Origin of the sequence: uncultured Senegalimassilia sp. (assembly GCF_902464545.1) — a bacterium.
Classification (GTDB): domain Bacteria; phylum Actinomycetota; class Coriobacteriia; order Coriobacteriales; family Eggerthellaceae; genus Senegalimassilia.
The window spans coordinates 1-57,671 of the sequence record NZ_CABQJR010000002.1; the positions used below are offsets into that span (position 1 = coordinate 1).

41 protein-coding genes (1 of these 41 running past the window's edge) are annotated in these 57,671 nt (G+C 61.2%); 39 read left to right on the forward strand and 2 right to left on the reverse strand.

From position 1 onward, the window contains the following. Positions 1-168 precede the first annotated feature (168 nt). From glf to RDW26_RS00840, 27 genes are all read left to right on the forward strand, one after another. Positions 169-1,305 carry a UDP-galactopyranose mutase gene (glf, locus tag RDW26_RS00710; RefSeq protein WP_276667429.1) on the forward strand — a complete coding sequence of 379 codons (1,137 nt, stop codon included), beginning with the start codon at positions 169-171 and terminating at the stop codon, positions 1,303-1,305. Between the two features lie 743 nt (positions 1,306-2,048). Then, entirely contained in the window at positions 2,049-2,657 is a 609-nt protein-coding gene (locus tag RDW26_RS00715; protein ID WP_307981141.1) for a hypothetical protein, read from the forward strand. 87 nt (positions 2,658-2,744) lie between these two features. Continuing rightward, positions 2,745-3,842 carry an isocitrate/isopropylmalate dehydrogenase family protein gene (locus RDW26_RS00720; RefSeq protein WP_042435372.1) on the forward strand — a complete coding sequence of 366 codons (1,098 nt, stop codon included), beginning with the start codon at positions 2,745-2,747 and terminating at the stop codon, positions 3,840-3,842. Between the two features lie 201 nt (positions 3,843-4,043). Continuing rightward, positions 4,044-6,719 carry an aconitate hydratase AcnA gene (gene acnA, locus RDW26_RS00725; protein ID WP_307982083.1) on the forward strand — a complete coding sequence of 892 codons (2,676 nt, stop codon included), beginning with the start codon at positions 4,044-4,046 and terminating at the stop codon, positions 6,717-6,719. Between the two features lie 188 nt (positions 6,720-6,907). Next, a complete protein-coding gene (locus RDW26_RS00730) occupies positions 6,908-8,911 on the forward strand; it encodes a Tat pathway signal sequence (RefSeq protein WP_307982085.1) in 2,004 nt (667 codons plus the stop codon). A 187-nt stretch (positions 8,912-9,098) separates the two neighbouring features. Beyond that, positions 9,099-9,617 carry a 50S ribosomal protein L10 gene (gene rplJ / locus RDW26_RS00735; RefSeq protein ID WP_307982087.1) on the forward strand — a complete coding sequence of 173 codons (519 nt, stop codon included), beginning with the start codon at positions 9,099-9,101 and terminating at the stop codon, positions 9,615-9,617. Positions 9,618-9,711: 94 nt separating this feature from the next. Beyond that, positions 9,712-10,086: a 50S ribosomal protein L7/L12 gene (gene rplL / locus RDW26_RS00740; RefSeq protein ID WP_042435383.1), complete on the forward strand. Its 375-nt coding sequence runs from the start codon at positions 9,712-9,714 to the stop codon at positions 10,084-10,086. Between the two features lie 394 nt (positions 10,087-10,480). After that, positions 10,481-11,341, forward strand: coding sequence for a DUF4013 domain-containing protein (locus tag RDW26_RS00745; protein ID WP_307982090.1), 861 nt, complete (start codon positions 10,481-10,483; stop codon positions 11,339-11,341). Positions 11,342-11,754: 413 nt separating this feature from the next. Next, positions 11,755-13,818: a YgiQ family radical SAM protein gene (locus RDW26_RS00750; RefSeq protein WP_307982091.1), complete on the forward strand. Its 2,064-nt coding sequence runs from the start codon at positions 11,755-11,757 to the stop codon at positions 13,816-13,818. A 115-nt stretch (positions 13,819-13,933) separates the two neighbouring features. Beyond that, complete coding sequence (locus RDW26_RS00755; protein WP_042435389.1) at positions 13,934-14,371, forward strand: Rrf2 family transcriptional regulator; 438 nt, start codon at positions 13,934-13,936, stop codon at positions 14,369-14,371. A gap of 201 nt (positions 14,372-14,572) precedes the next feature. Next, a complete protein-coding gene (gene cysK, locus RDW26_RS00760; RefSeq protein WP_374110303.1) occupies positions 14,573-15,502 on the forward strand; it encodes a cysteine synthase A in 930 nt (309 codons plus the stop codon). A gap of 574 nt (positions 15,503-16,076) precedes the next feature. Then, a complete protein-coding gene (locus RDW26_RS00765; protein ID WP_307982093.1) occupies positions 16,077-16,601 on the forward strand; it encodes a DUF308 domain-containing protein in 525 nt (174 codons plus the stop codon). A gap of 351 nt (positions 16,602-16,952) precedes the next feature. After that, on the forward strand, positions 16,953-19,190 hold the full coding sequence (ligA, locus tag RDW26_RS00770) for an NAD-dependent DNA ligase LigA (RefSeq protein WP_307982095.1): 2,238 nt from the start codon (positions 16,953-16,955) through the stop codon (positions 19,188-19,190). Between the two features lie 350 nt (positions 19,191-19,540). After that, a complete protein-coding gene (locus RDW26_RS00775; protein ID WP_307982097.1) occupies positions 19,541-21,175 on the forward strand; it encodes an ABC transporter substrate-binding protein in 1,635 nt (544 codons plus the stop codon). Positions 21,176-21,347: 172 nt separating this feature from the next. Further along, entirely contained in the window at positions 21,348-22,331 is a 984-nt protein-coding gene (locus RDW26_RS00780) for an ABC transporter permease (protein ID WP_307982099.1), read from the forward strand. After that, positions 22,331-23,182 (forward strand): ABC transporter permease, encoded by an 852-nt coding sequence (locus RDW26_RS00785; protein WP_307982101.1) that lies wholly within the window; start codon positions 22,331-22,333, stop codon positions 23,180-23,182. Before RDW26_RS00780 ends, RDW26_RS00785 begins: the two co-directional genes overlap by 1 nt. Positions 23,183-23,191: 9 nt before the next feature. Then, positions 23,192-24,187: an ATP-binding cassette domain-containing protein gene (locus RDW26_RS00790; protein ID WP_307982103.1), complete on the forward strand. Its 996-nt coding sequence runs from the start codon at positions 23,192-23,194 to the stop codon at positions 24,185-24,187. Further along, positions 24,181-24,774, forward strand: a complete 594-nt coding sequence (locus RDW26_RS00795) for an ABC transporter ATP-binding protein (protein ID WP_042435398.1) — start codon at positions 24,181-24,183, stop codon at positions 24,772-24,774. Before RDW26_RS00790 ends, RDW26_RS00795 begins: the two co-directional genes overlap by 7 nt. 359 nt (positions 24,775-25,133) lie before the next feature. Beyond that, positions 25,134-25,706 (forward strand): cytochrome c3 family protein, encoded by a 573-nt coding sequence (locus RDW26_RS00800; protein ID WP_307979732.1) that lies wholly within the window; start codon positions 25,134-25,136, stop codon positions 25,704-25,706. Between the two features lie 10 nt (positions 25,707-25,716). Then, complete coding sequence (locus tag RDW26_RS00805) at positions 25,717-27,204, forward strand: FAD-dependent oxidoreductase (RefSeq protein WP_307982106.1); 1,488 nt, start codon at positions 25,717-25,719, stop codon at positions 27,202-27,204. A 266-nt stretch (positions 27,205-27,470) separates the two neighbouring features. Then, the gene (locus RDW26_RS00810; RefSeq protein ID WP_307982108.1) at positions 27,471-29,207 is read left to right on the forward strand and encodes a helix-turn-helix transcriptional regulator; all 1,737 of its coding nucleotides are present in this window, start codon (positions 27,471-27,473) and stop codon (positions 29,205-29,207) included. Positions 29,208-29,379: 172 nt separating this feature from the next. Next, a complete protein-coding gene (locus tag RDW26_RS00815; RefSeq protein ID WP_114620061.1) occupies positions 29,380-31,377 on the forward strand; it encodes a type IIA DNA topoisomerase subunit B in 1,998 nt (665 codons plus the stop codon). Positions 31,378-31,460: 83 nt separating this feature from the next. Then, positions 31,461-33,704 (forward strand): DNA gyrase subunit A, encoded by a 2,244-nt coding sequence (locus RDW26_RS00820; RefSeq protein ID WP_042435418.1) that lies wholly within the window; start codon positions 31,461-31,463, stop codon positions 33,702-33,704. 343 nt (positions 33,705-34,047) lie between these two features. Then, positions 34,048-34,329 carry a hypothetical protein gene (locus tag RDW26_RS00825; RefSeq protein ID WP_307979736.1) on the forward strand — a complete coding sequence of 94 codons (282 nt, stop codon included), beginning with the start codon at positions 34,048-34,050 and terminating at the stop codon, positions 34,327-34,329. After that, positions 34,313-34,594 (forward strand): hypothetical protein, encoded by a 282-nt coding sequence (locus RDW26_RS00830; protein ID WP_042435424.1) that lies wholly within the window; start codon positions 34,313-34,315, stop codon positions 34,592-34,594. Before RDW26_RS00825 ends, RDW26_RS00830 begins: the two co-directional genes overlap by 17 nt. Before the next feature lie 289 nt (positions 34,595-34,883). Then, positions 34,884-36,239, forward strand: a complete 1,356-nt coding sequence (locus RDW26_RS00835) for an exonuclease SbcCD subunit D (RefSeq protein ID WP_307982111.1) — start codon at positions 34,884-34,886, stop codon at positions 36,237-36,239. Beyond that, the gene (locus RDW26_RS00840; protein ID WP_307979738.1) at positions 36,236-39,493 is read left to right on the forward strand and encodes an SMC family ATPase; all 3,258 of its coding nucleotides are present in this window, start codon (positions 36,236-36,238) and stop codon (positions 39,491-39,493) included. Before RDW26_RS00835 ends, RDW26_RS00840 begins: the two co-directional genes overlap by 4 nt. A 377-nt stretch (positions 39,494-39,870) precedes the next feature. Here RDW26_RS00840 and RDW26_RS00845 read toward each other — a convergent pair whose 3' ends face one another. Further along, positions 39,871-41,142: an ATP-binding protein gene (locus RDW26_RS00845; protein ID WP_307982113.1), complete on the reverse strand. Its 1,272-nt coding sequence runs from the start codon at positions 41,140-41,142 to the stop codon at positions 39,871-39,873. A gap of 393 nt (positions 41,143-41,535) precedes the next feature. On the opposite strand from RDW26_RS00845, the gene RDW26_RS00850 reads away from it, so the two are divergent. Next, positions 41,536-42,783 (forward strand): Fic family protein, encoded by a 1,248-nt coding sequence (locus RDW26_RS00850; RefSeq protein ID WP_302941578.1) that lies wholly within the window; start codon positions 41,536-41,538, stop codon positions 42,781-42,783. A 68-nt stretch (positions 42,784-42,851) separates the two neighbouring features. Here RDW26_RS00850 and RDW26_RS00855 read toward each other — a convergent pair whose 3' ends face one another. Then, complete coding sequence (locus RDW26_RS00855; protein ID WP_307982115.1) at positions 42,852-45,677, reverse strand: ATP-binding protein; 2,826 nt, start codon at positions 45,675-45,677, stop codon at positions 42,852-42,854. Between the two features lie 672 nt (positions 45,678-46,349). Here RDW26_RS00855 and loaP point away from each other — a divergent pair. From loaP to RDW26_RS00910, 11 genes are all read left to right on the forward strand, one after another. Then, positions 46,350-46,886 carry an antiterminator LoaP gene (loaP, locus tag RDW26_RS00860; RefSeq protein WP_288578799.1) on the forward strand — a complete coding sequence of 179 codons (537 nt, stop codon included), beginning with the start codon at positions 46,350-46,352 and terminating at the stop codon, positions 46,884-46,886. A gap of 174 nt (positions 46,887-47,060) precedes the next feature. Next, positions 47,061-47,816: a sugar transferase gene (locus RDW26_RS00865; RefSeq protein ID WP_307982191.1), complete on the forward strand. Its 756-nt coding sequence runs from the start codon at positions 47,061-47,063 to the stop codon at positions 47,814-47,816. A 104-nt stretch (positions 47,817-47,920) separates the two neighbouring features. After that, the gene (locus tag RDW26_RS00870) at positions 47,921-48,661 is read left to right on the forward strand and encodes a sugar transferase (RefSeq protein ID WP_307982116.1); all 741 of its coding nucleotides are present in this window, start codon (positions 47,921-47,923) and stop codon (positions 48,659-48,661) included. A 17-nt stretch (positions 48,662-48,678) separates the two neighbouring features. Further along, positions 48,679-49,938, forward strand: a complete 1,260-nt coding sequence (locus tag RDW26_RS00875) for a nucleotide sugar dehydrogenase (RefSeq protein ID WP_307982118.1) — start codon at positions 48,679-48,681, stop codon at positions 49,936-49,938. A gap of 9 nt (positions 49,939-49,947) precedes the next feature. Continuing rightward, a complete protein-coding gene (locus RDW26_RS00880) occupies positions 49,948-50,991 on the forward strand; it encodes an NAD-dependent epimerase/dehydratase family protein (RefSeq protein ID WP_307982120.1) in 1,044 nt (347 codons plus the stop codon). Next, positions 50,978-52,120: a glycosyltransferase family 4 protein gene (locus RDW26_RS00885; RefSeq protein WP_307982122.1), complete on the forward strand. Its 1,143-nt coding sequence runs from the start codon at positions 50,978-50,980 to the stop codon at positions 52,118-52,120. Before RDW26_RS00880 ends, RDW26_RS00885 begins: the two co-directional genes overlap by 14 nt. Next, positions 52,117-53,379: a glycosyltransferase family 4 protein gene (locus tag RDW26_RS00890; RefSeq protein WP_307982124.1), complete on the forward strand. Its 1,263-nt coding sequence runs from the start codon at positions 52,117-52,119 to the stop codon at positions 53,377-53,379. Before RDW26_RS00885 ends, RDW26_RS00890 begins: the two co-directional genes overlap by 4 nt. Positions 53,380-53,381: 2 nt before the next feature. After that, a complete protein-coding gene (locus RDW26_RS00895) occupies positions 53,382-54,527 on the forward strand; it encodes a radical SAM protein (RefSeq protein WP_307982126.1) in 1,146 nt (381 codons plus the stop codon). A gap of 2 nt (positions 54,528-54,529) precedes the next feature. Further along, a complete protein-coding gene (locus RDW26_RS00900) occupies positions 54,530-55,786 on the forward strand; it encodes a hypothetical protein (protein WP_307982128.1) in 1,257 nt (418 codons plus the stop codon). Beyond that, positions 55,783-57,144 (forward strand): O-antigen ligase family protein, encoded by a 1,362-nt coding sequence (locus RDW26_RS00905; RefSeq protein WP_307982130.1) that lies wholly within the window; start codon positions 55,783-55,785, stop codon positions 57,142-57,144. The genes RDW26_RS00900 and RDW26_RS00905 overlap by 4 nt, the downstream gene beginning before the upstream one ends. Then, positions 57,141-57,671, forward strand: the 5' portion of a protein-coding gene (locus tag RDW26_RS00910) for an ATP-grasp fold amidoligase family protein (protein ID WP_066831763.1). It continues 387 nt past the right edge of the window; 531 of the gene's 918 nt are visible here — the first part of the coding sequence; its start codon is at positions 57,141-57,143; its stop codon lies beyond the right edge, outside the window. Before RDW26_RS00905 ends, RDW26_RS00910 begins: the two co-directional genes overlap by 4 nt.

A 57,671-nucleotide genomic window follows, 5' to 3' on the forward strand; every position in this document is an offset into this window, starting at 1 on the left:
CAGCGCAAGGCTGCGGGAGGGCAGGGCGTCGCGCTCGCGGAGGGCGCTTTTCTATATGCCCGAGACATATGCACTCCGTGTAATCAGCCCTGGTTTGTCCAGGGCTTTTGCTATATTTGGTACCATGAAATTACTCAATTTAGTAACTTTGACTCTAAGGGGAAACGCATGAAGCTGTCCCATTATGATTATCTGGTTGTCGGCGCCGGCATCTCTTCGGCGGTTTTCTGCCATGAGGCCGCCAAGCTCGGCAAGACCTGCCTGGTCATCGACCGTCGCGACCATATTGCCGGCAACATTTACACCGAGGACGTGCAGGGCATCAACGTGCACCGCTACGGCGCGCACATCTTCCACACCTCCCTGCGCCCGGTGTGGGACTACGTCAACCGCTTCGCCGAGTTCAACAACTACGTGAACAGCCCTGTAGCCGTCTATAAGGACGAGCTGTACAACCTGCCGTTCAACATGAACACGTTCTCGAAGATGTGGGGCATCCGCACCCCCGCCGAGGCCGTCGAGATCATCGAGCGGCAGAAGGCCGAGGCGGCAGACCTCATCGGCGAGGGCGAGCCGAAGAACCTCGAGGAGCAGGCGCTGTCGCTGATCGGCCGCGACGTGTTCGAGAAGCTCATCAAGGGCTATACCGAGAAGCAGTGGGGCCGCAGCTGCACCGAGCTGCCGCCCAGCATCATCAAGCGCCTGCCTGTGCGCCTGACCTACGACAACAACTACTTCAACGACCGCTGGCAGGGCATCCCCATGGGCGGCTACACCGCCATGGTCGAGCGCATGTTCGGCGACGTCGAGATCCTGCTGTCGACCGAGTACCGTGAGTTCCGCGAGCAAAACCCGGGCATCGCCGACCGCACCATCTACTGCGGCCCGATCGACGAGTACTTCGACTTCAAGCTGGGCACGCTGGAGTACCGCAGCCTGCGCTTCGAGTCCGAGACCGTCGAGTGCGAGAACTGGCAGGGCAACGCGGTGGTCAACTACACCGAGCGCGAGGTGCCGTGGACGCGCATCATCGAGCACAAGCACTTCGAGTCGCAGTCCTCGCCGGTCAGCGTGATCACGCGCGAGTACCCGGCCGACTGGAAGCCCGGCGACGAGCCGTACTACCCGATCAACGACGAGCGCAACTCCGCGCTGTACGCGCAGTACGAGGAGCTCGCCAAGCAGGAGGGCGACGTGGTGTTCGCCGGTCGTCTGGGCGGGTACAAGTACTACGACATGGACAAGGCCATCGACGCGGCGTTCGATCTGGTGAATGCCGAGCTGGGCGTTGACCTGCGCGCATAATTCTTTGTAAGACGCGCTGCATGCTATTCGGTTGCACTGGTGTTGCGAATAGCTTTTCGGGTTGATTGTGGGTACCTCTAAAGTAGTTGCAAAATTGCCTCCGATCATTTGAAAAAACGGCTAGGGCGTTTGGCCCTGGCCGTTTTTGCTTCATGAGCTCCAAGAGGCTCTAAAACGAGATTCGTTCGAAAGCCTCTGATGTGGTGTTTACTGAGCGTTGTTGGGGAATTTGACTCGGATAAATGCTGGAGATGTGTCGGAATCGGAGTCTTGGTGACAATATTCGCATTGTGAATGGGGTTTTCTTCAGGGGTTACGAATTCTGACTCGCGAATATTTGACCGAGGTGTCAACTTGCTCGAAATGCGTTTTCCTTTTATCGCGATTGCCACTGCAGCATTGTGGTTCGCTTTCGGAGATTGCGTAATCCTGCGCGACGGCAAAGAAGCTTGCGTTGTCCTGCTTGTGGGCGTCAGGGTGCGGCGTGTTGCTTCTTGATGAAATCTGGAGCTGCGGGTCGATTCTGGCAGTATGCGATTACACTCCTTCGCAGACGCGCAGACGCGCAGACGCGCAGACGCGCAGACGCGCAGACGCGCAGACTTTGCCCGATGAGTTATTCGTAGCAAAAGCCCTTAAAACCCAGTTTACCGCCGTGTTAATTCTGCGCTGAATGCGGGGTTGGTAATTTCAAAAAGGTATAATGACCTTGGAAAATACTAGGCGGTATGGAGGATTACCACATGGCTGGAAGCATGGATGTCATCGAATTCGTGGCGCGTGAAGCGCTCACGAACGAGGACAAATTCAAGCGATTGGTCGCGCAATTGGGCGACTCTTCGCGTCGTAATCGACAGAATGCAGCGGGATCGCTGGCGTTTATCGCGAAGGTTAGCCCCGAGTTGCTCGTTCCCTATGCATCCGATTTGGTCGATGCCCTGAATCGTCCCGAGGCTCAAACTCGTTGGGAAAGCTTGGATGCGCTTACCGCGCTCGTTCCCGTTGAGTCGCGCTGTACCGACAAGGCGCTTGCTGGTGCTGAGAACGCGCTGTTCGATGAGGAGAACGGTTTCGTTCGCCTGGCTGCCATGCGCTTCTTCTGCGCATATGGTGCCACCACCGAAAAGCGCAGCGAGAACGTCTGGCCGCTCATTGACGAAGCCATCCAGTGCTATCACGGCGATGTCGAGTTCAACGACATGCTGAATGCTGTTGCGGAGTTCGCCACTGGCAAGCTTTCGGAGCACGTTAAGGAAGCACTTGTTGAACGTATGTCGTTTGATGCGCATAATGGCAGGGGTGCCTTGAAGCGCAAGGCGCAAACCATCATTGACAACGTTCAAGGACAATAAGCTTGGAACCTCGGGCTGTGCCGCGTTGCGGTGCAGCCTGTTTCTTTCAACCCGTATGCGCTGCGGCGCAGGACAGAAGGAGTGGCAATGGCACAGCATACTGTAACCTTGATTCCGGGCGACGGCATCGGCTTGGAAACGTCTGCTGCAATGCAGCAGGTCGTGGAAGCTGCAGGTGCGGACATCGTTTGGGAAGTCGCTGAGGCCGGTGCGGCATGCGCCGAGAAAACGGGCACTCCGCTGCCTGATGAGACCATCGAGGCGGTGAAGCGCAACAAGGTTGCCATCAAGGGCCCGTGCACCACTCCCGTTGGAACCGGTTTCCGCAGCGTCAACGTTGCGCTTCGCAAAACACTCGACTTGTACGTGTGCCTGCGTCCGGTGCTTTCCATGCCCGGTGCGGGCGGTCGCTACGACGACGTCGATCTGGTCATCGTTCGCGAAAACTCCGAGGACTTGTATGCAGGCGTGGAATTCGAAGAGGGCTCTGAGGCGGCTTCGAAGCTCATCAAGTTCTGCGAGGACGAGGGCGCGGGCGTTATCCGTCCCGATTCCGGCATCTCCATCAAGCCTATCTCCATCACGGCTACCCAGAACATCGTGCGCTACGCCTTCGAGTACGCGCTGAAGCATGGCCGCAAAAAGGTCACCGCTGCTCATAAAGCCAACATCATGAAGTATTCCGACGGCCTGTTCCTGCGCACGGCGCGCGAGGTTGCCAAGGAGTACGAGGGCCGTGTTGAGTTCGACGACCGCATCATCGACGCCTTCTGCATGAACATGGTCATCGACCCGGCGCAGTTCGACGTGGTGGTGTTCCCCAACCTGTACGGCGACATTGCAAGCGATCTGGCTGCGGGCCTGGTTGGTGGCCTGGGTATCGCTCCGGGTGCGAACATCGGCAAGGAATACGCCGTGTTCGAGGCCGTGCACGGCTCCGCTCCCGACATTGCGGGTCAGAACAAGGCGAACCCCACCGCGGAGATCATGTCCGCGGCCATGATGCTCGACCATCTTGGGGAGTTGGAGATCGCCGAGCGTATCCGCCGTGGCGTCCGCGCCGTGTACGCCGACGGTTCCGTGCTGACGGGTGACATCCGCAAGGCCACTGGCAGCAGCGCCCCTGCGGCAAGCTGCACCGAGTTTACCGAGGCGCTCATCGCCGCCATCAAGGCTCAGGCGTAATCGTACGTTAGGCGCTGGCCGGCAAGCTGCGGGAAGCGGGGTGCCGGCCCGTGCTCATTCTCGCGGCGGGGTTCGCCGACGCGCATAGCTGCTGGCAGAAACCGATTCCCGATAGGGCTTTCGCCGGTAAGCGAGATTGCCGGCTGAATCGTGTTCAGCAAGATCGATATCAGGGTGCGACACGCACCAAGAGGGGACGATATGAAGAACGAGAAGTTTGCCGCTACCCTGTCCGTGGACGATGCGGCTTACACCTATTATCCGGTTGAGCAGGTTGAGGGCTCCGAGAAGCTTCCGTATGCGCTGAAGGTGCTGCTCGAAAACGTGCTGCGCAATGCCGAGAGCCCGGAGGCGGCTTCCGACCTGGCCAAGCGCGTGGTCGAGGCCGGTTGCGCGGGCGAGGTGGGCAGCGAGGTCGAGTTCAGCCCTGCGCGCGTGCTGTTTCAGGACTTCACGGGCGTGCCGGTGTTCGTGGATTTCGCCGTGATGCGCGAGGCCTGCGCGAACCTGGGCGGCGACCCGGCGAAAATCAATCCGCAGATTCCTTGCGATCTAGTCATCGACCACTCGGTCATCGCCGATGTGGCTGGCTGCTCCTGCGCCATGGAGAAGAACATGGAGCTGGAGTTCCAGCGCAACGGCGAGCGCTATAACTTCCTGAAGTGGGCGCAGAAGTCGTTCCAGAACGTGCGCATCGTCCCTCCGGGAGCGGGCATCTGCCATCAGCTGAACATCGAGCAGTTCGCGCAGGTTGCCATGACCTCCACGGCTGCCGGTGTGGAAACGCCGGAGGGCGAGAACCCCACGGTGTACTTCGACACCCTGGTGGGCACGGACAGCCATACGCCTACCGCCAACGGCATCGGCGTGCTGGGTTGGGGCGTCGGCGGCATCGAGGCTGAGGCGGCAGCGCTGGGCCAGCCGATCACCACGCTGGTTCCCAAGGTCGTGGGCGTGCGCTTGACGGGTGAGTTGTCCGAGGGCGTCGCGGCCATGGACGTGGCGCTGACGTTCGCGAAGATGCTGCGAGAGAAGGGTGTTGTCGGCTGCTTCGTCGAGTGCTTCGGCCCTGGCCTGGACAGCCTGAACGCCACGCAGCGCACGTGCATCTCCAACATGACGCCGGAATACGGCAGCACCTGTACGCTGTTCCCCGTTGACGACCAGACGCTGGCGTACCTGCGCCTGACCGGTCGCAGCGAGCAGCAGGTGGCGCTGGTCGAGCAGTATGCGAAGGCACAGGGCTTCTGGAACGACCCGCAGGCGCCCGAGCGCGTGTACGCCGACGTGGTCGAGCTGGACCTGAGCAGCGTGAAGCGCAGCATCGCCGGCCCGTCGCGCCCGCATGATCGCATCTTCCTTGAGCAGGCGCAGGAGCGTTTCCATGAGATTTGTGCCGATCGCGGCCTTGACCTGGACAAGAAGGAAACGGTTGACGTGAACGGCCAGGCTTGCGAGCTGGGCCATGGCGCGCTTGCCATCGCCGCGGTGACCAGCTGCACCACCGCCACCGACCCGTCCATGATGCTGACGGCCGGTTTGGTGGCCAAGAAGGCCGCCGAAGCGGGGCTGAAGCCCAAGCCGTGGGTGAAATGCATCCTGGCTCCGGGCAGCCACGCCACCGAACTGCTGCTTGAGCGTGCCGACCTGATGGATGGCTTGCGCGACCTGGGCTTTTACACGTGCGGCTTTGGCTGCATGAGCTGCATCGGCAACTCCGGCCCCATTATGCCGGCGCTACATGATATCGCCGACGATTTGGAGCTTGCCAGCGTGCTTTCGGGCAACCGCAACTTCGAGGGCCGCATCTCGCCCGACGTGTCGCAGAACTATCTGGGCGCCCCGGCGACGGTGATCGCCTACTCGCTGGCGGGCACCATGGACGTGGACCTGCCCAACGCTGTGCTCGGCGAGCGCGCCGACGGCACGCCGGTGAAGTTGGCGGACATCTGGCCGACCGATGCCGAGGTTGCCGACCTGCTGGGGCGTTTCGCCACGAAGAAGCTTTACGAAGAGGGTTCGCGCGGCCTGTACGACGGCGACGCCGCCTGGCAGCAGCTTGGCAGCGAACCGTCCGACACGTTCGCGTGGGACGAGGCCTCCACGTACGTGCGCCGCGCGCCGTACTTCGACGGCATGGGCGCACAGCCCGCGCCGGCAGAGCCCATCAAGGATGCGCGTGCGCTAGCCTTCCTGGGCGACTTCATCACCACCGACCACATCTCGCCCGCGGGCAGCATCGCGCTGGATTCCCCGGCGGCGAAGTACCTGGAGGAGCGCGGCGTCGTTCCGGCGGACTTCAACACCTACGGTGCCCGTCGCGGCAACCACGAGGTCATGATGCGCGGCACGTTCGCCAACGTGAAGCTGTCTAACAAGCTCGCGGAAGGCAAGAAGGGCGGCTGGACGCGCGACTTCCTGAAGAGCGAGATCACCCCGCTGTTCGATGCGGCTATGGACTACGAGCAGGCCGATGTGCCGCTGGTCGTGGTAGCTGGCAAGATGTACGGCAGCGGCAGTTCGCGCGACTGGGCGGCGAAGGGCCCCATGCTGCTGGGCATCCGCGCGGCGTTCGCTGAAAGCTTCGAGCGCATCCACCGCTCGAACCTCATTGGCATGGGCGTGATGCCGCTGCAGTTCGAAGAGGGCGAAAGCGCCGAAAGCCTGGGTCTGGATGGCTCCGAGCAGTACACGGTCGGCGCCGTGGACTTCTCGAAGGGCCTGCCCGAGCCGCGCGTGGTGGACGTGACGGCGAAAAGGGCCGACGGGTCCGAGGTTGCCTTCAAGGCGACGGTCCGCGTGGACACGCCTACCGAGGGCAAGTACTTCGAGCATGGCGGCATTCTGCAGTACGTCCTTCGCCAGCTGGCGAAATAGGGGCGGCGGCCGAACGTGGCGCTTCGCCAAGGGGAGCGCCACGCTTCCCGTAGGGGGGGCGCGGCGTTGACCGGCTGTCATCGCAACGAATATAAAAGGTAACGGAACGCGTTCGGTTTCAAGGGAAGCTGGACGCGTTCCGCTACAATGTGGAACATTGTTCATCCATCAATGGAGAAAGGGATGCCGTGAAACAGACATCCGGTTTTGAGTCGCTCATCGATGCCCTGAAGCAATCGGGCTTCGACATGGGCGCAGGCTTCGGGGGGCCCGCTGGCGCCTCCGGCGAAGGGGGTGCCAGCAGCTCGTCGGGCAGCGGCGCCGGCGGCCAAGGTTCCGAAAACCCGTTCACCGCGTTCAGCGGCGGTCGTGGTCGCAAGGGCGGTAACGGCGGGGGCGCTCCCGAGTTCTCGTTCGGCGACAAAATGGGCCAGATGGGCAAGAAGGCGCTCATCGTCACCGCGGTGTTGGTGCTGCTTATCGTGGCGGCGGCCTACTGGTGGTTCCATCCGCCGATCAACATCCACAGCGTGGACACCTGGATGTTCGTGGTCGTGTTCATCCTGCTGCCGCTGTTCCTGCTGTGGAACGTGAAGTCGCGCACGTACGAAACGGGCAACAGCAAGGTCGACCCCAACCGCACGAAGGCGAAGGCGTTCAAGGTGGCGTCGTGGATTCCCGTGGCCATCACGCTGGTCGGCGTGCTGGGTGCCGTGGCATCGCTGTCGGTGTTCCCCGGCAACGCTGCCAAGTACGCTAGCGTGCTGGAAACGCAGGATGCTGACTTCGCGCAGGACATCCAGCAGGTCGACTATTCCGAGATCCCCATCATCGACCGCGATTCGGCGGCGCTGCTGGGCAATCGTGCTATGGGCAACATCCCCGAGTACGTCAGCCAGTTCGAGATCGCTGGCACGTATAGCCAGATCAACTACCAGGGCACGCCCGTGCGCGTGAGCCCGCTGGGCTACGCTGACCTGTTCAAGTGGCTGACGAACCGAGCCGAGGGCATCCCGGCGTACGCGCTGGTGGATATGACCACGCAGGATGCGCAGATCGTGAAGCTGGGCGACCGCGCCATCTTCTACTCGCGCTCCGAGCCTTTGGCGCGCAACATCGACCGCTACGTGCAGTTGAAGTATCCCTTCTACATGTTCGACGAGAAGTCGTTCGAGATCGATGAGGACGGCCAGCCCTGGTGGATCTGCCCGGTTCAGACGCGTACCATCGGCCTGTTCGGCGGCACCACCATCGAGCGCGTGGTCATGGTGAACGCCACCACGGGCGAGTGCACGGACCTGGCCATCGACGATGTACCCCAATGGGTCGACCGCGCCTATCCGGCCGAGCTGCTCATCCAGCAGTACAACTGGTCGGGCAAGTACCAGGACGGCTGGCTGAACAGCTGGCTAGGCCAGAAGAACGTGGTGCAGACCACGCCGGGCACCGATGGCAACGTGGGCTACAACTACATCGCCAAGGACGATGACGTGTGGGTGTACACGGGCGTGACGTCGGCCACGGCGGACAACTCCATCGTTGGCTTCGTGCTGGTGAACCAGCGCACGGCGGAATCCCATTACTATCCGGTGGCGGGCGCTACCGAGGAATCGGCCATGCAGTCTGCCGAGGGCGCCGTGCAGAACCTGCGCTACTCCGCCACGTTCCCCATCCTGATCAACGTGTCCGAGCAGCCGACGTACTTCATGGCGCTGAAGGATAACGCGGGCACCGTGAAGAAGTTCGCGATGGTGGACATCCAGCATTACCAGAACGTGGCAACGGGCGACACGGTTGCGGAGACGCAGAAGTCCTATCAAGCGATGCTGGCAACTAGCGGAACGCTTTCCGGCGATGCCGCGGAGGCTAACACGCAGGAGCAGACGGGTGCGATCCGCAGCATGACGCAGGCGGTCCTGGACGGTAACTCCCACTTCTATGTGACGCTGGAAGGCGTTGAGGGCATCTACGACTTCGCCTTGCCTGCGCAGCTCGGCATCGTGGGCTATAGGGAAGGCGATACCATCACCTTCAAGTACATCGCCGGCGATACCACAAATTCCGTCCAAGAACTTGTTGACACGCAGAATAAATCTGATATTATAGATAAGTCATCTTCTGAGCAGGCCGCGAAGACGGTTGAACAAACCGCGGAAACGGCCGACCAGCAGAAGACGGAGCAACAACAATAGTTCCGCTGCCCGAGACAGCAGGCACCGAAAGGTTCAATCGCAAGCAATTGCGGCCCGCCGAGGTGGTTGTTAAGTATCGCACTTCAACGACCCCTGTGTCTTAGGACGGCAGGGGTCGTTCTTTTTCTCAAGCGCGACTCCACCCGCATGGGGCGGAACCCGAGTTTGAGAAGAAGGAGGTGTAACAATGCCGAACGCAAAGAACCAATCCATGCTGTCCGCGATCAAGGAAGATCTGGAGGGTGCGGGTGCTGTGTGGGTCGTCGACGCCTGCGGTCTGACCGTCAAGGAGGTCGAGGCTCTGCGCAACGCAGTCCGCGAGTCCGGTGCATGCATGAAGGTGTACAAGAACACCGTTATGCGCATCGCTCTGTCCGAGTCCGAGCTGCCTACGCTGGACGACATGCTGCATGGCCCGAGCGCATTCGTGTTCGCCGGTTCCGATGTGGCTGCTGCCGCGAAGGCCGTTAAGGAATTCGCCAAGTCCAACGAGAACCTGCAGATCAAGGGTGGCTTGATGGATGGTGCTGCAGTCAGCGCCGCAGAGGTGGAGGCCATCGCTTCCCTGCCCTCTCGCGAGGAGCTGTACGCTCACATCGCCGCTGCCATCAACGGTGTGGCTCAGGGTCTGGCAACCGCTATCAACGGTGTGCCGCGTGGCCTGGCTCAGGTCGCAAAGGCCGTTGCCGATCAGAAGGTTGCGTAAGCAAGCTTCTTGCGGCATAAGATGTGCCGCGTAATGCATTTGAAATTTCGGCTGGAACATTAGGATGATCCAGCCCCTTTGAAAGGAAACTAACATGGCTGTTTCTCGCGAAGAGATCATCGAGGCTCTGAAGGAAATGTCCCTGCTCGAGGCTTCTGAGCTGGTCAAGGACATCGAGGAGACCTTTGGCGTGTCCGCTGCTGCTCCGGTTGCCGTTGCTGCTGCTCCGGCTGCTGGCGCTGCTGCCGCTGAGGAGAAGTCCGAGTTCGACGTCGTGCTCGAGGGCTTCGGCGACAACAAGATCGCTGTCATCAAGGCTGTCCGTGAGATCACCGGCCAGGGCCTGAAGGAAGCTAAGGAGACCGTCGAGGGTGCTCCTTCCACCATCCAGGAGGGTGTGGCCAAGGACAAGGCTGAGGAGATCAAGAAGACGCTGGAAGAGGCCGGCGCTGCTGTGACTCTGAAGTAAATTCAGTCTTCCGACTGCTTTTACAGGACCCGCTGCTTGCAGCGGGTCCTTTTTTGTTCGTGAACGCTCCCTTGAGGAGCTGATTCGACTCACAGGTCTATAGCGGGCTGCGCTTAGGAGGGGGCCATGGTCGGCGGGAACGGGGGTCGGGCGTTGCCGATCGCAGCGCGGTTTGGGGCGTGAACAGGGGACGGTGAACAGGGGACGGAGGTGTGTTCACGTGAGACGTCATTGGAAACACCAGGATTGACCGCGAACACACCTCCGTCCCCTGTTCACGCTTCGGAACGCAACAGAATGGTTACGGATGCGGCGTCTCTCGTGTAGGGCGTGTAACGTTCCGAGAAGACGATTATGTATACCGCGCAAAGAGACACGACGGGAAGGAAGCGCCATGCAGACAGGGTATTTCAGCGCCGCATGGAACGATGTGAAGAGCTCGCAAGGCTGGCTGGGCAAGATGTTCTTGCTGGGCTTAATCGCGTTCATCCCGGTTTTCGGCCCGGTGGTGCTGTTGGGCTATGCGTTCGGTTGGGCGCGCGATATTGCATGGGGTGTGCACATGCCTATGCCTGCGCGTATCTTCGGGAACGAGGACGGCCTGCTGTATCGCCGCGGGCTGATTTTGCTTGCCATCTGCATCGTGTGCTGCGTGGTGATTCCCGGGGTGCTCGAGGGTTGCTGGGATGCGCTTGCGGGACGCGGTTTGAGCAACGTTTCGCATGCCGTTTGGGGCGGTGCCGGCGGTGCTGCGATAGTGAGCCCGGTGTATTCCCTGTTCAGCCTTGCGGTTTCCTTGGCATCCGTCATGTTCTTCCTGGTGGCCTCCATGCGTGCGAGCATCTATGGCAGGTTGGGGCCCGGCTTTCAGATCCCTCGCTTGTGGGCTATGATGCGCCATGACATGAAGGGTCTGCTGCGCGTGCTGGGGCTTTCCATTGTACTTGCCATCGTGCCGGCGGTGGTTACGGGTATCGCCGGGTCGCTTTTGGTCGGGGGCTTTATCAGCGTGGGAGCGTATGGGCTGTTCTCCAACGGTACCGCGCCCGACATGATGTTCGTCCTCGCTGCGGGTATGTGCCTGGTCGTCATTTGTCTTGCCATGGCTGTGGTGGTTTCGGCGGCATCGGCGTTCGCGGTGGTGATGCAGGCGCGTGCCGTGGGATACTGGACAAGGCAATTCGACGTTCCGGCATGGCGCGGTCAAGATGACCCCATGCCGTTCGAGATGGCGTCCAACGGGGCGCTGAGATAGGCGGTTCCGTGAAACAAGGGAATAGAAGCCAGGGGTCGCGCAGCGCATCCGAGGGGCATGCCGGCAATCGAAGCGGCAAGCCGTCGCGCCGCAGCGGCGTGCAGGATAGCGCGAAGGGCGGCGCGGCTCATCGCAGCTCAGGGAAGCAGGGCAAACGAAACGAGTCGGGGAGGCAAGGTTCCCAGCACGCGTTGCGCGAGGATGGGCGTCCGTGCGAAGGCGTTAATGCTGACGCGGGCAGTCGTGGATCGAAGAAGACGCACGGCTCGGGCAAGTTGCAGGGCGCGTCCAGATCGAACAAGCCGCAAGGTTCGCACAGTTCGGGCAAAGTGCGCGTTTCTCGCGGCGCTTCCGCAGCGTCTGCGTCCAATTCGGCGAAACCCCAAGCTTCTTTGCCTCCGCGTAGCGCATTCTTGCCGGTTAGTCGCGCCGATATGGAGGAGCGCGGTTGGGACTGCTGCGACTTCGTGTTCGTGTGCGGTGACGCGTACGTCGACCATCCCTCGTTCGGCATGGCCATCATCACGCGTTTGCTCGAGGCGAATCACTATAAGGTAGGCGTGATCTGCCAGCCCGATTGGCGCGACCCTGAGAGCGTCACGATTCTGGGGAAGCCTCGGCTGGGATTTCTGGTTTCCGCCGGCAACATGGATTCGATGGTGAACCACTATACGGTGGCCAAGAAGCACCGCAGCACCGATGCGTTTTCTCCCGGCGGCGAAATGGGGCTTCGCCCCGATCGTGCGGCGGTGGTCTACGGCAACCTCATTCGCCGCACGTATAAGGATGTTCCCATTGTTCTGGGTGGCATCGAGGCATCGCTTCGCCGTTTAGCTCATTATGATTACTGGTCGAACAAACTGAAGCGTTCGATTCTGCTTGACTCCGGCGCCGACCTGGTCAGCTACGGCATGGGCGAGCATTCCATCGTGGAGATCGCCGATGCGCTGGCGGCTGGGCTTGATGTGTCTGACATCACGTTCATCGACGGCACGGTGTATCGCGCGAAAACGCTTGAGCACGTGTACGACTACGAGCTGCTGCCCTCGTTCGACAGTATGCAGAAGGACAACCTCGAGTATGCCCGCAGCTTTAACGTGCAGTATGGCAACAGCGACCCTTTCACGGGAAAACGCCTGGTGGAGCCATATTCCGACCATGAGTTCGTGGTGCAGAACCCGCCAAGCAAGCCGTTGACCACCTCGGAGATGGACGCGGTATACCGCCTGCCGTATGTGCGCGCGTACCATCCCATGTACGAGGAGGCCGGCGGCATCCCGGCGATCCGTGAGGTGAAGTTCAGCCTGACCAGCAATCGCGGCTGCTTCGGCGAGTGCGCGTTTTGCGCGCTGACGTTCCATCAGGGGCGCATCGTGCAGGTGCGAAGCCACGAGTCTATCGTGGAAGAAGCGAAGCAGATGATCGCCGACCCGGAGTTCAAGGGCTATATCCATGATGTGGGCGGTCCCACGGCGGACTATCGCCAGCCTGCGTGCGATGCGCAGCTGCGTCGCGGCGCATGTCGCAACAAGCACTGCCTCTCGCCGCAGCCGTGCCGCAAGCTGAATGCCGATCACACGGACTACCTGCAGCTTTTGCGCGAACTGCGTGAGCTGCCGGGCGTGAAGAAGGTGTTCGTGCGCTCGGGCATCCGCTTCGATTACGTGCTGGCCGACCGTAACAAGGGCGAGGCGTTCGTGCGCGAGCTGTGCGAGCACCACGTGAGCGGGCAGCTGCGTGTGGCGCCCGAGCACGTTTCCAACGCTGTGCTCGGCGTGATGGGCAAGCCGCAACACCAGGTGTACGAGAAGTTCGTGAAACTGTTCCAACAGGCCAACGACGCCTGCGGGCTGAAGCAGTTCGTGGTGCCGTACCTGATGTCGTCGCACCCCGGAAGCACGCTCGACGAAGCCATTGAGCTGGCGGAATACGTGCGCGACATGGGGTTCAACCCCGAGCAGGTGCAGGATTTCTATCCCACGCCGTCCACCATGTCAACGGCCATGTACTTCACGGGCGTGGACCCGCGCACCATGGAGCGTGTGTTCGTGCCGAAAAGCCCGCACGAGAAGGCGCTGCAGCGCGCTCTCATCCAGTATCGCGACCCGAAGAACCACGACCTGGTGATGGAGGCGCTGCGCAAGGCTGGCCGCACCGACCTGATCGGGTTCGGTCCGAAGTGCCTGATCAGGCCCTATAAGAGCGAAGGTGGGCACGGCGCTGGCGCGAAGAAGGGCGTGGCGGGCGCGAAGAACGCTATGCGTGGGCCGAAGGGTCGTGAAGGTGGTCAGGGCTCGGGCGGCAGAGGCGCTTCCGGTGGCCGCGGCGCGGCTGGTGGCGGCAAGCGCGGTGGCACCGCAGGTGGAGCTGGCGCCCGAGGGGGCTCTTCGGGCGGCGCGAACGCGGGCAAGCGCGGCGGTTCCCCGAACGGCGGCGGCAAAGGCAACGGCACGCGCGGGAAAGCGCCTCGGCGCTAGCTGAATCACAGCATATTCCCTAGGTGGAGAGGGTATACTATAGGGGTTGCATTCAACGGCGTCGGCGCTTAGGCCGTCGACGCTTTTCCCCTGCGGAAGAAAGGCGGCAGCGCGCATGAAGATCTCAACGAAGGGCCTGTACGCGGTTCGCTTGATGCTGTATCTGGCGGAGCATGATGGCGGCGGCCCCGTGTCGCTGAAAGAGGTGTCCGAGTCGCTGGGCATCTCGAAGAAGTACCTGGAGCAGATCGTGTCGAACGTGGTCACGGCGAAGCTGGTGCGCTCGGTGCGCGGCGCTGCCGGCGGCTATCAGCTGGCGAAACCGGCCAGCGTGATCACCGTGCTTGATGTACTGCGGGTCACCGAGGGTTCGCTTGCGCCGGCGTCGTGCTTGGAGGATGACACCTTCGATTGCAATATGCCGGTTCCCTGCATGGAACTAGGTGTATGGCGCGGGCTGTATAAGGTGATCAACGAGTATCTGGGCGGCATCACACTGCAGAGCATCATCGACGAGCATTCGGCGGTGGCGGCGGACAGCTATTCGATTTAACGGAAGGGCGCGAGCTTTCAAGCTTGCGCCCTTTTCGCTATTGAACTGGGGATACGGTATATAACCCACCAAACCGCCGGGAATAGGGGATAATTTTTCGAAATAGATATTGACATTGCCTAGAGACATAGTAGGATAACAGGCATGAAAACGGCGTTCCGCACGTGGCAATCAACGGCGGACAAGCGAGAGAGGAACATCATGACCATCTACAAGAGCGTGTCCGAGTTGATCGGCGGCACTCCGCTGGTGGAGCTGTCCAACTACGAGAAGAACCACAACCTTGAGGCAACCATCGTGGGCAAGGTGGAGCTGTTCAACCCGGCAGGGTCGGTGAAGGACCGTATCGCGAAGGCGATGCTCGACCAGGCCGAGGCCGAGGGCAAGCTGGACGCCGACACCGTCATCATCGAGCCGACCTCCGGCAACACCGGCATCGGCCTGTGCTCGCTGGCTGCCGCTCGCGGCAACCGCATCATCATCACCATGCCGGAAACCATGTCGGTCGAGCGTCGCAACCTCATGAAGGCTTACGGCGCCGAGCTGGTGCTGACCGACGGTAGCAAGGGCATGAAGGGCGCCATCGCCCGCGCGTCCGAGCTGGCCGAGGAGATTCCGAACTCGTTCATCCCGAGCCAGTTCACGAATCCGGCGAACCCTGCCGTCCATGAGCGCACCACCGGCCCCGAGATCTGGGCGGATACCGACGGCAAGGTTGATATCCTGGTCGCCGGCGTGGGCACCGGCGGCACGCTTTCCGGCACGGGCAAGTACCTGAAGTCTCAGAATCCCGACATCAAGGTGGTTGCCGTGGAGCCTGCCGGTTCCCCGGTGCTGAGCGAGGGCCATGGCGGCGCACACAAGATTCAGGGCATCGGCGCGGGCTTCGTGCCCGACACGTTGGATCAGTCGGTCTACGACGAGGTTATGCCCATCACCGACGAGGAGGCGTTCCAGGCCGGTCGCGAGCTGGCGGGCAAGGATGGCCTGCTGGTGGGCATCTCCTCCGGCGCCGCGGTTGCCGCCGCAACGAAGCTGGCGCAGCGCCCCGAGAACAAGGGCAAGCTGATCGTGGCGGTGCTCCCCGACACCGGTGAGCGTTACCTGTCCACGGCGATGTTCAACTTCTAGGGAGCGCAAAACGCCTGCTTTGCGGCGAAGCTACGCAGGTTGGCGAATAAGAGAACTCGGCGAAAGCGCCCTGCTCCAACTGGAGTAGGGCGCTTTGCGCGTTAGGCGGGGTTTGCGTGCAAAGTGGCGTTTGCTTGCGAAGCGGGCTGTGCGCCCAGCGGGTGCTTGCATGCTAAGCGGAATCGTGCGCGATAGGTAGGCCATGCCGGATAACACGGGGTTTCGATTCCTGATGATTCGCCCATCGGTTGCGGCATCGGCGCAATTTCGGTGCAATAGGGCGAATGGGAGAACTCGGAGGAAGTACCCCATTTCGGGTAGGAATGGGGCGCTTCGCGTGCAAGGTGGGCTTTTGCGGTCGGCGCGAGATACGACCCCGTTACAATTTACCTGCCGATTGTCGCGCTCGTGCGACCTTGGGTACAATAAGGAAAACGTTGGGGGCGGGGGAACCCGCCAAACGCGACAGGGGCGGGATGTCCGTCTATTGCGAAAGAGGCGGAAAAGCTCGCCTAGTGCGATAGCGACGGGGTTCCCGTTTCGCATGAAAGTTTATCGGGGAAAGGGGCGCATCATGAGCGCGAGCAAGCACGATTGGGGATTGATCTTCGCGGGCGTTGCTTTGGCGGCGGCCGGCTTCTTCTGCTTGGTGGCACCGGGGTTGACTATCGTGACCATCGCGGCCGTGGTGGGCGCATTCTTCCTGGTGGCGGGCGTGTTCGATATCATCAGCTACATCAGGCTGCGCAATATCATGCCGCGTAGCGGCTGGGAGCTTGCCTACGCCATCATCGACGTGCTGCTGGGTTTGATCTTCTTGCTGCATCCGCTTGCGTTCTCCGCGGTGGTGCCGTGGCTGGTGGGCGTGTGCTTTGTGGCGTTCGGCGTGTTCGAGGTAATCGCGTCGGTGAAGGCGCACGGCTGGGGCGTCCCGATGTGGGGATGGGCCTTGTTCAGCGGCGTGCTGAACGTGCTGTGCGGCATCGCGTTCTTCGTGACGCCTCAGATGCTCAGCGTGTTCCTGGCCATTATCCTGCTGGTGCGCGCCGCAACCCTGATGGTATACGGCTGGAACGCGGGCCGCTATATCGCTATGTAGCGCTGCGGGTTTGCCAGACCGAGGCGTATCTCTCGATAGCTGCTTGGCGGGCTTGCCGGTAGGTAAGTAGGTAAGCGGGTCGGCCGGTGCGTCGGGCGAGGATGCGTTCGTTCGGTAGTGCTTTGACCGCTGGTAGGGCAAAGGCGTGTGGGCTGCGTCGGGTTTCGGCTGGCGCCGTGCGCGCGTGATAAAATCGCAACGGAAAAATGGGCCTCGGGCATGTGCCCGAGGCTTTCTTGTCGGCTGGCATGCTGCGGTTGCGCGGCGTCGTGCCGGACGAAGTGGCAGATGGAGCTGCGAACGGGGCAGCGGCAGAAGCTGCGAACGAGGCGGCGAGCGAAAGGGCTTGAGATGGCGAACGAGCAGGTGGACGGCCAGGTGGACGACAGGGCGAACGAGCAGGCGGGCGGCCAGATGGGCAACTCCGCAAGCGACCAAATGGGCAACCAGGTCATCGAGCAACAGTCCCTGTTGAGCGGGGAGGCGCTGGCGGAGGCGACCGGCGATCCGGCGGCGCGCATCGAGGCGCTGCGCCGCGAGATCGAGCACAACAGCTACCTGTACTACGCCAAGGACGCGCCCGCCATCAGCGACGCCGCGTTCGACTCGCTGATGCACGAGCTGCGCGCGCTCGAGGCGGCGCACCCCGAGCTCATCGACCCGTCCAGCCCCACGCAGCGCGTGGGCGGTTACGTGGGCGAACAGTTCGCGCCCATCCAGCACGAGCGCCGCATGTACTCGCTCGACGATGCCATGGGCGCCGAGGAGCTCGACGAATGGCTGGCGCGCGTCAAGGAATTCTTCGGCACCATTCCCGAGCTGGTGTGCGAGCTGAAGATCGACGGCTCGTCGGTGGCGTTCACCTACGAGGGAGGCCGCCTTATCCGCGCGGCCACGCGCGGCGACGGCACCACGGGCGAGGACATCACGGTGAACGTGCGCACGGTGAAGGACGTGCCGCTGCGTCTGCGCGACGGCGCCATGGCCGGCATCCGCGACACCGACGTCTCCATCGAGCTGCGCGGCGAATGCTACATGCCCAAGACCAGCTTCGAGTCGCTCAACGCCGCCGCCGAGGCCAATGGCAAGCAGCCGTTCGCCAACCCGCGTAATGCCGCCGCCGGCAGCCTTCGCCAGAAGGACCCGCAGATCACGGCGCACCGCGACCTTTCCACGTTCGTGTACGCCGTGGGCGACGAGCGAAAGCTGGTGGCGGAAACGCAGTGGGACCTGCTCAAGTGGCTGGGCGAAGCGGGATTCCACGTGAACCCCGACATCGCGTTGGTGAATAGCGTGGAAGAGGTGCGCGAGTTCTGCCGCAAAAGCCTGGAGCGCCGCGACGCGCTGCCTTACGATATCGACGGCGTGGTGGTGAAGGTGAACTCGTTCGCGCAGCAGGAGGCCATGGGTTACACGGCCCGCGCGCCGCGCTGGGCCATCGCGTTCAAGTTCCCGCCTGAGGAGAAGACCACGCTTTTGCGCGACATCACCGTGCAGGTGGGCCGCACGGGCAAGCTGACGCCGGTGGCGGAGATGGACCCGGTGCTGGTGGCGGGATCGACCGTTGCCCGCGCCACGCTGCACAACGAGGACGAGGTGCTGCGCAAGGATGTGCGCGTGGGCGATACGGTCATCGTCCGCAAGGCCGGCGACGTGATCCCCGAGGTGCTGGGCCCCGTGCTCAGCCTGCGTCCGGACGATGCCCAGCCCTGGAGCATGCCCAAGGAGTGCCCGAGCTGCGGCAGCCCCGTGGTTCGCGAGGACGGCGAGGCGGATTATCGCTGCATTTCCATTGATTGCCCTGCTCAAGCGCTTGAGCGCCTGCTGCATTGGGCAAGCCGCGGTGCCATGGACATCGACGGCATGGGCGAGGAGATCGTGCGCCGACTGGTGGAATCCGGCCGCGTGAGCGACGTGGCGGACTACTACACGCTCGACGAGGTGGAGCTGGCGCAGCTGCAGACGGGCCGCACGAACAAGGAGGGCGAGCCGATCTGCCTGGGGCAGACCATCGCGAAGAAGCTGGTGGCGGCCATCGACGAGTCGCGTACGCGTCCGTTCGCCCGCCCGCTGTTCGGCCTGGGCATGCGCCACGTGGGCAAAACCATGGCAGAAACGCTGGCGCGCGCGTTCCCGAGCATGGATGCGCTGATGGCGGCAACCGAGGAGCAGCTGGCGGCGGTGGACGGCGTGGGCCCGAAGATCGCGCATTCCACGTACCTGTTCCTGCGCACGCCCGACAATGTACAGGTCATCGAGCGGTTGGCGAAGCACGGTGTGCGCTTGGCCGACGACGTGGAGGCGGAAGCCGCCGATGCGCTGCCGCAAACGCTTGAGGGGCTGACGTTTGTGCTGACCGGCAGCCTGACGCAAAGCGGCATGAAGCGCGACGAGGCCGGTGCGGCGCTGAAGGCCCGCGGTGCGAAGGTGTCGGGCAGCGTGTCGAAGAAGACGAGCTTCGTGGTTGCCGGCGAAGCGGCGGGCAGCAAGTACGACAAGGCTGTGGCGCTGGGTGTCCCTGTGCTGGACGAGGCAGCGCTGCTGCACATCATCGAGACGGGCGAAGTACCGACGGCGGATGGGGAATAGCACGCGGCAGATTCGCCTGGGGTGTTTCGCAAGCGTTGCCGGCGTGTGCTGCTTGCGGGCGTTTTTCGCGACGTTTGCCCGCACGAGAATCTACCGACCGCAGCGCGCGTTTGTTCGCGCCCGCCCCACCTGGGTCGGTTCGTCGGGTATTGCGCTTACGCAAATCTACCGGGTGCCGGTGTTTCGGGGCCGTTCGCATGAAGGAGTTACGAATTTGATATTCGTAACATCGAATCAGCGGGCGCGCCTGCTATAGTGTGTTACGGATTGATACCTCGTAACACCGGGCAGGCGCGCAATGAAATCGCAGACGTCGCGCGCCTTCGCCTGGTCGATGAAAGGATTTCTTGATGAAGAGCTTCTCCAGGCGTACGTTTTTGCAGGTGGCGGGCGTAAGCGCCGCTGCAGTGGGCTTCGGCGGCGTGCTGAGCGCCTGCGCCGGCGGCTCCAACGCGGGCTCCGGCTCCGCCGCTAGCGGGGAGCATGCCTCTCAGGTTACCGTTTCCATGCCGGTGAGCAGCGAGCCCGACGCTGGTTTCGACCCGTTCGTCTCTTGGGGCTGCGGCGAGCACGTGCACGAGCCGCTCATCCAGTCCACGCTTCTGACCACGAAGGCCGACATGGGCTTCGAGAACGACCTTGCAACGGCTTATACCTGCAGCGACGATGGCCTGACCTGGACGTTCACCATCCGCACCGACGCCAAGTTCACCAACGGCAAGCCGGTTACCGCTCATGACGTGGCCTATACCATCAACGGCGTTGCCAACAACGAGGCCAGCGAGTGCGACCTGACCATGGTCGACGAGGCTGTCGCCATTGACGACGAGACCTGCGAGATCCATCTGAACAAGCCGTTCAACGCTCTGCTGTACACGCTGGCGGTCATCGGCATCGTGCCTGATGGCGGCCATGATGCCGACTACGGCAGCAACCCGGTGGGCAGCGGCCGCTACATGCTCGAGCAGTGGGATCGCGGCCAGCAGGTCATCCTGAAGGCCAACCCCGACTACTATGGTGAAGCGCCGAAGATCGAGCGCGTCGTGGTGGTGTTCATGGAGGAGGACGCCAGCCTGGCGGCCGCCCGTTCCGGCCAGGTGGACGTCGCGTTCACGTCGGCTACCTTCGCCAACCAGCAGCCGAAGGGCTATGACTTGCTGAACTGCGCTTCCGTCGACTCGCGCGGCATCTCCCTGCCCACCATCGCGCCGGGCGCTACCAAGAAGCAGACGGGCGAGGAGTATCCTGCCGGCAACGCGGTGACGCAGGACCTGGCGCTGCGCCGCGCCATCAACTACGGCGTGAAGCGTCAGACGCTCATCGATAACGTGCTGAACGGCTACGGTCAGATCGCCTACAGCGTGGGCGACAACATGCCCTGGTCGACGGACGCCATGAAGTGCGAAGAGGACCTTGCACGCGCAAAGGCCCTGCTCGACGAGGCGGGCTGGGTAGCCGGCGCCGACGGCGTGCGCGCCAAGGACGGCGTGACGGCCGCGTTCGACCTGTACTATTCCTCCTCCGACTCGGTGCGCCAGGCCATCGCCATGGAGTTCGCCAACCAGATGAACGAGCTGGGCATCAAGGTGACGCCGAAGGGCGCAAGCTGGGACGACATCTATCAGCACCAGTTCAGCGACCCGGTCGTGTGGGGTTGGGGCTCCAACAGCCCGATCGAGGTGTACAACCTGAACTACTCCAAGGGCAACGGCAACTATTCTTGCTATGAGAACGCCGCGGTCGATGCTCACCTGAACGCCGCGCTGGCAAACCCCGTGGTCGCCGATTCGTATGACGAATGGAAGCTGGCCATGTGGGACGGCGAGAACGGCCCGGCGCCGCAGGGCGATGCCACGTGGGTGTGGTTCGCCAACGTCGACCACCTGTACTTTGTGGCCGAGGGCCTGAAGGTTGCCGAGCAGAAGCCGCATCCGCATGGTCACGGCTGGTCGATTGTGAACAACGTCGATAAGTGGAGCTGGTAGCAACTGGCTGAACGCCGCAGGGGCAGGGCGCGTGAACACACCTCCGTCCCCTGTTCATTGGCGGGGCTTGCCGTAGGGCTTGCCCCGCTTTTGCGGTTCTAGCGGATTGGTTTTGAGCTTGGAAGCCGAAGGGCTTCCGGGGAAGATTTCGAGAATTGGGACATAAGTAGGTATGACGAAGTATCTTGCTCGACATATCGTGCGGTTCGCGCTGCTCATGTTGGCAGTGGGGTTGGTGGTGTTCGCGCTGGTGAGCGCCTCGCCCATCGACCCTGTCCAGGCCAACGTGGGGCAGGCCGCATACGTGAACATGTCGGAGGCCAAGCGCGCGCAGCTGGCCAGCTACTGGGGCGGCGATGTGCCGTTTTGGGAGCGTTTCGCCAACTGGGCGGGCGCGCTTTTGCACGGCGACATGGGAACGTCGCTCAGGTTCAACGCGCCCGTGTCCGAGGTGATCGCGCATCGCGCGGCAAACTCGCTGGCGCTCATGGGTATCGCGTGGTTGGTCAGCGGTGTGCTTGGCTTCGTGCTGGGCGTCGTTGCCGGCGCGCGCCGCGGCGGCGCGGTCGACCGCGTGGTGCGCGGCTATTGCTTCCTGCTGGCGTCCACGCCCACGTTTTGGCTGGGTTTGCTCATCCTGATGATCTTCGCCGTGCAGCTGGGGTGGTTTCCCATCGGGTTTTCCGTGCCCATCGGCGTGTCGGCGGCCGACGTGACGCTGGCTGACGCGGCGCACCACCTGGTGCTTCCCGCGCTCACGCTTTCGGTGACGGGTGTGGCCAACATCGCGCTGCATACGCGCGAGAAGGTGGTCGACGTGCTGGAAAGCGATTACGTGCGTTTTGCGCGCGCCCGCGGCGAGTCCGATTTGAGCGTGGTTTTGCACCATTGCCTGCGCAACGTGGCGCTGCCGGCGGTCACGCTGCAGTGCGCGTTCATCTCCGAGATCTTCGGCGGATCGGTGCTGGTCGAGCAGGTGTTCTCGTATCCGGGCCTGGGGCAGGCGGCCGTCACCGCCGGCTTGGGCGGCGACGTTGCACTTCTGGCCGGAATCGCCCTGGTCAGCGCCGCGTTGGTGTTCGGCGGCAATCTGCTGGCGAACATCCTGTACGGTGTTTTGGATCCGCGTATGCGCGTGAGCGAAGGGAGGGCGTAATGGAAAACGTGCTCCATGCCCCTGCACAACGCAGGGCGGGCAGCCGCGTGACCACGCTGGCGGCGTGCGTTTTGGCGGCTTTTGCGCTGCTGGCCGTGGTTGCGGCGGGCATCGCGCTGTACGGCCAGGCAACGGTCACCGATTTCACCGCGAAGAACCTGGCACCCTCGCTTGAGCACCCCTTCGGCACCGACTGGATGGGCCGCGACATGTTGGCGCGTACGCTGGCTGGCCTTTCCACCAGCGTGCTGGTAGGTTTGCTGGCGGCTACCGTGTCGTCGGTGATCGCGCTGGTGCTCGGTTGCGCCGCCGCGCTCGGCGGCAAGCGCGTGGACGCTGTGGTCAGCTGGATGATCGACCTGATGATGGGCGTTCCACATATCGTGCTTTTGGTGCTCATCTCGTTCGCGCTGGGGAAGGGCTTTTGGGGCGTGACCATCGGCGTGGCCGTGACGCACTGGGCCAGCCTTGCCCGCGTGGTGCGCGCCGAGGTGCTGCAATGCCGCCAATCGAAGTTCGTCGAGGTTGCGCGCAAGCTGGGGCAAAGCCCGGCGCGCATCGCGCTTCGCCATATGGTGCCGTATGTGCTGCCGCAGTTCGTGGTGGGTTTGATCCTGCTGTTCCCGCATGCCATTTTGCATGAGGCGTCTATCACGTTCCTGGGCTTCGGCCTGCCGCCCGAGCAGCCGGCCATCGGCGTGATCTTGAGCGAATCGATGAGTTATCTGTCCACGGGCGCCTGGTGGCTGGCGGTGTTCCCCGGCCTGGCGCTCATGGCGACGGTGCTGTTGTTCGACGTGGCCGGGCAGAACCTGCGCAAGCTGGTCGACCCGCATACCGCGCAAAAGTAGGTGGGGAAGATGATGACGAAGACGAACGGCGGTGCGCCCATGGAGGCGTCGTCGGCGGGTAAGGCCGCCGAGTTGGCGCATGAGCGCACCGCGCACGAGGGTGCGCAGCTGCACCATCATCATACGCATGCGGCAACGTCGAGCCACGGTGGCGGGCATCACCTGCTGCAGGTTGAGGACCTGAGCGTGAGCTTCCGCATGTACGACGAGAACGCGCCGTACTTCAAGGCGAAGCAGCACGATGTGCAGGTGCTCCACGAGTTGAGCATCGCCGTGCACACCGGCGAGATCGTGGCCGTGGTGGGTGCGTCGGGCTCGGGCAAGACGCTTCTGGCCGATGCGGTTTTGGGCCTGTTCGAGCCCAACGCCACGGTGACGGGGCGCATCTGGTTCGACGGCGAGCGCATGGACGCGGCGGGTTTGCGCGCGCTGCGCGGGCACGGGCTGTCGCTCGTGCCGCAAAGCGTGAGTCATTTGGACCCCATGATGCGCGTGGGCAAGCAGGTCGAGGGTTTTGCGAACGACCTGTCGAAGGCCGAGTGCAAAACGCGTCGCGCGCAGCTGTTCGAGCGCTATGGGCTTGGTCCCGAGGTTGCGCGTCTGTACCCGCACGAGCTGTCGGGCGGTATGGCGCGCCGCGTGCTGCTGTGCTGCGCGCTCATGGATTCGCCGCGTGTGATCGTGGCCGATGAGCCCACGCCCGGTCTTGACCTTGACCTGGCGGTTCGTGCGCTCGACGACTTTCGCGCCTTCGCCAACGAGGGCAACGGCGTGCTGCTGATCACGCACGATATCGAGCTGGCGCTGCGCGTGGCCGACCGCGTGGCGGTGTTCAAGGACGGAACCGTGGTGGAGGAGACCGCGACGGCGAGCTTCGCCGATCCCAACTTGCTGCGCCATCCGTTCACCCGCCAGCTGTGGCATGCCCTCCCCGAGCATGATTTCGCCGTGGGCGAAAGTGCTGGCGAAGGCGGTTTCGATGGGAAGGAAGGTGGCGCGTGCTAGAGGCCAGAGACATCACGTTCGGGTATCCCGGCGCAAAACCTTTGTACAGCGGGTTCAGCCTGCAGGTGGAACCTGGCGAGCGCGTGGCGTTGCAGGCGCCCTCGGGGTTCGGCAAAACCACGCTGTGCCGCGTGCTCGCCGGGTTTGAGCGCCCGCAAACCGGTCAGGTATTGGTGGATGGGCAGCCGCTTCCGCGTCGCGGCGTGTGCCCGGTGCAGCTGATCCAGCAGCATCCCGAGCAGGCGGTCGACCCGCGCCTGCGCATGCGCAAGACGTTGGCGGAAGCGGGCGAGGTGCCGCAGCAGCTGCTTGACGACCTGGGCATCCGCGACGAATGGCTGCAGCGCTACCCCCACGAGCTGTCCGGCGGCGAGCTGCAGCGCTTCTGCATCGCCCGCGCACTGGCCACGCGCCCGCGCTACCTGATCTGCGACGAGGTGTCCACCATGCTCGACGCGGTCACCCAAGCGCACATCTGGCACGTGCTGCTCGATTACGCCGCCCGCGAAAACGCCGGCATGCTGCTGGTTTCCCATACCCCCGCGCTGACCGCCCGCATAGCAACCCGAGAAGTCGCGCTGGCGTAATGCGAACGCGTACCCGGACGCTTCGGGGACGTAGCCCTAAGCATCCGGGTTCGCGTCGGGTGCCTGGCGTCCGTGCGGGTTGCAGCTCGAGGGACGCCGCGTTCTCTCGCGGCGCTTCTTGGTGTTTAACCCGCTCCCCCGATATGCCCGGTTCCAAGATGTCGGGAAGCGCTTGGGACGTTCTTTTCCCGAAATGGCGCCCTTTTGCCCCACCCGTTTGCCCACCCGTTTTCGAAATTGCCTGGTAAACCACCCTGCTTCGTGTCTGCTGGTCGCTTTGTCCTCAGCCTATCCTTCGTCATGTCCTCCGCAAGGATGCGCGAGGGTCTTGCATGGTTTCACGAGGGAGAGGAAGGGCCATGAGCAAAACGGATGTCTCTGGAAGCGCCCAAAAAGGGCGCAAGGGACTCATCGTCACGGTTGTCGCGATCGTCGTGATCGCGCTTGCGGGTGCGGGCTTTTGGGTATGGCATCAGCAGCCGAGCTTCTGCAACGCGATCTGTCACAAGCCGATGGACCGCTACGTGGAAACGTATGAATCCGGCAACTCGTCGATGCTGTCGGCGGTTCACGCGAAGCAGGGCAAAGTGTGCCTGGATTGCCACGAGGCGAAGCTCGACGACCAGGTCGCCGAGGCCACCGCGTGGGTGTCCGGCGACTTCACCGACCCCGTTGCCGAGAATACGTTCCAATACAACGAGAGTTTCTGCCTGAACGAGTCGTGCCACAACATGACGCGCGACGAGCTCACCGAATCCACCAGCGATATGGCGTTCAACCCGCATGTGCAGCAGCATGGCGATATCGACTGCGGCGAATGCCATAAGGCGCATTCCGAGTCCGTGATGTACTGCACGCAGTGCCATGCCGAGGCCGAGGTGCCCGATGGCTGGATGTCGTACAGCGACTACATGAGCGCGAAGCAGAGCTAGGGGGAACGGAATGACTACGAACGATATGACGCTTGACGCACGTCGCGGCCTGAGCCGCCGCCAGTTCGTCGGCCTTGCGGGCCTGGGGCTGGCAACCATCGCGCTTGGCAACCTGACCGGCTGCTCGAAGGGCGCGACGCAGTACGTCTACGATGTGGTGGTCGTCGGTTCCGGCGGTTCGGGAACCACATCGGCCGCCTTCGCCGCTAAAAACGGCGCGAAGACGGTGTGCATCGAGAAGCTCGGCTGGCAGGGCGGTTCCAGCTCGCTTGCGCTTGGCACGTTCTACGGCTCGGGCACGGTGCAGCAAAAGGAGCTCGGTATCGACGACACGCCGGATGACTACTACAACTATCTGCTCACGCGCAACGCCGACAAGGTCGACCTGGCTATGAACCGCTTCATGGCCGATCACTCCGGCGAGACGATCGACTGGCTGCGCGAGGATCTGAAGGTCCCGTTCAAGGACGAGATCAAGGGCAACGGCAAGGACAAGGTCAAGCGCGGGCACATGTGCAAGAACAACGCCGATGATGCGCTGAAGGCCGTGACGCAGCTGGCCAAGGAGCAGGGCGTGGACTTCCATTTCGATACCGATGCAACCGCGCTCATCGTGGACGAGTCGACGGGCCGCGTCGTGGGCGTGCGCGCCGAAAAGGCGGGCAAGGAGGTCATCTACAACGCCAAGGCCGTCATCATCGCGTCGGGCGGTTTCTGCCGCAATCCCGAGATGATTGCGAAGTATTGCCCTGATTACGTTGGCGTTTACACGGAAGTGGGTATCGGCCTTGACGGTTCCGGGCTGCAGATGGGGCTGGACATCGGTGCGGCTTACACGGGTCACGGCGGCACGAACGGTATTCTGGCGTGTCCGGTCGAGCCTGGCCAATCCAAGTTGATCAGCGCCAAGGCGCTGTGGGTCGACTCGAAGGGCAAGCGTTTCGTGAATGAAGGCGGCCAGACGCACGACATCTATTATCAGGTGGCGCACTTCGATGACCAGCAGTTCTTCGCCGTGTACGACCAGGCAATGGTCGACGGCTTGACCGATAAGCTCAAGAAGAAGGTTGCTATGGGTCTTGAGCAGGGCATGTTCGCCAAGGGCGACACCGTCGAGGCCGCAGCGGCGCAGCTGGGTGTGGACGGCGTGGCGTGCTCCGAGACGCTGGCGGCGTACAACGAGATGGTCGCATCGGGCGCCGACACGCAGTTCAAGAAGGGCGCGGCGAACCTGGTGGCGTTGACTCAGGCGCCGTATTACCTGCTCAAGATGGGCGTGTGCACCCACGGTTCGTTCGGCGGTTTCGATATCAACACCGACTTCCAGGTGAAGAACGAACAGGGCGAGATTATCCCCGGTCTGTACTCTGCCGGTGAGGTATGCTGCGGTACCTTCATCTACGATGACTATCCGGCGGGCGGCTGCGGCTTGAACTTCGCCTACACGTCCGGCCGCTTCGCGGGCGCGAACGCGGCGAGCGAGGCGTTGAGCGCGTAAGGAGGACGTGTCGAGCGTGGGCAAGTCGTTGGCGGCAACGGGCGGTACCGGGTAAACGCGGATGCAGCGGGTTCGTTCGCGCGCGTTCATCGTGACCGTACGGTTGCGATGTGTCCCGAGCAAAGCACGCCCGTGATGAGCTAGCGAAATAGCAAGGCGATAAGGCGCCGCGGTTCGAAATGCGGACCGTGGCGCCTTTGTGCGCCTCTTGATGTGCAAAAAAGGTATACTGCCGGAAATAAGGGAGAAGTCCGGGAGAGGGCTCAGTGGGAAGCAAGTTTGAGAACATACGCGAAGTTCGCAGGACCGATGCCGACGGGTCGCGCGCAGCCGAAAGGGCGGCTGCGCGCACGGCGATGCATCAGGCGCTCGAAGGCTGTACTCTTGCGTTTTTCGGCCTTGCGGTGGTGCGCATCTGGATTCAGTGCAACCTGTACGGCAATTACGTGCTGTCCGATGCCGGGCTGGTCAGCGTCGTCATCAACTTCGTGCGCATCGCGTTCACCGTTTTGCTGGTGGCGTTCGCCCTGCGTGGCTTGATAGGGCGTCGGTCCGCGAAGGCGCTCGAATGGTTCTCCGTTACGGCCATGACGTTGGGCAGCGTGCTGTTCTTCTTGAACGGGACGCTTGCTTCCGATGCGGTGCTGTACGCGGCGTGCACGTGCGCGGGGCTGGGCATCGTGTGGGGTGGCGGTATGTGGATGGCGTTCTACCTGCGTTTGCGTCCGCGAACGGCTTTGTTGTGCGCATTGGGCTCACTGGCATTGGGGTCGTTGGGCGGTTTCGTCATGGGCGCTTTGCCGCGCTCGACGTGTTATCTGGTCGGAGTGTTTCTGCCCACGGTTTCATACGTGTGCTTCGGGCGGTCGATGCGCGTGGCCGACGAGCGCGGATGGCCGCAGGCTCCGAGCGGCGTCTCGTCGTCGCGCGAGTGCCCCGAGTTCGCGATCGCCTCGAAGGCGTATGGGGCGGAATCGCGCGTCGATTTCTTGCGTCTGTTGGCCGGATTGGCATTGTTCATGCTGGTCATGGGCGTGTCGCGAGGTTTTCCGTTTGGTGAATCGATCGCATTGCCGCTGGGGATGCAGTTGTTGCACCAAGGTGGCGTGGTTGTGCTGTGCGGGGTGTGGGCGTGGGCTGCGCTGTGCCGCGGCCGTGCTGTTTCGTCGGCGACGCTGTGGCGCTTTGAGGTGGTAGCGGCATCGGCGGGCGTGGTGTTGATGGCCACGCTGGAATGGTGGGGGCTTGCCGGCGGCGCGGCGCTCGTGTCCATCGCCAACACCATGACGCTCGGCATTTTGTGGGTCATCTGCTATGACATCGCGCGCCATTCCCCGTGGAACCCGTATGCGGTGCTCGGTGTGTGCTGGGCGGTGTTTCTGCTCGCGCGCGAAGTCGGGCGCTGGGGCATCCTGGTTTTCGCGCCGCAAAGCTCGGTGATGACGCTGTTGGCCGCATTGATGGTGTGCGTGCTGTCCATTTCCATCGCGGTGCTGCTCGGTGACAACGTTCCGCGCTCTCGAGCGTTGCTGACGGGATTTCCCGGCGAGGAAGCAGGCGAAGGCGGGACAGCTAGCGAAGGCGATGCGAGGCCTGCGGGTTGTGCCGCGACGGGTAGCGCCGCTGGTCGCACGGGCGTTGCGGCTGCCGGCGGCGAAGGCGATGCCATCGAGCTGCCGATTGCCGAGCGTTGCGAAGCGCGGGCGGAAGGCGATGTCGGGTCGGGCCTTGTGGGCGATGTCATCGAGTCGGAGCGGAATCGTGAGGCGGTCTTGCATGCGGCAGACGACGGGGGCGTCGTGCGGTTGATCGCGGGGTTCGGACTGACGCGCCGTGAGGCTGAGGTGGCTCTTATGCTTGCGGAGGGCAAAAGCAAGGTCGCGATCGCGGAGCTGCTGGTGCTTTCCGAGAACACCGTGCGCAGCTATGCGAAAAACGCTTACATGAAAATGGACGTGCACAGCAAACGGGAGCTTCAGCAAACCATTCGCGAAATGCGCTAGCATAGCGCGGGCGCGACACAGAGTGCTTTTTTCGCTTGCCTCACCGCTGCTTGCTTCAATCAGCGAACAGGTGTACGATGTTTTTGCCGTGATGTTGCTGTGGGGCGGGCAACCCTTGTGGTAACTTGCGGTAGACACACCACAAGGGGAATACGAGAAGCGAAAGAACGGTATGGCAAAAAGCACGGTCAATTACGGTAACGACAGCATCCGCCAGTTGAAGGACGAGGAGCGCGTACGCCTTCGTCCGGCGGTCATATTCGGCTCCGACGGCCTTGACGGCTGCGCTCATGCCGCGTTCGAGATCCTGTCGAACTCGGTCGACGAGGCGCGCCAGGGCTACGGTAACCTGATCACCCTTACCGCCTTCGCCGACGGCTCCATCCAGGTGGAGGACAACGGCCGCGGCTGCCCGCTTGACTGGAACCCCACCGAGAAGCGCTTCAACTGGGAACTGGTGTTCTGCGAGCTGTACGCGGGCGGCAAATACGACAACAACCAGGGCGGCGACTACGACTTCTCGCTGGGAACCAACGGCTTGGGCTCGTGCGCCACGCAGTACGCCTCCGAGTACATGGACGTCACCGTATGGCGTGACGGCAACAAGTATCAGCTGCACTTCAAGAAGGGCAAGGTCGTCGGCGCCAAGAAGAAGGCCCTGCAGGTCGAGCCCACCGACGAGACGCGCACCGGCACCACCATCAAATGGCGTCCCGACCTGGAGGTCTTCACCGCCATCGATATCCCCGACGACTGGTATCGCGAAACCATGCGCCGTCAGGCGGTGGTCAACGCCAACGTCACGTTCCGCCTTCGCATCGAGGGGCAGGACGGCGTCTTCTCCGAAGAGGAGTTCTGCTACCCCAAGGGCATCGAGGACTACGTGATGGAGAAGGTGGGCCACGACTACCTGACCGAGCCCTTCTTCATCCAGGCAGACCGCCGCGGCCGCGACCGCGATGACCTGCCCGACTACAACGTGAAGATCACCGCGTGCCTGTGCTTCTCGCGCACGTTCCAGATGCAGGAGTACTACCACAACTCGTCGTGGCTGGAAAACGGCGGCTCGCCGGAGAAGGCCGCGCGCAGCGCCCTGACCAGCGCAATCGATGCCTATATCAAGCAGCAGGGCAAATACAACAAGAATGAAAGCGCCATCAAGTGGCAGGACGTGCAGGATTGCCTGGTGCTCGTGACCAACTGCTTCTCCACGCAAACGTCCTACGAGAACCAAACGAAGAAGGCCATCAACAACCGCTTCATCCAGCAGGCCATGACGGCGTTTTTCAAGGAACGCCTGGGCACGTACCTGATCGAGAACAAAGAGTCCGCCGACAAGATCATGGAGCAGGTGCTCATCAACAAGCGCTCGCGCGAGAATGCGGAGAAGACGCGCCAGAGCATCAAGACCAACCTGCAGCAGAAGACCGACATGGCCAACCGCGTGCAGAAGTTCATCGACTGCCGCTCCAAGGACAAGGGCCGCCGCGAGGTCTACATCGTAGAGGGCGACTCGGCAGCAGGCGCCATCCGCACGTCGCGCGACGCCGAGTTCCAGGGCGTCATGCCGGTGCGAGGCAAGATCCTCAATTGCCTGAAGGAGGATTACCCGCGCATCTTCAAGTCCGAGATCATCATGGACCTGCTGCGCGTGCTTGGCTGCGGCGTGGAGGTTAACGACCGCCGCATGAAGAACCTTGGCACCTTCGACCTGGACAACCTGAACTGGAGCAAGGTCATCATCTGCACCGACGCCGACGTCGACGGCTACCATATCCGCACGCTTATCCTGGCCATGCTTTATCGCCTGGTGCCCACGCTCATCCGCGAGGGGTTCGTCTACATCGCCGAATCGCCGCTGTACGAGATCAACTGCAAGGAGAAGACCTACTTCGCCTACACCGATCTTGAGAAGAACAACATCCTGAAGGAAATCGACGGGCAGAAGTGCTCCATCAACCGCTCCAAGGGTCTTGGTGAGAACGATCCCGACATGATGTGGCTCACCACCATGAACCCCGAGACGCGTCGCCTGATCAAGGTGGAGCCCGAGGATGTCGAGCGCATGGAAACCATGTTCAACCTGCTGCTGGGTAACGACGACGAGGGCCGCAAACGTCACATCGCCGAGCATGGCAGGGAATACCTCGACCAGCTTGACCTGCAATAAGGCGCCTTTCGCAAGGCTGTTGAAGATCTAAACCGGCGGCCGCCCGCAAGACGGCGCCCGCCCATTCGCATCAAGGGGAGACCGTGGCAAGAAAGACCAAAGCACAACCGAAGAAGAAGCATGTGGACAACCCCAACGTGATCGGCCTGCACTCCGAGGTTTTGGAGCAGCCCATCACGCAAACCCTCGAAGTGAACTACATGCCCTACGCCATGAGCACCAACGTGTCCCGCGCGTTCCCGGAGATCGACGGGTTCAAGCCGTCGCACCGCAAGCTTCTGTACACCATGTACAAGATGGGCTTGCTCAACGGCGCGCGCCAGAAGAGCGCCAACATCGTCGGCCAGACCATGAAGCTCAACCCCCACGGCGATTCGGCCATCTACGAAACCATGGTGCGCCTTGCCACGGGCAACGAAGCTTTGCTCACGCCCTTCGTGGAATCCAAGGGCAACTTCGGTAAGTACTACTCCGGTGACCTGAGCTACGCCGCCTCGCGTTACACTGAGGCGAAGCTTTCCCCCATTTGCGCCGAGATCTTCAAGGACATCGACAAGGACCCGGTCGACTTCATGGACAGCTACGACGGCGCCATGAAGGAGCCGCGCCTGCTGCCCACCACGTTCCCCAACATCTTGGTGTCGGCGAACAAGGGCATCGGCGTTGCCATGGCCTCCGACATTTGCGGCTTCAACTTGAACGAAGTGTGCGAAGCCACCATGCACTTCCTTGAGGACCCTGACTGCGACCTGCAGAAATACATGCCTGCGCCCGACTTCTCTACCGGCGGCGAGATCATCTACCGCCGCGAGGAGATGGATCGCATCTACAACACGGGCCTGGGCAGCTTCCAAATCCGCTCGCGCTGGCGCTACCTGCCCGACGAGCGCATCATCGAGGTGTACGAGATCCCTTACACCACGAAAACCGACATCATCATCGAGCGCATCGTCAAGCTGGCGAAAGAGGGGAAGGTGCGCGAGATCGCCGACATCCGCGATGAGACCGACCTTTCCGGCCTGCGCATCGCCATCGACCTGAAGCGCGGCGTCGACCCCGAGCTGCTCATGGCGAAGCTGTTCCGCTCCACCACGCTGCAGGATTCGTTCTCGTGCAACTTCAACGTGTTGGTGGACGGGTATCCGCGCGTTATGGGCGTGCGTCAGATTCTGCAGGAGTGGGTTGCGTGGCGCGTGGATTCCACGCGGCGTCGCATGAATTTCGACCTGGGGAAGAAGAGCGACCGACTGCACCTGCTGCACGGCCTTGAGGCTATTTTGCTGGACATCGACAAGGCCATTGCCATCATCCGCAACACCAAGCTGGAGGCCGAGGTCGTGCCGAACCTGATGAAGGGCTTCGGCATCGACGAGGTGCAGGCCGAGTTCGTGGCCGAACTGAAGCTGCGCAACATCAACGAGGAGTACATCCTCAACCGCACAAAGGACATCGCGAAGCTGGAAGGCGACATCGCCGAGCTGAAGGAGGTCCTGGCCAGCGAGCAGAAGATCAAGCAGGTCATCAGCGACGAGCTTGCCGCGGTGAATAAGAAGCACGTGGCGCCGCGCAAAACGGGCCTGGTCGAGCCGGGCGACATCGTGGAAGTCAGCCTGGAGCCCGAGGTGGAGGAATATCCCGTCACCATGATGCTCTCGCGCGACGGCTACCTGAAGAAGATGACCGAGCGCGTGCTGCGCAAGGCCACCACGCTGAAGTACAAGGACGGCGACGAGCCCTTCATCGAGTTCCCGTCGTCGAACACCCACGAGCTGCTGGTGTTCACCGATCAGCGCCAGGTGTACAAGTGCAAGGTGGCGCAGTTCGAAGACACCAAGTCGGCGCAGCTGGGCTCGTACCTGCCCACCGACCTGGGGATGGATCCCGACGAGAGCGTGATCTGGGTAATCGACCCCGAGGACTACAAGGCCGACGTGTTGTTCGTATTCGAGAACGGCCGCGTGGCGCGCGTGGCCTTGGCGGGCTACGTAACGAAGACCAACCGCAAGCGCTTGAAGAACGCCATCTACGGCGGCAGCAAGCTGTTGTTCGCAACTGTGCTGAAAGAGGACCGCGACCTGGCCTTGGTGTCAAGCGACCAGCGTTTGATCAACTTCAACACCTCGCTGCTGAAAACCAAGACCACCAACAGCACGCAAGGTGTTCTGGCATTCACTGCGAAGAACGGCCGCATTGTGACCATGGTGGGCACGGCCGAGGAGTTCCTGGGCGGTACCGCCAGCGTGGAGAAATTCCGCGCGGCAAGCCTGCCCTCCTCCGGCTCGCCCATGAAGGAAACGGACATGAAGAGCCTGTTCGACTTGGAGTAGCGTGCAGGCATGAGACGGCCGGCGCGGGGCGATACGCTTCACGCCGGCCGTTTGATTTGACTGCTGTTCTGTTTTATCCGTTGCCGTTTTGTCGCGCCTCGGTTTGCGGTCAGCGCTGTTGTTAGCTGCGAGCTAATGGGTCGGTGCAGATGTCTCGAGGGCCGATTCGGGCACTGCTGCCGAATCGGTTAGGAGGCTTGCGGGGCGCTTTCGTAAGGTTTGGCGTACTGAGAGCGGGCATGCTTGCAAGGTCTATGTAAGGCGGGTGCCTCATACTCAAGGTGATTCGATACTTGAGACCTGAGCGAGGCGGTTCTATAATGCAAGACAAAAGTAGTGCCTTATGAACGAGGTATTCGTGCACGAGCATGCGCTCATGCACGGGCTGTCCGAGGAGCAGGTGCTGCACGCGTGGCGAAATGCCGTATCGGTTGCTCGACGCGGTTGTGAAAGCGGCGAGGTCGATTTCGTGGCCATTGGATTCGATCAGCATGGCAGGGCCATTGAGATGACGGGACGGATAAAATCGTTCGGTGTGCTGATATTCCATGCAAACACGCCGCCGACGACGCGTGCACTCAAGGAATTGGGGTTGGGAGGGGGCGATCGTGGCTGTGGTCACTGATAAGGATCTGCGCTCTCGATTCTCGTTTTCGGAAAACGAGATAGCGCAGTTGCATGCAGACGCTGAAAAGTACGAAAGCGGCGAATGGCCGGAGGGCGAGACCGTGCTTATCGGTAGGCCGTGCGTGTACGGCGAACGTATGAAGTCCATAACGTATCGCGACACCGAAGCGGAGGTTCGCCGCATGGACGAGCGTGCGAAAAGCCTGTCCATGAGCCGTTCCGACTACTTGCGCTATCTAGTGCGCAAAGACTTAGAAGGTTGATTCTGCTTGCGGGATCGTTGTTTTCTTGTTGTAGATGCCGGCAATGGCTCCAGGCAAGCAGTGTCGCTGGATGCCCGTTGATGAGATGTTCGCAGATGCGCACATTCGCCAGGTTAATGGCGATGCGATAATCGCTGTGCGCGATTAGTTGTTGACGCGACCGCGAAAATGCCCTTGCTGTCCCGTGCATAGTACAGCTATTGGAAATCCTTGCGAGATGATGGTACATGGTCTGAGCTGTGCGCGGAGCAGGCCCTGTGATGCGGCTTTCAACGAAAGGGGTTGCGTGATGAAGGTGCTGCATGTTTCCGATTTGCATATCGGGAAGCGCGTTAACGGCATGTCGATGCTGGACGATCAACGCTATATTTTGCGGCAGATACTGGATATTGCGGAGAAGCACCAGGTCAGCGTGCTGCTGATTGCCGGCGACATCTACGACAAGGCATCGCCGAGCGCCGAGGCGGTCACCGTGTTCGACGCGTTTTTGACCGATGCGGTGGCGGCGGGTTTGCGCGTGCTGGCCATCCCCGGCAACCATGATTCCGCCGAGCGCATCGCCTATGCGCAGGGGCTGTTGGAGAAGCAGGGCGTTTGCCTGCCTCCGGTGTATGCGGGCGAAGTCGAGCGGGTTGAGCTTGAGGATGAGCACGGGCCGGTGGAGTTCTGGCTGCTGCCGTTTTTGAAGCCCGGCGACGTGCGCAGGTTCTTCCCCGATGAGGAAATCGGCGACGACTATTCGGCCGCGTTGCGTGCGGTGCTGAGCGCGTGCGATATCGACCAGGGGAAACGCAACGTTGTGCTGTCGCACCAGCTGGTGACGGCGTACGGCACGGCGCCCGATCGCGCCGACGACGAGATCAAGCTGGGCGGCATGGATAACGTGGACGTGTCGGTGTACAACGCGTTCGACTACGTGGCGCTCGGGCATGTGCACCGCTCGCAGCGCGTGGGGCGCGACACCGTGCGTTATTCGGGCTCGCCGCTGAAGTATTCGTTTAGCGAAGCGCGGTATGGCAAGAGCGTGGCGCTGGTTGAGCTAGGGGAGAAGAAACCGGGCGATGACGTGGGCGAATGCGTATCGTTCGAGCTGATTCCGCTCGTGCCGCTGCATGACGTGCGCGAGGTTCGCGGCACGCTGGCGGATGTGCTGGCGATGGGTGCCGCAGCGGGCGGTTCGCTGGTGGATGCCGGAGTTTCGGCTGGCGGCGCCAACGATGGGAAGGCGGCGGATGACGCCAACGACGAGGCGGCGCTGGCCGATGGCGCCGGTGATGCGGCTGTGCAGGCTGACGATGTGTCCGCGCCGGCCGCCGCGGTGCGCGATGTCTCACAGGACTACCTACACATCACGCTTTCCGATGAGCATCCGCAGTTGGACGCTATGGCGAAGATCCACGAAGTGTTCCCCAACGCCATGATGCTGGACTATGACAATGTGACGGTGCTTGTCGACCGCCCGCAAACTCAGCTTACGGCGGACCCCGACAGCATGGACACGTTGGAGATGTTCGGCGCCTTCTATGAAAGCCAGGTGGGCAATCCCCTGGATGATGAGCAGCAAGATTTCGCGCGCAAGCTGATCGCGAAGGTTGAGGACTCGGCCGCAAAAGGCCCCGATGGGCAGGAAGAGGGTGCGCAATGAAGCCGCTGAAGCTGACCATGTCCGCGTTCGGACCGTATTCTGGCGAGACGGAAATCGACTTTCGGACGCTTGGCTGCTCGGGTGTGTACCTGGTGTGCGGCGACACGGGCGCGGGCAAAACCATGATCTTCGACGCCATCTGCTTCGCGTTGTTCGGCGAGGCAAGCGGCGACAGCCGAAACGGTGCCCGGTCTTCCGCAAGTTTGCGCAGCGATTTCGCCGATCCGGCAAGCAAAACGTTCGTTGAGCTGGAGTTCTCCTATCGCGGGCAGACCTATCGCGTAAAGCGCAATCCCGATTACGAGCGTGCTAAGAAGCGCGGCGAAGGCACCACGAAAGAGCCTGCGAACGCGGAGATCGAGCTCCCTGACGGGCGTTGCATCAGCGGCGTGCGCAAGGTGAACATGCAGGTGGAAGAGCTGCTGGGCATCGATGCGAACCAGTTCAAGCAGATCGTCATGCTGGCGCAGGGCGAGTTTCGTAAGCTGCTCACGGCCGACACGGCAACGCGCGAGGGCATCTTCCGCAAGCTGTTCGCCACGCAAAAGTACGAGATGCTGCAAGATCGCCTGGGCGAGGAGTGCCGCAAACTCGAGCGCGAGAACGAGAAGCTGAAAAGCGAGGTTTTGCGGTGCGCGCAAACCGTCCGTTTTGCGGCAGAGGATGCGCGCGAGGAGGAGCTTGACGAGCGCCGTCGCAGCGGAGCGCCTATGGGCGCGTGGCTGGTCGAGCTGCTTGAGGGGCTTTTGACGCGCGATAAGGCAGAGTCTGCGCAGCTCAGCGAGCAGGTCGAGGAGTTGCGTCGAAAATGGGCGGATGCTAATGCGCTGGTGAAGCAGGTGAAGAACCGTCCGCGTTACGAGCAGGAACGTGCGGCGCTTGCCGAAGAGGTCGCCCAGCACGAGGGGCGGACGGAAGGTTTGCAGGCGGCGCTGCAGCAGGAGTGCGCGCACGATGCCGAACGCCTGGAGGCAACCGAGCGCGCGGCGGTTATCGAGGGGACGTTCGCGAAATACCAGGCGCTGCAGCGCGCTGACCAGGCTGTTTCGGCTGCGAAGGAAGCGTTGTCGCGTGCTGAGCGGGTTTCCGAGACCGCGCAGGAAGCTGCCGGCAAGGCGGAGGAACAGCGGGCGCAGGCGGCGCAGGCCGTGGAGAAGCTTGCGGGCTCGGACGTTCGCCAGGCGCAGGCGAAGGCCGCGTTCGATGCGGCGCAGCTGCGCGTGAATGCTGCGGGCGAGGCGCTTGCGGGTGCGAAAGACTTTGCTGCCAAGGTTGCGGCGGCGCAAAAGGCGCAAAAGCAGGTGCAAACCTTGCTGGAGCAGGAAGAGTCGCTGGTTGCGGCCGAACGCAAAGCGCAGGATGCGGTTGCGCAGGCGAAGGCGGCAAGCGAGTCGTTCGCCGGTGCGGACGTTGCGCTGAGCGAGGCGGGCGCTGCGCTCGATCGCGCGTTGCGTGCGGAGCAGGATGCTTCTCGGGCGGTGCAGCGTCGCGACGAATTGCGGCAGGCGGCTCAGGCTGCGGCCGAGCCGTATCGCCAGGCTGTCGAGCAGCTTAAAGCCGCAGAGACCGTGCATGACAAGGACCTGGCGCAGGTGCAGCAGCTGCAAAAGGCCCAGCGCGCGGGCCGCGCGGGCCTGCTTGCGGCGGATTTGCGGGACGGCTCGCCCTGTCCGGTGTGCGGTTCGGTGCATCATCCGTCGCCGGCACAGGCGGAGGCCAGCATCCCGAGTGATGATCAAATAGACAAGGCGACCGTCGTTGAGGCTGCGTCGAAGAAGGCCGTTGACCAGGCGGCGCGCGAAGCCGAGGGCGCCAAGACTCGTTGCGAGACCGCGCAGCTTGCGCTCGATGAGTTCGACAAGGAGCATGGCGGCGAGCAAAGCATCACGCAGGCCCTTGCGCAAGCGCGCGATGGCGTTGCGGCTGCAAAACGAGCGAAGGCCGATGCGCAGCTGCGCTGCGACGAGGCGGCGCACGCGGCGAAAGCGCTTGCCGCCGTCGAGGCGGCGCATGAGCGTTCTGCAACGGCGTTGTCGCAGGTCAAGGATGCCCGCCAGGCTGCAGAACGCGACCATGCGTCGGCCGATGCCGAAGCCCGCGCCCTCCGGGAGCGCCTGGCCGTCGTTTCCGTAGACGAAGCCCAGCGTGCGTTCGAGAACGCGCAGCATGACGCGAGCGTTGCGCAAACCGAGCTGAACAACGCTGAGCGCGCTGTCTCCGCATTCGTCTCCGCGCAACACGGCCAGCAAGCTGCGGAAGAAGCCGTGAAGCAGGCGGCGGAGCAAGTGCGCAAGGCCGAGGAGGCGCTGCAAAACCAAACGCAGGCACAGCAGCTTGCCGAGCAGGAGGCGAAGCATCTGCGCGCCGACCTGGATTTCCCCTCGCTCGAGACAGCGCAAACCGAGGCAGCGCGGCTGCGCCAGCAGGCGGACAGCCTGAAGCGCAAGCGCGATGCGGCCCAGCAGGCGGTCGAGCAGAATGCGCAGCAGCTAGCCACCAAGCGCGAACTGCTGGCGGCGAAGGACAAACAGCTGACCGAGTTGCCTGCCGGCGACGCCGTCGCAGCGGCCAAGGAGCGTAGCGAATACGAGGAGCAGGGCAAACTGGCCAACGAACGCCTTGGCGCCGTGAACCTGCGCGTTTCCGCGAACGGGGAGTGCCTCGAGCATCTGCGCAAAACGTTGAAGCGCGCAGGCGACATCGAGGAGCGCTACGGCCGGATCAAGCTGATGGCCGATGCAGCGAACGGCAACCTGACCGGGCGCGCAAAAGTCCGCTTCGAGGCGTACGTTCAGGGCATGTACTTCGATAAGGTGATCGCGGCGGCAAACCAGCGCCTGCGCGTGCTGACGGCGGGCCAATTCGAGCTGGTGCGCTGGTCGGAGTCCACGGGCAATTCGAAGGCGGGCCTGGGGCTGTACGTCATCGACAGCTTCACGGGGCGCGCCAGGGATGCGTCGTCGCTTTCGGGCGGCGAATCGTTCCAGGCGTCGCTATGCTTGGCGCTGGGGCTTTCCGACATCGTGCAGGCGCACGCCGGCGGCATCGAGTTCGACACCATGTTCGTGGACGAGGGCTTCGGCTCGCTCGACCAGGGTGCGCTCGGCAACGCTATCAGCCTGCTGTCCGACCTGTCGGGCGGCAACAAGCTGGTGGGCATTATCAGCCACGTGGAGGACCTGAAGGCGAACATCCCCAAGCGAATAACTGTGACCAAAACACAATCCGGTTCCACCGCAAAAGTGGAAGCCTAAGGGCATTGCAAATGAATCGACGGCTTTTGCGCTAGGCGATGCCTGGCGCAAAAGCCGTCACGTTTAGGCCGGGCAACACCCGTCGCAAAAGCCGTCGAGATCAGGTCGGGCAACACCTGCTGCAAAGGTCGCCTGATTCAGGTTCGCTAGTGTCTTCTGCCGCACCCCTCGATGGTCAAAACTTGCATCAGCTGCAAGTTTTGACTATGCCATCGACGAAACTTGCAAATCCGACAAGTTTCGTCGATGTGCGCAGTAGGCACCGACGGCGCGCAGTGTGCCGGACGTTTAGGGTCTGACAGTTAGTGCTACGTCCCCTAAATGTCAGACCGGGCGGCAAGCGTCAGACCGAAAGGCGCTGGGCGGCTTTCCCGGCTCTACCTATGCAGCAGGAAATCGATGACGTTCACGATCTCGATGCCATCGATGTCCGCGGGATAGGTTCCTTCCGCGACCACTACGATTTTGCGGTATTCGTCCCCGATGCGCTTGAGGGGCGCAAGCTCGCGCCGCATGGTTTCCTCGTCGCGCATGTCTTCGGTGACCTGGACGTACATTTTCTGGTGAGGCTTTGTGGCAACGAAATCGACTTCTCCGCCCCGCAAATGTCCCACTAGCACGTCGTAATCATCGAAGACAAGCTGGTTGTACACCAGGTTTTCGAGCACACGCCCGGTGTCGGTGTTTCGGTAACTGTCCAGGTAGCTGCGCATGCCTGCGTCTGCAATGTAGTACTTGCCGCCCGTTTTCAGCAGCTCGCGTCCTTTAATGTCGTAACGCTGCACGCGGTTGAACAGATAGGCTTCCACAAGCGTGGAAATATAAAAATCCGTAGTGGCCCTGTTGGTCGACTCGCCGTCCGCCTTCAAAGTGCCCGCAATCTTGTTCGAAGAGGTTTCGTTTCCGATATTGTCGGCTAAAAACGCGCAAATCCGCTCAAGCACGGAACGATTGCTCACAGCCCGCAAGCCTTTTCGCTGGGCGCGCGTCATGATATCGCGAACGATGATCGTCTGGTAGATGCTGCGCAAGTATTCGCGATGTTTCGCCTCGTTAGGTTCTTGAAGCGCAAGGTAGGGGAAGCCGCCGAACATGCGGTACTGGTCGAACAAGCTGGAAAGGGTGGCGAAGGAACCGTCCGCGAACAGGGCTATGTCGGAGCCGGTTTTACCGGCGGGTTGCCACGATGCGCCACGAAAATCCAGGTATTCGGCGAACGTGAGCGGCTGCATGGCGATTTCGACGTAACGACCGGAGATGAGCGTCGCAAGCTCACTGGACAGCAAAAACGCGTTCGACCCGGTGACATAGATGTCGCAATCGGCGTCTACACGCAGCGCGTTGATCGCCTTTTCCCATCCTTCGACGTTTTGCAGCTCATCGAAGAACAGATAGGTATGCGGCTGACCTGCGATGCGACCGACCACAAGATCGTAAAGCTCGCGATAATCGGCGATGCTTGCAAGCTCCATCGACTCCATTTTGAACGTGAACAGGCGATTCTCGGGAACGCCTTGCGCGGCAAGGTGCTCTCGCATCATGTCAAGCAGGGTCGATTTCCCGCAACGGCGAATGCCCGTGACCACTTTCACCAGGTCGGTGTCTTGGAACGCGATAAGCTTGTCCAGGTATTTTTGCCGAACGATCATACGGCCCACCTCCCAGTCGATTCCTTGCGTTATGGACACGATAGTCAAAACTTGCATCTGCTGCAAGTTTTGACTATGCTATCGACGAAACTTGCAAATCCAACAAGTTTCGTCGATGCGCGAGAGCGCCCGAGGCGCAGTTTCGCTTCAAATGATGCATCGACAACGGAAGTGAAATGTAATTCACTTCCACTAATGCGCATCTAACGGAAGCGAAATCTATTTCACTTCCATAAAGCCTTACCTAACGGAAGCGAAATCTATCTCACTTCCATAAAGCCTTACCTAACGGAAGCAAAACACAATTCGCTTCCGTTATACTAGCCACAAGAGAAACGAAACTACATCAGTTTCCCTATTCAAAACCATCATGGAGGCGAAACGGAGGGGCGCATGGGCGGCAACGGCGAGCTGGGCTATCAATGGGAGCCCGTGGGTTACGAGGAGCTTGCGTGGCGGGTTGACCCCGATGCGTTGGAGGGCGTGCCGAAGTCGCGTCGTCGGAAAATCACTGGAACGTATCGCGCGGCGGTTCCGTTTGAGCTGCGTGACAAGGGCATCCTCATCCCCGCCGAACTGCAAAGCCGCATGGAGGAAGTTGCCTTCCTGCTTGTTCGCTTCGATGCGCAGCAGGAAGCCCGCGGCTACGATTTGCCAGCTTTGCTGTTGCGCAGCGAGTCGGCGGCGAGCTCGCAGATTGAGAACATGACGTCGAGTGTGCGCAACGTTGCCCTGGCCGAGCTGTCGAGCGATGTGGCGCAAAACGCCCGCATCATCGCTGGAAACGTTGCAGCCATGCGCGCCGCGCTCGGCTTTTCGGGAGAGCTTTCGGTTGAGCGCATCCGCGAGGTGCACGAAGCCCTGATCACACGCGGCGGACAGGATGGGCAAGACGCGGGTTTGTCGTTCGGCGGCTGCTTGCGTGACGAGCAGGTTTGGGTTGGCGGCACCGCGTATAGCCCGCACGGCGCGCTGTTCGTGCCGCCGTGCGCCGACCGCGTGCTCGGCTGCCTTGATGATCTGGTTGCTTTCGTGAACGGCAGCAATATGCCCTCTATCGCGAAAGCTGCTGTCGTGCACGCGCAATTCGAGACGATTCACCCGTTCATCGACGGAAACGGCCGCACGGGCAGGGTCCTCCTGCATGCTATCCTGCGCAGCTCCGACGTGCTGCGGCACGCAAGTTTGCCCATTTCGGCCGGGCTTTTGCACAACATTGACGCGTACATGGACGCCATCGTTCAGTTCCAGGCCGGCAATCCGCTTGCAATCGTCGAGCAGCTGGTCGACGCACTTGAGCTTGCGGTGGCCGTCGGGAACATGGTCGCTCGGGACATCGACGGGGTGTTCGCGGAATGGGCGGAGTGCATGCACGAGCGCAAAGGGTCCGCCTTGCTTCGCTTGCCCAACCTGCTGGCGAAGCAGCCGGTGGTGAACGGTTCGTTCGTGGCCGAAGAGCTGGGAGTCTCCATGCGCACAGCCGCAACGATCATAGAAAGAGCATGCGAAATGGGGATGCTCAGCCCCATGGGAAACCGTCGCCGCGGAGTGTTTTACCAATGCGACGAGCTTATAGCCGTGCTTGAGGACGTGTCATCCATGCAGGGAATCCGCCGCATTCTGGCGGGGAAGCAGGGGTAGTTGGCGAAAGCCGCTGAGGTGCCGACTGCCGACCGCGGGGACGCGCCCGCGAGTCGCCGGGCCGCCCGCTACCTCACCCGATACTTCGCTAGCGTGGCCTTCAGCTTCTCGATCTCGATCGGCTTGGACAGGTGGTCGTTCATGCCGGATTCCTTGGCTCGTGCTACGTCCTCGATGAAGGCGTTGGCGGTCATGGCGATGATGGGCACGTCGACGGCGTCGGGCTTGTCGCACAGGCGGATGGCGCGCGTGGCCTCGTAGCCGTTCATCTCGGGCATCATGACGTCCATGAGGATGGCATCGAACGCGCCGGCGGGCTTGGCTTGGAACAGCTCGAGCGCTTCCTTGCCGTTGGCGGCGGTGGTGACCAGCGCGCCGTCATGTTCCAGCAGCGTCTGGGCGATCTCGGTGTTCAGCTCGTTGTCCTCGACCAGCAGGATGCTCATGCCGCAAATGTCGCATTCTTCGGCATCGGTCGACGCTTCCAGGGCCTTCTCCGGCGTGCGGTTGATCACAAACGGTAAGTCCACGGTGAACGTGGTGCCCTGGCCCAGCTCGCTTTTCACGGAAATGGTGCCGCCCATGTTCTTCACGAGCGCCTTCACGATGGGCATGCCCATGCCCGTGCCCTGGTAGTTGCTGCGTGCGTCGTCGTTGGCCTGCGCGAACGGCTCGAACAGGTGCTTGAGGAACTCCGGCGACATGCCGATGCCCGTGTCGCTGATGATGAAGCGGTAGACGACCCTGTCCCCGACCAGGTCCATCTGCTCGGCCGAGCAGTGCACGGAGCCGCCGGGCTTGTTGTACTTGATGCAGTTCTCCACCAGGTTCAGGAGCACGCGGCGTACGTGCAGGGGGCTGCCGTACACGTCGGGGTAGGTGAAGGTGTCCGGGCCGCTGGTGGTCAGCGTGACGTCGCGGCTGTTGGCGCGGATCTGCCCCAGCACGAAGATGTCGCGGCAAAGGTCCGTCAGGTTGAACGGCAGGTTCTCAAGCTCAACGGCGTGGTCCTCGATTTTGCTCATCTCCAGGATGTCGTTGATCAGCGTGAGCAGATGATTGGCCGCTACCTTGGCTTTCTCGCGGTTCTGGCTGTTCGCCTCCGCGTCGTCAGGATGCTGCCCGTTGAGCTCCAAAAGCCCCAAGATGCCGTTGAGCGGCGTGCGGATGTCGTGGCTCATGCGGGAAAGGAACGCGGTTTTCGCGGCACTGGCCTCCTGCGCCCTGCGTTGCGCCTCGCGCGCGCTGTGCAGCGCCCACGCCAGGATGGCGATGGCGCCCACAAACAACGCGCCGATGCCCGTGAGGATGGCCACGCGGTTGTGCTCGACGAACTGGGCGAACTTGGATTGCCCGTCGGAATAGGAATAATGCGAGTACGCGCTTGCCGCGATGTCGTCGGCGGCGCTGACGATGCCCTTGTTCACGATGCTGAGCAGCTGCGCGTCGCCTTGCCGCATCCAGCAAGCCAGCTCGATGCTCCTGGGCATCTCGGCGGTGACCAGGCTGCCCAGATCGACCTCGTCGCGCAGCGTGTCAAGCCCGGTGACGGTCATGATCATGCACGTTGCCTTGCCCGCCTTGATGGCGTCGACGCATGTATGCGCCGTGGGGTATTGCGTGATGGTGGCTTCGGGGTAGCGTACGTGCAGGTCGCTGCTGTCCAGCAGCGAACGGTCGTGGAACGCGATGTTCTTCAGCGCGTCGTCAAGGTTGCCGCCCGTGTAGATGGCCACAAGCGAGGTGGTGGTTACTGCCGACGACTGAATGAACCCCGCCTGCTCGGCAAGCCAGTAGTCCATGTTGACGGGCATGGCCACGTCCACGGTGCCGTCGCGCAGCGCGTCAGTGAGCTCCTTGTTCGACTCGAACGGCACGGCGTTCACCGTGATGCCGTATTGTTCCTCCAACGTGCTGACCAGGGCGGAAAGCGAGCCCTCGATCTGCCCGTCCTCCCCCTGATTAGAGAACGGCAGCAGGTTGTCCAAGTACCCGAAGGTGATAGTGTTGCCGTGGTCGGCAAGCCAAGCGCTCTCGGGGCCGTTCAGCGCCGACGAGCCGCTGTTGCGCGCGGAATAGCGGGTTTTGGCCTCGTCGTTGTAGCGCGGGTTGGTGCTTCTGAGCATGGCCATGGCCGTGTTGATGTCGTCCATAAGGTCCTGGCGCGATTTGGGCACGGCGAAGAAGTAGTTGCTCTCGCCCACGGAGAACACGGGCATGGCGTCGGCCGACGAGATGGTGTCGTTCATGATGATGGCGTCCACCTCGCCGGAAGAAAGCGCGTCGAACAGCGCATTGCCGCTGCTGTAATAGCGGTAGTCGCAGCTGATGCCCTGATTCTCGATCCATTGCTTGCCCACTTCGGTTTGCACGACGTCGGGGTTGACGCCGATGGTTAAGCCGTTGAGCGCGGCCGGGTCGCCCGCCCCCAGCGCATCGTTGGTGGGTTTCGCGCAGATGTAATAGTGCTCCATGCCCTGAGGGTTCGACGAGAACAGCAGCTTCTCGGCGCGCTCGGGCGTGTAGGAGATGTTGGGCATGAGGTCGATCTCGCCGTCCTTGAGCTTCTGTATAAGCTCGGGGAAGGTGCCGGGGATGTACTCGTATTTCCATCCGGGGGTGTAGTAGGACAGCGTTTGCAGGTACTCGTAGCCCCAGCCGGACATGTATTCGCCGGGCATGCCGTTTTGGAAGCCCTGGTTGCTGATCAGCCAGCCCACGCGCACGGTTTTGACCTCGGGGGAATCGGATTGCGAAGCGGTGTCAGGGGACTCCTCCTGGGCGAAAGCCAGGCCAAGCGGCGCCAGCGAGACGCAGGTGACGGCCAGTACCGCGCTCAGCGCAAGCGCGACGGCGCGTCGGCCAACGGCGCGGAGCGTGTACAAGTGTTTCAAGACGGTCTCCCCCAAATGATAAGCGCAGAAGCAATGCAGAAGCGATTCTAGCAGATGAATCGGGGAACGCGGGGAGAGCGGCCCCAGCAAAGGCCGCGGAAATGGCAAGCCGCATGCCGGGGCCGCCCCATGCAGGCCGCGGAGGAATGCGCGCTCGCGTCATCAGGGGAAACGCGGTAAACGTCGGCGGGGGTAAGCGGAAGCGCCGCCAACGCGCCGCGCCCGGAAGCACCCCTTCGCCCGCTGTGGAACGGCTCTCACAAAGACCCACATAAAACCGCGCTTATTGCAGAAACATGTGCTCTCGGGACATTGCATGCGAAGATGTAGGGGGCATAACAGCATTTTTACAACACAGCAAATATTCTCGTGTATTATTGCGAGATGGAAAACAAGCCGATGGCCCGTTTTCTGCATCATGTCGGGGCCACCGCATCGCAAAAGATGTCGTGCCACTGACACTGCGGCGAAACCCCATCAGCGCGTTTTCCGTAGGCCGGCACGCCCCAGGCGCAGCAGCCTGCACCATACCAGGGTGCCCTGAACAGCATCGCGTTCGGTGTTCGTTGGCGCCAGGGGAATGAATGCGTTTTCCAACAGCCACCTGCCGCACCATGGCGGGCTGGCGCAGCCATCCCAAAATTCAGGAAGCTAAGCGGAAAGGGGCGGCCCATGTGGTACGTCGTGCAAGTTGAGACCGGCCGCGAGAAGACGGCATGCGACGACATCAAGCAGGCAGCCGACGACGTGCTGGACGAATGCTTCGTCCCGCAGTACCTGACCGGCAAAAGGCGACCCGATGGCACCTGGATACCTTCGAAGGAGCGCTTGTTCCCTGGCTACCTGATCTGCGTAACGTCGCAGGTAGACGAGCTGGCCGACAAGCTGCGCCGCGTGAGAAGCCTCACCAAGATCCTGGGAAACGACAACGCATTCATCCCCCTGACAGAAGACGAACGAGCGTGGGTGCAAAAGGTCACCCAAAAAGACCAGCGAACCGTCGGGGAGTCCGTGGGCTACATGGAAGACGGCAAGCTGGTGATCGTGGAGGGCCCGCTTAAGGGCAGGGAAGACTGGGTGCGCAAGGTGAACCATCGCAAGCGCCTGGCGTATCTGGAAATGCCGATGGGCGGCCGCACCGTGCGAGCCCAAGCAGGCCTGCAAATGGTCAGCAAAGCCCAAGGCAAGCTTTTGGATAGGGAAAAGTGAACGACAGCAGCGTGAAAAGGGAATTCGGAACAGCGATGTACATGCCGAAGACGGGCGCAACGGCGCCGTTGAAGGCGCCCGAAGACGGGATGGCGCATTCGTAATGACCGGGGAAGCTACAGCTGCAAAGGAATCGACGGGGGGGGACGCAGGGAACAATGCAACATCGTGGCCATGCCGGAAACCTCGCCGGCCAGCAAAACCTCGACCTGCCACAAGACCGTGCGTAGCGGCGCTATCTACGATTTCGACATGCAGGAACGTCGTCGCGAAAGCCTTGAGCGCGCCGAGAAGTTGAAGGCGGAACTTGGGGACGAACCCATAACGGGGACCGATGGCCGGATCGCCTACCGCTTTGTGAAGCGAGTTTTCGACTTCGCGTTCAGTGCGGCGGTTCTGATGCTGCTGAGCTGGCTTTTCGTCATCATCGCCATTTTGGTGAAGGTCGACGACCCCAAAGGCCCCGTGTTCTTCAAGCAGACCCGCGTGGGCAAAAACGGCAGCGAGTTCGAAATGCTGAAGTTCCGCAGCATGTGCGTGGACGCCGAGGAGAAGCTGGCAGACCTCAAAGAGCTCAACGAGAAGACCGGCCCGGTGTTCAAGATCGCGGAGGACCCGCGTATCACCCGCGTAGGCAAGTGGCTGCGTAAGCTGAGCCTGGACGAGCTGCCGCAGTTCATCAATGTGCTCCGTTCGGACATCCCTTTGCGCATATTAAAAATGCGCCCGGAGTTCTCTGCGAAAAACAAGGGTGCGTTCGCGCTTCCCGCCAAATCTAGCACGAACAAAGAAGAGGCGTTTTCGCAGGTCGTGAGCTGTTTCGCGAGTGGCCTGCGGATACGCCGCATTTCTGGGTTCAATTATAAACGCGTTGGCAGCATGGGAGGGCAATTTCTTGCAAAACTCGTTTTTAAGGCGGTGCGCGCATAGTGGCCAGTGATTTCACGGCCGTTTGCGAGCCCGCGAAGGCGAGGTCCGACGTTTGGGATTCGCCGTCAGGCGAAGCCAGGCGAGCGACGGGGAACAACAGTACCTTGGAGCGCAAAACTGTGCGCAGCGGCCTCGCGTATGACATCAATGGCGGTGGGGTCTCAGTCGAAAGCTCCGAGCGCGCCAGACGCCTCAAGGAGGAGCTTGGGAGCGTGCCGGTTACCGGCATCGAGGACAGGGTGGCGTACCGCTTTGTTAAGCGTGCGTTCGACATCGTTTTCAGTGCGGCGGTGCTCATCGTGTTTTGCTGGCTGTACGCCATCATCGCGGTCCTCATCAAGGTCGACGATCCGAAGGCCCCCGTGTTCTTCAGCCAGGAGCGAGTGGGCAAGGACGGCAGAACCTTCCGGATGCTGAAGTTCCGCAGCATGTGCGTGGACGCCGAGGACAAGCTCGCCGAGCTCAGGGAGCTCAACGAGAAGACCGGCCCGGTATTCAAGATCGCCGAGGACCCGCGTATCACCCGCGTGGGCAAGTGGCTGCGCAAGCTGTCGCTCGACGAGCTGCCCCAGTTCATCAATGTCCTGCGCTCGGATATGAGCATCGTGGGCCCGCGTCCCGCGTTGCCGGCTGAGGTCGCGACCTACGACGACTACCAGCGACAGAGGTTGCTGGTCAAGCCCGGCCTCACCTGCTACTGGCAGACTCGTCGCAACCGCGACTCCATCACATTCGACGAGTGGGTTGACCTCGACCTGCTTTACATCAAGAAGTGCTCCGTATGGAGCGATTTGAAGCTGATTGTTCAGACCGTGGGCGTCGTGCTTACGGCACAGGGGAATTAACAATGAAAGAGAAGAAAATGAAAATCGCAGTCGCCGGCACCGGCTATGTGGGCCTGTCCCTTGCTGTCTTGCTCTCACAGCACAATGAGGTGTACGCGCTTGACATCGTACCCGAGAAGGTCGAGAAGCTCAGGCAGTTCATCTCCCCGATTCAGGATAACGAGATTGAACGATTCCTGGCCGAGGCGAAGGCGGGTACGAAGAATCTCAACCTTCACGTAACTGTAGACGCCGCCGAAGCATATAGCGGCGCGGACTACGCCGTCGTGGCGACGCCGACGAACTACGACTCCGACCGCAACTTCTTCGACACGAGCTCGGTGGAGGCCGCAATTAGCGCCATCCGCTCGGTGAACCCCACCGCATGGATTGTCATCAAGTCGACCATCCCCGTGGGCTACACGGCGAGCCTGCGCGAGAAGATGGGCGATAGCCGTATCATCTTTAGCCCCGAGTTCCTGCGCGAGAGCAAGGCTCTCTATGACAACCTGCACCCCAGTCGCATCGTTGTGGGTGCTCCAAAGGGCGACGTTGAGGCCGTTGATGCGGCTGAGAAGTTTGCAGAGCTTCTGGTCCAAGGTGCGGACCCGGCCGAGTTGACCCGCACCAACGCCGACGGCACCGTTGGCGTTCCGAAGCTCGTGCTGGGCATCACCGAGGCAGAGGCCGTGAAGCTTTTCGCGAACACTTATCTTGCCCTTCGCGTGGCCTACTTCAACGAGCTGGACACCTATTGCGAGGTTCGCGGGCTCAACACCCGCGACGTCATCGAGGGCGTCTGCCTGGAGCCTCGCATCGGTTTGCACTACAACAACCCTTCCTTTGGCTACGGCGGCTACTGTCTGCCTAAAGATACCAAACAACTCTTGGCCAACTATAAAGACGTGCCTCAGAACCTTATCGAGGCCATCGTGGACGCGAACCGCACCCGCAAGGACTACATCGCAGACGAGGTGCTGCAGCTCGTCTGGGATAAGGTGTACGAGGGCAAGCCCAAGCCCGTGGTGGGCGTGTACCGTCTGACCATGAAGACCAATTCCGACAACTTCCGCGCCAGCTCCATCCAGGGCGTGATGAAGCGTGTGAAGGCAAAGGGCGTGCCGGTCATCGTCTACGAGCCCACACTCGACGCTCCCGAGTTCTTCGGCTCCGAGGTGACACACGACTTGGAGGCCTTCAAGGCTAGGTGCGACGTGATCGTGGCCAATCGTTGGAGTGACGACCTTGTCGACGTAGCGGGCAAGGTGTACACCCGCGATTTATTCAAGAGGGACTAGGTGACGGGCATGACTCAACGCAAAGTCCTCGTCACCGGAGCCGCTGGCTTCATCGGCGCGTTCCTGGTGAAGAAGCTGTTGGAAACGACAGACGACAAGATCGTTGGCTTGGACAACGTGAACAGCTACTACGATCCCGGCATCAAGGAGGCTCGCCTGCGCATGCTGGCTGAGGCCGATGTCGATGGCCACTTCGAGTTCGTGCGCGGCGACCTGTGCGACGCGGCGCTCATCGAGCGCTTGTTCGCCGAGAACGGCTTCGACGTCGTCGTTAACCTGGCCGCACAGGCCGGCGTACGTTACTCCATCGAGAATCCCAAGGCCTACATCGACAGTAACCTTATCGGCTTCTTCAACATACTGGAGGGTTGTCGCCACCACCCGGTGAAGCACCTGGTGTATGCGAGCTCGAGCTCGGTCTACGGTGGCAACGAGAAAGTGCCCTTCAGCGAGGATGATCGCGTTGACTCACCGGTGTCGCTTTACGCCGCCACCAAGAAGTCCAACGAGCTGATGGCCGCAGCCTATTCTAAGCTTTACTCTATTCCGGCCACAGGGCTTCGCTTCTTCACGGTATATGGGCCTATGGGGCGCCCTGACATGGCGTACTTCGGCTTCACCGAGAAGCTGCGCCGCGGAGACACCATAAAGATTTTCAATATGGGCGACTGCAGGAGAGACTTTACTTACGTGGACGACATCGTGGAGGGCGTGTGCAGGGTTGTGGGCGGAGCTCCCGAGGTGAGGATGGGCGCCGACGGCTTACCTATGGCTGCGCACCGCGTGTACAACATAGGTAATTCTCATCCAGAGAGCCTGTTAGATTTTGTGGATACTTTGCAGCGTGTGTTGGTTGAGGAGGGCGTGCTGTCAGCAGACTATGACTTCGAGGCGCACAAGGAACTGGTGCCCATGCAGCCCGGCGACGTACCCGTGACCTACGCAGACACGAGCGCCCTCGAACGCGATTTCGGCTACAAGCCGGCCACTCCCTTGGAGGACGGACTGCGTGCATTCGCCATGTGGTATCGCGAATACTATGGGGAGTGTTGACGACGTGCGCATCGCGATGATAGGTCATAAGCGTTATGGCTCGCGCGAGGGCGGCGTTGAGGTTGTGGTGACCGAGCTTGCGCGGCGCATGGCGGCATTGGGCCATGAGGTGACCTGCTACGACCGAAGCGGCTCAGATGTGATGACCGGCGACGCTGTGCAGACAATCGAGCGCGTTGTGGACGGCGTGCGCGTGGTGCCCGTGCGTACCATCGACAAGAAGGGCCTGGCGGCTCTCAGCTCGTCGTACTTCGCAACTCTAGCTGCAATCAAGGATCGTCCAGACGTCATCCATTATCACGCCGAGGGCCCATGTGTGCCGCTGCCGTTAGCCAAACTAGCGGGAGTCAACACCGTGGCGACCATTCATGGCCTGGATTGGCAGCGCGCCAAGTGGGGAAGGCTTGCCAGCGCGTATATCAAGATGGGCGAGAGGGCGGCGGCGACTAAGGCGGATGCATTGATCGTGCTCTCCGAGGCCAACAGGGCTTACTTTAGGCAGACTTACGGCCGTGAGGCCGTGTTCATACCCAACGGCGTCGACGATAAAGCCGCAAGGGCCGCGGACTCTATCAAGGCGAGGTGGGGTCTCGACAAGGGTTCCTACCTGCTGTATCTTGGGCGCCTGGTGCCCGAGAAGCGCCCCGAGTTGCTGATTGAGGCTTTTAAGAAGCTAGAAACCAACAAGCGCCTGGTCATTGCAGGCGGCGGTTCGGACACGTCCGAGTTTGAGAAAAAGCTGCATGTGCTTGCCGAGGGAGATATACGTATCCTGTTTACAGGGTTTGTTTCCGAAGAGCCTCTGGAGGAGTTGTACTCAAACGCCTATGCCTACGTGCTGCCCTCTGACGTTGAGGGTATGCCTATGAGCCTGCTTGAGGCTATGGCTCACGGTCGGTGTTGCGTGACGAGCGATGTGCCCGAGTGTGCCGACGTGCTGGCCGGGGCTGGGCTGACATTTAAGAAGGGTGACGCGGCCGACCTGAGACGCGTCCTTCAGGATGCTCTCGGCGATTCTGCGATGGCTTCCCGTCTTGGGATTGCGGCCCGCGAGCGCGTCAACACGACATACGATTGGGACTCCGTGGTTAAGCGGACCCTCGCTTTATACGAAGGAGAGGCCCGATGAAAATCGTCCTCGCGAACTATCGCTACTACGTCTCGGGCGGCCCCGAGATTTACATGTTCAACGTGAAGAGACTGCTCGAGGAAGCTGGGCACACTGTCATCCCGTATTCAGTGCGAAGCCCTCTAAATGAGGAGACGCCTTTCGCGCGTTATTTCCCGCATGGGAAGAGTGAGTCGGGTGACGCTTACTTCGATAACGTCAAGAAGACTCCAAAGAATGTAGCGAGGCTGCTTTCCTGCGCGTTCTACAACATGGAGGCCTACAAGAATCTGCGTCGTCTCATCCGCGACGAAAAGCCTGACGTGGTGTACGTGCTCCAGCAGATTAACGCCCTGTCGCCGAGTGTGTTTAAGGCTGCCAAGGATGAGGGTGTGCGCGTGGTGCACAGGCTATCCGATTTCAATATCATGTGTCCGCGATCGGACTTCCTGTGCGACGGTCAGATATGCACGGCGTGTATCGGTGGTGATTACTCCAAGGCGCGCGAAAGGCGCTGCTGCCACGGCTCGCGCGCCACGACTGAGGTGCGCGTGGCCTCTATGAAGTTCCACCGAGCCCGGAGGCTCTTCGGCTGCGTGGACTCCTTCGTGTGCCCCACGACCTTCACGGCATCATTGCTCGAGAAGTCGGGCGTGGACAGGGGCAAGGTCAACGTGGTGCCGACCTTCGTGCCCACATACGAGCGCAGGGCCGAACCTGCGCAGGGCGACCCCTACGTGCTGTATCTCGGGCGTATCAGCCATGAGAAGGGCGTAGACCTGCTTGTTCAGGCGGCTATCGACCGACCGGGTCTGCGCCTGAAGGTGACGGGAAGGACTGACGACGAGTATGCGAAGGGCATCATGGCGCAGGTTGAGGCTGCCGATGCAGCCGACCGCATTAAATTCGTGGGGTTCGTGAAAGGAGCCGAGAAGGACGCCCTGATCGACGGGGCCGCGTGCATTGCGTGCCCCTCGACGTGGTACGAGAATATGCCGAACGCTGTTCTGGAGGCTTATGCGCATGGCAAGCCAGCTGTTGTATTCAATGTGGGCTGTATGCCCGAGATCGTTGAGGATGGCGAAACGGGCGCCGTGGTGCCGTTTGGGGACACTGACGCCCTGGGGAGGGCTGTGGCGCGCTATGTTGGCGATTCGGAGCTTTCCAGGCTTCATGGAGGCAACGGCCTAGCACTTGCGAACGACAGGTACACTGCACGGAAGCATTTGGAAACGCTGACGGGCATCTTACAGCCCGGCGGCGAGCGAGGAGATAGATAGACATGGCAGACAAGAAGCTCAACGGCACCGTCATAGTGACGTACCGCTGCAACGCGCGGTGCACCATGTGCAGCCGCTACAAGGCGCCCAGCCGCCCCGACGAGGAGCTGTCCATCGAGACGATAAAGAAGCTCCCCAAGATGTACTTCACCAACATCACGGGAGGCGAGCCCTTCATTCGCCAGGACCTAAAGGATATCGTGCGGGAACTCTACAAGAAGAGCGACCGCATAGTCATCTCTACCAACGGTTTCTTCACTGACCGCATCATCGATCTGTGCGAGGAGTTCCCCGAGGTGGGCATCCGCATATCCATCGAGGGCCTGCAGCAGACCAACGACGAGATTCGCGGTCTCGAGGACGGCTACAAGCGCGGCTACGAGACCCTAAAGAAATTGGTTGAGCTGAAGCACCCTGACGTGGGCTTCGGCATGACGGTGCAGGACAGAAACGCCCCCGACCTGGTGCCGCTGTACAAGATTTCCGATGAGCTGGGCATGGAGTTCGCCACGGCGAGCCTGCACAACAGCTTTTACTTCGTGGAGGCCAAGAACGTCATCCGCGATCGCCCCATGGTGGCCAAGAACTTCGAAGAGCTAGTGAACGATCTGTTGAAGTCCAACAGCCCAAAGAAGTGGTTCCGCGCCTACTTCAACCACGGGCTCATCAACTATATCTACGGACAGCCGCGTCTTCTGCCTTGCGACATGGCCTTCGACACGTTTTTCATCGACCCCTACGGCGACGTGATGCCTTGTAACGGGACCAAGGACAAGGAGGTCATGGGTAATCTGAACAAGCGAAGCTGGGACGAACTGTGGAATTCGGAGCAGGCCGAAGCCGTGCGTGCCAAAGTGCGCCACTGCGACCGCAACTGCTGGATGATAGGCAGCGTCTCCCCGGCCATGCACAAGTATATCTGGAAGCCCGCCGCCTGGGTGATAAAGCACAAGGCGAAGAGCTTATTGGGCATGAAGGCCTACGATATGCACGAGCTAAAAGTGGTGCGCGACTACGAGGAGGGTCGCGTGACCAAGGAACAGTTGGACGCGTGCTCGACCTGCGACATGTGCGCCCAGGTGAACGATGGCCTGAGTGCCGCCAGCAAGGCCGATGCGCACGTGTATGAGACGCATGAGGCGCTGTAGGTATGGTCGATGTTTCGTTGGGGGTGCCTAGGGCGTCACGCCGCTCATCGCTGTTTCTTGAGACCAGCGTGGGGGATCTCGCTCTGCTATTGTTTCTGAATTTGGCGCTTTTCGGAGAGGCGATTCAGGGCGCGATGGGCTTTTCTTATTGTGATGAGATTGCGACTATTGCCGTGGTGTGCGCCGCCTTTTTTCGATTTCATGCAAGCAAAAACGCTCTTGCCGACGGCATGTCGACTTCGTCCAGACTTGCTCTGGTATGGCTGTTTGTGGTAGTTTCCGCAGCTTTCCTCGGCAATGCGTTCTGCGGGGTCCATGCATCAACCGCGGCGATTCTGACGGATTTTCTTACTTGCTGCAAATTCCCAATTGCGCTAATTGCCTCAATCTATGCCTTTGCTTGTTCTGAACGCCTTTCTACGCTTTTTGAAATCGAGGCGAAGATTCTTCTCGTCGTGATGACGGTGCTTGGAATCGGGAATCTGTTTTTCGATTTCGGTATGGGATCGGAGGCTCGGTTTGGCATCAGGGCTTCTTTTACTTTTGTGTTCGATCATCCGACATACCTTGTATTTTGTGCCGCCGGGCTTACGGCGTTCCTCATGAAGGATAGGGAGCGCAATATGCCTTTTATTGTCATGGGCATGCTTGTTGTTTTGCTGTCGCTGCGGTCAAAGGGCTTTGCATTTGCGGCAGTCTGTCTCCTGTTGCTCTTGACCTTTGGCAAGAGCAACAGGCTTTCGGTGGTGCATATTGCGCTGGGGCTGGCAGCCGTAGCACTTATCGGCATGGATCAGTACATCAACTATTACCAATCCGCAGGATACGCAAGAGGCGAGCTGGCTCGCCAGGCGATTGCCGTCGCAAACGATTATTTCCCGCTCGGGACTGGCTTCGCGACGTATGGGTCCGCCGTCACCGCTCAGATCGATAATTACTCGCCGCTTTATTACGCGTACGGACTTTCTACTGTTTGGGGTCTTGCCCCTGGGGCTGCATCGTTTTTGAGTGACACTTTTTGGCCTACGGTCTTGGCGCAGTTCGGTTATTTCGGGTTGGTTGCCTTTGCCGCTCTTTTAATTGCTCTGTTCGTCATGTGCTATAAGGCAGGGGGGGGGTCTCGCCTCCCGGTCATTTGCATTTTTGCCTACCTCCTCATCTCAAGCACGTCTGAGAGCTCGTTCTTTAATCCGAGCGCTGCCTATCTTGCAATGTGCGCTGGACTTGCGATTTGCCCCGCTGGGGAGCGACGCTCATGATGACGGTGGCTCTTTCAGCATTTCCCTGCATAGACCTCTCTCGCGTTTTGCGGGGGTGGTTCGCAGTGCTTAGCGGCGCAAAAAGAAGATGTGAAGGCGCAACCGCCTTCTCGGTCATCGCTTTATTGGTCTGTCTTTTCGCTTTCTGCTCTTCGCTTATCACATACCGTGTGAGCATCCTGCTGTTTGCTTCGGCAATTGTTCTGGTTGCAATCTTGGCGGTTCGAAGTGGGCGGCTTCTCGAATTTGACTTGCGCGCAATCGTTCCGATGCTGCCTTGGCTCCTCGTGGCTGTTATGGCGGCTGTCGGTTATGTCGCTGGCGGCGGCTACGACCTTGCCGCCACTGTCGCGCTGGTCTGTACCGTGGCCCTTGCCGTCTTTTCGGTTGAAAATACGAAATGGATTGAGCCTACAATCACCGCATTCATTGCGGTCCTGCTCGTTTTTGCCATCGCGACTATAGCCTGCTACGTTTTTCCTCAGCTATATTCAGGCTTTATCAAGCCGACTTTCTATTCCAACGTTCCAATGGCTCAGGACTATCGGTCAGGTTTGGCATCGCACTATAGCCATAACGGGACATTCTGCACAATAGGCTTCATCCTCACTTCGGCTTTGGCGTTTTACGATTCTCAAAAGACGAGAAGCAAGCGGTTCTACGTCTTTCTTGCTCTGGTCTTCTTTGTTGCCTTGGTGCTTACGACCAAGAGGGCGCATCTGCTTTGCGGCATATTCGCGGTCGGTTTTGTCTACCTGATTTCAAACAATCAGCATCGGTATCTAAAGGCCATCGGCGTCGGTGCATTGGTGGTTCTGGCGGTTGCCGTGCTTGCGCCGCTCATCCCTGGTATCGAGGCGACAATCGAAAGGTTGACCACCACTTTCTCGAGCAACACAAGCTTTGAGGACAATGTCAATAACAGGACTTATTTGTGGGATTACGCCCTCAACGGTCTTGCTCAGTCGCCCGTGTTCGGGCATGGGTGGACGAGCTACTGCTATCGCTGGCCAGACGGCGTGACGATTACCTATATGGCCCATAATGAGCTGCTTAACCTCCTTTACGAAACAGGCTATGTGGGGACAGCCGTTGTTTTGCTGGGCTGTGCAGCGAGCCTGCTGCTCACGTTCCACACGATTGCCTTGACCGATGACGGGCATTTCAAGGCGTACCTTCGCCTGTCTTTGTGCGTTCAGATTTTTTTCTTGACATACGCTTTCACGAGCGGGGCTTTGTTTACGACTATCCCAAACCTGATTACCTATTTCCTCGCCGTGGCGATTATGGCGAGCATTAGATGGGGCGCGCTGAAGCGGGATCGAACGCCGAGAACATTGCATGGGGGAAACAGATGAGCCTGATTTCGAAAGCAACTCAATACATCAAGCACCCGCTCAGGGTGTATTCCCTGGTCTCGCGCGCAGGGTTGACGCGCTTTGTTCCGGATGAGCAACACTTGCGCATCATGTACAGAGCGCTAATCGGTAAGAGGCTCGACCTGAATAACCCGCAGGGGTTCAACGAAAAGCTCAACTGGCTGAAACTGCACGATCGTAACCCGCTTTACAACACACTTGTAGACAAGTTGGCGGTAAAGAAGTGGGTTGCCGACAAAATCGGCGAGAAGTACGTCACTGAGACTTATGGATACTGGAGAGATGTCGAGGACGTCTCGATAGATGGGCTTCCTAACCAGTTTGTCCTCAAAACAAACCATGACAGCGGTGGAGTCGCGATTTGCCGCGATAAGGCGACTTTCGACTTCGATGCGGCGAAGAAGCTCCTCGCAAAGCATTTGAAGCGTAACTATTTCTGGTGGACCCGGGAGTGGCCGTATAAGGACGTAATCCCCGTGGTGATGGCCGAGGAATACCTCGAGGAC

Coding starts and splice junctions, on each gene's coding strand:
- glf (WP_276667429.1), top strand. CDS start 169: ATGAAGCTGTCCCATTATGATTATCTGGTTGTCGGCGCCGGCATCTCT.
- RDW26_RS00715 (WP_307981141.1), top strand. CDS start 2,049: ATGGCTGGAAGCATGGATGTCATCGAATTCGTGGCGCGTGAAGCGCTC.
- RDW26_RS00720 (WP_042435372.1), top strand. CDS start 2,745: ATGGCACAGCATACTGTAACCTTGATTCCGGGCGACGGCATCGGCTTG.
- acnA (WP_307982083.1), top strand. CDS start 4,044: ATGAAGAACGAGAAGTTTGCCGCTACCCTGTCCGTGGACGATGCGGCT.
- rplJ (WP_307982087.1), top strand. CDS start 9,099: ATGCCGAACGCAAAGAACCAATCCATGCTGTCCGCGATCAAGGAAGAT.
- rplL (WP_042435383.1), top strand. CDS start 9,712: ATGGCTGTTTCTCGCGAAGAGATCATCGAGGCTCTGAAGGAAATGTCC.
- RDW26_RS00745 (WP_307982090.1), top strand. CDS start 10,481: ATGCAGACAGGGTATTTCAGCGCCGCATGGAACGATGTGAAGAGCTCG.
- RDW26_RS00755 (WP_042435389.1), top strand. CDS start 13,934: ATGAAGATCTCAACGAAGGGCCTGTACGCGGTTCGCTTGATGCTGTAT.
- cysK (WP_374110303.1), top strand. CDS start 14,573: ATGACCATCTACAAGAGCGTGTCCGAGTTGATCGGCGGCACTCCGCTG.
- RDW26_RS00765 (WP_307982093.1), top strand. CDS start 16,077: ATGAGCGCGAGCAAGCACGATTGGGGATTGATCTTCGCGGGCGTTGCT.
- ligA (WP_307982095.1), top strand. CDS start 16,953: ATGGCGAACGAGCAGGTGGACGGCCAGGTGGACGACAGGGCGAACGAG.
- RDW26_RS00775 (WP_307982097.1), top strand. CDS start 19,541: ATGAAGAGCTTCTCCAGGCGTACGTTTTTGCAGGTGGCGGGCGTAAGC.
- RDW26_RS00780 (WP_307982099.1), top strand. CDS start 21,348: ATGACGAAGTATCTTGCTCGACATATCGTGCGGTTCGCGCTGCTCATG.
- RDW26_RS00785 (WP_307982101.1), top strand. CDS start 22,331: ATGGAAAACGTGCTCCATGCCCCTGCACAACGCAGGGCGGGCAGCCGC.
- RDW26_RS00790 (WP_307982103.1), top strand. CDS start 23,192: ATGATGACGAAGACGAACGGCGGTGCGCCCATGGAGGCGTCGTCGGCG.
- RDW26_RS00800 (WP_307979732.1), top strand. CDS start 25,134: ATGAGCAAAACGGATGTCTCTGGAAGCGCCCAAAAAGGGCGCAAGGGA.
- RDW26_RS00805 (WP_307982106.1), top strand. CDS start 25,717: ATGACTACGAACGATATGACGCTTGACGCACGTCGCGGCCTGAGCCGC.
- RDW26_RS00815 (WP_114620061.1), top strand. CDS start 29,380: ATGGCAAAAAGCACGGTCAATTACGGTAACGACAGCATCCGCCAGTTG.
- RDW26_RS00825 (WP_307979736.1), top strand. CDS start 34,048: ATGAACGAGGTATTCGTGCACGAGCATGCGCTCATGCACGGGCTGTCC.
- RDW26_RS00835 (WP_307982111.1), top strand. CDS start 34,884: ATGAAGGTGCTGCATGTTTCCGATTTGCATATCGGGAAGCGCGTTAAC.
- RDW26_RS00840 (WP_307979738.1), top strand. CDS start 36,236: ATGAAGCCGCTGAAGCTGACCATGTCCGCGTTCGGACCGTATTCTGGC.
- RDW26_RS00845 (WP_307982113.1), bottom strand. CDS start 41,142: ATGATCGTTCGGCAAAAATACCTGGACAAGCTTATCGCGTTCCAAGAC.
- RDW26_RS00850 (WP_302941578.1), top strand. CDS start 41,536: ATGGGCGGCAACGGCGAGCTGGGCTATCAATGGGAGCCCGTGGGTTAC.
- loaP (WP_288578799.1), top strand. CDS start 46,350: ATGTGGTACGTCGTGCAAGTTGAGACCGGCCGCGAGAAGACGGCATGC.
- RDW26_RS00865 (WP_307982191.1), top strand. CDS start 47,061: ATGCCGGAAACCTCGCCGGCCAGCAAAACCTCGACCTGCCACAAGACC.
- RDW26_RS00875 (WP_307982118.1), top strand. CDS start 48,679: ATGAAAATCGCAGTCGCCGGCACCGGCTATGTGGGCCTGTCCCTTGCT.
- RDW26_RS00880 (WP_307982120.1), top strand. CDS start 49,948: ATGACTCAACGCAAAGTCCTCGTCACCGGAGCCGCTGGCTTCATCGGC.
- RDW26_RS00885 (WP_307982122.1), top strand. CDS start 50,978: ATGGGGAGTGTTGACGACGTGCGCATCGCGATGATAGGTCATAAGCGT.
- RDW26_RS00890 (WP_307982124.1), top strand. CDS start 52,117: ATGAAAATCGTCCTCGCGAACTATCGCTACTACGTCTCGGGCGGCCCC.
- RDW26_RS00895 (WP_307982126.1), top strand. CDS start 53,382: ATGGCAGACAAGAAGCTCAACGGCACCGTCATAGTGACGTACCGCTGC.
- RDW26_RS00900 (WP_307982128.1), top strand. CDS start 54,530: ATGGTCGATGTTTCGTTGGGGGTGCCTAGGGCGTCACGCCGCTCATCG.
- RDW26_RS00905 (WP_307982130.1), top strand. CDS start 55,783: ATGATGACGGTGGCTCTTTCAGCATTTCCCTGCATAGACCTCTCTCGC.